Annotated in this window: 56 protein-coding genes and 2 pseudogenes; 35 read left to right on the forward strand and 23 right to left on the reverse strand. The window is 45.8% G+C overall.

Annotated elements, in window-relative coordinates; all coding sequences use genetic code 11:
- Positions 1-187: 187 nt before the first annotated feature.
- Together QUB63_RS04935 and QUB63_RS04940 are read left to right on the forward strand one after the other, a co-directional pair.
- Positions 188-2,719, forward strand: a complete 2,532-nt coding sequence (locus QUB63_RS04935; RefSeq protein WP_332943679.1) for a vWA domain-containing protein — start codon at positions 188-190, stop codon at positions 2,717-2,719.
- A gap of 95 nt (positions 2,720-2,814) precedes the next feature.
- Positions 2,815-3,159 (forward strand): hypothetical protein, encoded by a 345-nt coding sequence (locus tag QUB63_RS04940; RefSeq protein WP_332943680.1) that lies wholly within the window; start codon positions 2,815-2,817, stop codon positions 3,157-3,159.
- A gap of 249 nt (positions 3,160-3,408) precedes the next feature.
- On the opposite strand, the gene QUB63_RS04945 is transcribed toward QUB63_RS04940, so the two are convergent.
- A complete protein-coding gene (locus tag QUB63_RS04945) occupies positions 3,409-4,704 on the reverse strand; it encodes a ribonuclease D (RefSeq protein WP_332943681.1) in 1,296 nt (431 codons plus the stop codon).
- A gap of 216 nt (positions 4,705-4,920) precedes the next feature.
- Here QUB63_RS04945 and QUB63_RS04950 point away from each other — a divergent pair, with 216 nt between their 5' ends.
- Positions 4,921-5,823, forward strand: coding sequence for a Uma2 family endonuclease (locus tag QUB63_RS04950; protein ID WP_332943682.1), 903 nt, complete (start codon positions 4,921-4,923; stop codon positions 5,821-5,823).
- 296 nt (positions 5,824-6,119) lie between these two features.
- On the opposite strand, the gene QUB63_RS04955 is transcribed toward QUB63_RS04950, so the two are convergent.
- Both QUB63_RS04955 and gyrA read right to left on the reverse strand, forming a co-directional pair.
- A complete protein-coding gene (locus tag QUB63_RS04955) occupies positions 6,120-6,773 on the reverse strand; it encodes a Uma2 family endonuclease (RefSeq protein WP_332943683.1) in 654 nt (217 codons plus the stop codon).
- 118 nt (positions 6,774-6,891) lie between these two features.
- Entirely contained in the window at positions 6,892-9,609 is a 2,718-nt protein-coding gene (gene gyrA, locus QUB63_RS04960) for a DNA gyrase subunit A (protein WP_332943684.1), read from the reverse strand.
- A gap of 396 nt (positions 9,610-10,005) precedes the next feature.
- Here gyrA and QUB63_RS04965 point away from each other — a divergent pair, with 396 nt between their 5' ends.
- The 5 genes from QUB63_RS04965 to QUB63_RS04985 all read left to right on the forward strand — a co-directional run bounded on the left by QUB63_RS04965 (position 10,006) and on the right by QUB63_RS04985 (position 13,716).
- Positions 10,006-10,929, forward strand: coding sequence for a histone deacetylase family protein (locus tag QUB63_RS04965; RefSeq protein WP_332943685.1), 924 nt, complete (start codon positions 10,006-10,008; stop codon positions 10,927-10,929).
- A 394-nt stretch (positions 10,930-11,323) separates the two neighbouring features.
- Positions 11,324-11,512 carry a hypothetical protein gene (locus QUB63_RS04970; RefSeq protein WP_332943686.1) on the forward strand — a complete coding sequence of 63 codons (189 nt, stop codon included), beginning with the start codon at positions 11,324-11,326 and terminating at the stop codon, positions 11,510-11,512.
- 486 nt (positions 11,513-11,998) lie between these two features.
- On the forward strand, positions 11,999-13,021 hold the full coding sequence (locus QUB63_RS04975; RefSeq protein WP_332943748.1) for an ABC transporter ATP-binding protein: 1,023 nt from the start codon (positions 11,999-12,001) through the stop codon (positions 13,019-13,021).
- Between the two features lie 155 nt (positions 13,022-13,176).
- Entirely contained in the window at positions 13,177-13,506 is a 330-nt protein-coding gene (locus QUB63_RS04980; protein ID WP_332943687.1) for a DUF433 domain-containing protein, read from the forward strand.
- Between the two features lie 9 nt (positions 13,507-13,515).
- Positions 13,516-13,716, forward strand: coding sequence for a DUF5615 family PIN-like protein (locus QUB63_RS04985; protein ID WP_332943688.1), 201 nt, complete (start codon positions 13,516-13,518; stop codon positions 13,714-13,716).
- A gap of 171 nt (positions 13,717-13,887) precedes the next feature.
- On the opposite strand, the gene QUB63_RS04990 is transcribed toward QUB63_RS04985, so the two are convergent.
- A complete protein-coding gene (locus tag QUB63_RS04990) occupies positions 13,888-15,324 on the reverse strand; it encodes an ATP-binding protein (RefSeq protein ID WP_332943689.1) in 1,437 nt (478 codons plus the stop codon).
- Positions 15,325-15,579: 255 nt separating this feature from the next.
- Between QUB63_RS04990 and QUB63_RS04995 the strand changes: the two genes are divergently transcribed.
- From QUB63_RS04995 to QUB63_RS05005, 3 genes are all read left to right on the forward strand, one after another.
- Positions 15,580-16,530 (forward strand): hypothetical protein, encoded by a 951-nt coding sequence (locus tag QUB63_RS04995; protein WP_332943690.1) that lies wholly within the window; start codon positions 15,580-15,582, stop codon positions 16,528-16,530.
- 8 nt (positions 16,531-16,538) lie between these two features.
- On the forward strand, positions 16,539-16,985 hold the full coding sequence (locus tag QUB63_RS05000) for a hypothetical protein (RefSeq protein WP_332943691.1): 447 nt from the start codon (positions 16,539-16,541) through the stop codon (positions 16,983-16,985).
- Between the two features lie 228 nt (positions 16,986-17,213).
- Positions 17,214-18,527 carry a HesA/MoeB/ThiF family protein gene (locus QUB63_RS05005; protein WP_332943692.1) on the forward strand — a complete coding sequence of 438 codons (1,314 nt, stop codon included), beginning with the start codon at positions 17,214-17,216 and terminating at the stop codon, positions 18,525-18,527.
- A 303-nt stretch (positions 18,528-18,830) separates the two neighbouring features.
- Here the strand turns inward: QUB63_RS05005 and QUB63_RS05010 are convergent, their stop codons facing one another.
- From QUB63_RS05010 to QUB63_RS05050, 9 genes are all read right to left on the reverse strand, one after another.
- Positions 18,831-19,124, reverse strand: coding sequence for a DUF433 domain-containing protein (locus QUB63_RS05010; protein WP_332943693.1), 294 nt, complete (start codon positions 19,122-19,124; stop codon positions 18,831-18,833).
- 96 nt (positions 19,125-19,220) lie between these two features.
- A complete protein-coding gene (locus QUB63_RS05015; protein ID WP_332943694.1) occupies positions 19,221-19,484 on the reverse strand; it encodes a ParE family toxin-like protein in 264 nt (87 codons plus the stop codon).
- Positions 19,481-19,711 carry a hypothetical protein gene (locus QUB63_RS05020; protein WP_332943695.1) on the reverse strand — a complete coding sequence of 77 codons (231 nt, stop codon included), beginning with the start codon at positions 19,709-19,711 and terminating at the stop codon, positions 19,481-19,483. Before QUB63_RS05020 ends, QUB63_RS05015 begins: the two co-directional genes overlap by 4 nt.
- 17 nt (positions 19,712-19,728) lie before the next feature.
- Positions 19,729-20,064: a XisI protein gene (locus QUB63_RS05025; RefSeq protein WP_332943696.1), complete on the reverse strand. Its 336-nt coding sequence runs from the start codon at positions 20,062-20,064 to the stop codon at positions 19,729-19,731.
- On the reverse strand, positions 20,052-20,468 hold the full coding sequence (locus QUB63_RS05030) for an element excision factor XisH family protein (protein WP_332943697.1): 417 nt from the start codon (positions 20,466-20,468) through the stop codon (positions 20,052-20,054). Before QUB63_RS05030 ends, QUB63_RS05025 begins: the two co-directional genes overlap by 13 nt.
- A gap of 84 nt (positions 20,469-20,552) precedes the next feature.
- Positions 20,553-20,975, reverse strand: a complete 423-nt coding sequence (locus tag QUB63_RS05035; protein WP_332943698.1) for a putative toxin-antitoxin system toxin component, PIN family — start codon at positions 20,973-20,975, stop codon at positions 20,553-20,555.
- Positions 20,972-21,346 (reverse strand): hypothetical protein, encoded by a 375-nt coding sequence (locus tag QUB63_RS05040; protein ID WP_332943699.1) that lies wholly within the window; start codon positions 21,344-21,346, stop codon positions 20,972-20,974. Before QUB63_RS05040 ends, QUB63_RS05035 begins: the two co-directional genes overlap by 4 nt.
- Positions 21,347-21,441: 95 nt before the next feature.
- Positions 21,442-21,678, reverse strand: a complete 237-nt coding sequence (locus QUB63_RS05045) for a hypothetical protein (RefSeq protein ID WP_332943700.1) — start codon at positions 21,676-21,678, stop codon at positions 21,442-21,444.
- An 81-nt stretch (positions 21,679-21,759) separates the two neighbouring features.
- Positions 21,760-22,131 carry a hypothetical protein gene (locus QUB63_RS05050; RefSeq protein ID WP_332943701.1) on the reverse strand — a complete coding sequence of 124 codons (372 nt, stop codon included), beginning with the start codon at positions 22,129-22,131 and terminating at the stop codon, positions 21,760-21,762.
- Between the two features lie 109 nt (positions 22,132-22,240).
- Here QUB63_RS05050 and QUB63_RS05055 point away from each other — a divergent pair, with 109 nt between their 5' ends.
- Both QUB63_RS05055 and QUB63_RS05060 read left to right on the forward strand, forming a co-directional pair.
- Positions 22,241-23,131: an ABC transporter permease gene (locus QUB63_RS05055; protein ID WP_332943749.1), complete on the forward strand. Its 891-nt coding sequence runs from the start codon at positions 22,241-22,243 to the stop codon at positions 23,129-23,131.
- Positions 23,132-23,480: 349 nt separating this feature from the next.
- The gene (locus QUB63_RS05060; RefSeq protein ID WP_332943702.1) at positions 23,481-23,870 is read left to right on the forward strand and encodes a hypothetical protein; all 390 of its coding nucleotides are present in this window, start codon (positions 23,481-23,483) and stop codon (positions 23,868-23,870) included.
- A 165-nt stretch (positions 23,871-24,035) separates the two neighbouring features.
- On the opposite strand, the gene QUB63_RS05065 is transcribed toward QUB63_RS05060, so the two are convergent.
- Both QUB63_RS05065 and QUB63_RS05070 read right to left on the reverse strand, forming a co-directional pair.
- Entirely contained in the window at positions 24,036-25,394 is a 1,359-nt protein-coding gene (locus QUB63_RS05065) for an FAD-binding oxidoreductase (protein WP_332943703.1), read from the reverse strand.
- Positions 25,395-25,539: 145 nt separating this feature from the next.
- Positions 25,540-26,289, reverse strand: a complete 750-nt coding sequence (locus QUB63_RS05070; RefSeq protein ID WP_332943704.1) for a class I SAM-dependent methyltransferase — start codon at positions 26,287-26,289, stop codon at positions 25,540-25,542.
- A 418-nt stretch (positions 26,290-26,707) separates the two neighbouring features.
- On the opposite strand from QUB63_RS05070, the pseudogene QUB63_RS05075 reads away from it, so the two are divergent.
- Together QUB63_RS05075 and QUB63_RS05080 are read left to right on the forward strand one after the other, a co-directional pair.
- Positions 26,708-27,208, forward strand: a pseudogene (locus QUB63_RS05075) (Tll0287-like domain-containing protein); the annotation flags it as partial.
- Positions 27,209-27,343: 135 nt separating this feature from the next.
- A pseudogene (locus QUB63_RS05080) lies at positions 27,344-28,063 on the forward strand (adenylate/guanylate cyclase domain-containing protein); the annotation flags it as partial.
- A 207-nt stretch (positions 28,064-28,270) separates the two neighbouring features.
- Here the strand turns inward: QUB63_RS05080 and QUB63_RS05085 are convergent.
- Positions 28,271-28,459 (reverse strand): hypothetical protein, encoded by a 189-nt coding sequence (locus QUB63_RS05085; protein WP_332943705.1) that lies wholly within the window; start codon positions 28,457-28,459, stop codon positions 28,271-28,273.
- On the opposite strand from QUB63_RS05085, the gene QUB63_RS05090 reads away from it, so the two are divergent.
- The 5 genes from QUB63_RS05090 (at position 28,446) to QUB63_RS05110 (ending at position 34,059) form a co-directional block, all read left to right on the forward strand.
- A complete protein-coding gene (locus QUB63_RS05090; protein WP_332943706.1) occupies positions 28,446-29,855 on the forward strand; it encodes an adenylate/guanylate cyclase domain-containing protein in 1,410 nt (469 codons plus the stop codon). The two genes, QUB63_RS05085 and QUB63_RS05090, sit on opposite strands and share 14 nt — an antisense overlap.
- A 248-nt stretch (positions 29,856-30,103) precedes the next feature.
- Complete coding sequence (bioA, locus tag QUB63_RS05095) at positions 30,104-31,408, forward strand: adenosylmethionine--8-amino-7-oxononanoate transaminase (RefSeq protein WP_332943707.1); 1,305 nt, start codon at positions 30,104-30,106, stop codon at positions 31,406-31,408.
- Positions 31,409-31,425: 17 nt separating this feature from the next.
- On the forward strand, positions 31,426-32,469 hold the full coding sequence (gene bioB / locus QUB63_RS05100) for a biotin synthase BioB (protein ID WP_332943708.1): 1,044 nt from the start codon (positions 31,426-31,428) through the stop codon (positions 32,467-32,469).
- Positions 32,470-32,615: 146 nt separating this feature from the next.
- Positions 32,616-33,227: a class I SAM-dependent methyltransferase gene (locus QUB63_RS05105; RefSeq protein WP_332943709.1), complete on the forward strand. Its 612-nt coding sequence runs from the start codon at positions 32,616-32,618 to the stop codon at positions 33,225-33,227.
- Positions 33,228-33,384: 157 nt separating this feature from the next.
- Positions 33,385-34,059, forward strand: coding sequence for an SDR family oxidoreductase (locus QUB63_RS05110; protein ID WP_332943710.1), 675 nt, complete (start codon positions 33,385-33,387; stop codon positions 34,057-34,059).
- Between the two features lie 138 nt (positions 34,060-34,197).
- On the opposite strand, the gene QUB63_RS05115 is transcribed toward QUB63_RS05110, so the two are convergent.
- On the reverse strand, positions 34,198-34,674 hold the full coding sequence (locus QUB63_RS05115; protein WP_332943711.1) for a hypothetical protein: 477 nt from the start codon (positions 34,672-34,674) through the stop codon (positions 34,198-34,200).
- An 82-nt stretch (positions 34,675-34,756) separates the two neighbouring features.
- Between QUB63_RS05115 and petN the strand changes: the two genes are divergently transcribed.
- The 4 genes from petN (at position 34,757) to QUB63_RS05135 (ending at position 36,442) form a co-directional block, all read left to right on the forward strand.
- On the forward strand, positions 34,757-34,846 hold the full coding sequence (gene petN / locus QUB63_RS05120) for a cytochrome b6-f complex subunit PetN (RefSeq protein WP_071883976.1): 90 nt from the start codon (positions 34,757-34,759) through the stop codon (positions 34,844-34,846).
- 240 nt (positions 34,847-35,086) lie between these two features.
- Complete coding sequence (locus QUB63_RS05125; RefSeq protein WP_332943712.1) at positions 35,087-35,689, forward strand: DJ-1/PfpI family protein; 603 nt, start codon at positions 35,087-35,089, stop codon at positions 35,687-35,689.
- Between the two features lie 236 nt (positions 35,690-35,925).
- Positions 35,926-36,162: a DUF167 domain-containing protein gene (locus QUB63_RS05130; RefSeq protein ID WP_332943713.1), complete on the forward strand. Its 237-nt coding sequence runs from the start codon at positions 35,926-35,928 to the stop codon at positions 36,160-36,162.
- A gap of 91 nt (positions 36,163-36,253) precedes the next feature.
- Positions 36,254-36,442, forward strand: a complete 189-nt coding sequence (locus QUB63_RS05135) for a CsbD family protein (RefSeq protein WP_332943714.1) — start codon at positions 36,254-36,256, stop codon at positions 36,440-36,442.
- Between the two features lie 582 nt (positions 36,443-37,024).
- Here QUB63_RS05135 and QUB63_RS05140 read toward each other — a convergent pair.
- The gene (locus QUB63_RS05140) at positions 37,025-39,028 is read right to left on the reverse strand and encodes a calcium-binding protein (protein ID WP_332943715.1); all 2,004 of its coding nucleotides are present in this window, start codon (positions 39,026-39,028) and stop codon (positions 37,025-37,027) included.
- 456 nt (positions 39,029-39,484) lie between these two features.
- Positions 39,485-40,618 (reverse strand): cob(I)yrinic acid a,c-diamide adenosyltransferase, encoded by a 1,134-nt coding sequence (locus QUB63_RS05145; protein WP_332943716.1) that lies wholly within the window; start codon positions 40,616-40,618, stop codon positions 39,485-39,487.
- Between the two features lie 230 nt (positions 40,619-40,848).
- Between QUB63_RS05145 and fraC the strand changes: the two genes are divergently transcribed.
- The 5 genes from fraC (at position 40,849) to larE (ending at position 45,587) form a co-directional block, all read left to right on the forward strand.
- A complete protein-coding gene (fraC, locus tag QUB63_RS05150) occupies positions 40,849-41,370 on the forward strand; it encodes a filament integrity protein FraC (RefSeq protein WP_332943717.1) in 522 nt (173 codons plus the stop codon).
- A 5-nt stretch (positions 41,371-41,375) separates the two neighbouring features.
- Complete coding sequence (locus QUB63_RS05155) at positions 41,376-42,374, forward strand: DUF5357 family protein (protein ID WP_332943718.1); 999 nt, start codon at positions 41,376-41,378, stop codon at positions 42,372-42,374.
- Between the two features lie 486 nt (positions 42,375-42,860).
- A complete protein-coding gene (locus QUB63_RS05160; protein ID WP_332943719.1) occupies positions 42,861-43,634 on the forward strand; it encodes an ABC transporter permease in 774 nt (257 codons plus the stop codon).
- A gap of 188 nt (positions 43,635-43,822) precedes the next feature.
- Positions 43,823-44,623, forward strand: coding sequence for a Uma2 family endonuclease (locus QUB63_RS05165; protein ID WP_332943720.1), 801 nt, complete (start codon positions 43,823-43,825; stop codon positions 44,621-44,623).
- Between the two features lie 136 nt (positions 44,624-44,759).
- A complete protein-coding gene (larE, locus tag QUB63_RS05170; protein ID WP_332943721.1) occupies positions 44,760-45,587 on the forward strand; it encodes an ATP-dependent sacrificial sulfur transferase LarE in 828 nt (275 codons plus the stop codon).
- Here the strand turns inward: larE and QUB63_RS05175 are convergent, their stop codons facing one another.
- Together QUB63_RS05175 and QUB63_RS05180 are read right to left on the reverse strand one after the other, a co-directional pair.
- Positions 45,588-46,046: a hypothetical protein gene (locus QUB63_RS05175; protein WP_293179639.1), complete on the reverse strand. Its 459-nt coding sequence runs from the start codon at positions 46,044-46,046 to the stop codon at positions 45,588-45,590. It abuts the gene before it with no gap.
- A gap of 5 nt (positions 46,047-46,051) precedes the next feature.
- On the reverse strand, positions 46,052-46,306 hold the full coding sequence (locus tag QUB63_RS05180) for a polymorphic toxin type 24 domain-containing protein (RefSeq protein WP_332943722.1): 255 nt from the start codon (positions 46,304-46,306) through the stop codon (positions 46,052-46,054).
- 209 nt (positions 46,307-46,515) lie between these two features.
- On the opposite strand from QUB63_RS05180, the gene QUB63_RS05185 reads away from it, so the two are divergent.
- Positions 46,516-47,250, forward strand: coding sequence for an SGNH/GDSL hydrolase family protein (locus tag QUB63_RS05185; protein WP_332943723.1), 735 nt, complete (start codon positions 46,516-46,518; stop codon positions 47,248-47,250).
- Between the two features lie 332 nt (positions 47,251-47,582).
- Here the strand turns inward: QUB63_RS05185 and QUB63_RS05190 are convergent, their stop codons facing one another.
- On the reverse strand, positions 47,583-49,430 hold the full coding sequence (locus QUB63_RS05190) for a polysaccharide biosynthesis/export family protein (protein WP_332943724.1): 1,848 nt from the start codon (positions 49,428-49,430) through the stop codon (positions 47,583-47,585).
- Between the two features lie 321 nt (positions 49,431-49,751).
- Between QUB63_RS05190 and QUB63_RS05195 the strand changes: the two genes are divergently transcribed.
- Complete coding sequence (locus tag QUB63_RS05195) at positions 49,752-50,447, forward strand: class I SAM-dependent methyltransferase (RefSeq protein WP_332943725.1); 696 nt, start codon at positions 49,752-49,754, stop codon at positions 50,445-50,447.
- Between the two features lie 16 nt (positions 50,448-50,463).
- Here the strand turns inward: QUB63_RS05195 and QUB63_RS05200 are convergent, their stop codons facing one another.
- Positions 50,464-50,817, reverse strand: a complete 354-nt coding sequence (locus QUB63_RS05200; RefSeq protein ID WP_332943726.1) for a DUF4864 domain-containing protein — start codon at positions 50,815-50,817, stop codon at positions 50,464-50,466.
- Between the two features lie 182 nt (positions 50,818-50,999).
- On the opposite strand from QUB63_RS05200, the gene QUB63_RS05205 reads away from it, so the two are divergent.
- The 4 genes from QUB63_RS05205 to QUB63_RS05220 all read left to right on the forward strand — a co-directional run bounded on the left by QUB63_RS05205 (position 51,000) and on the right by QUB63_RS05220 (position 56,168).
- Complete coding sequence (locus QUB63_RS05205; protein WP_332943727.1) at positions 51,000-52,130, forward strand: endonuclease NucS domain-containing protein; 1,131 nt, start codon at positions 51,000-51,002, stop codon at positions 52,128-52,130.
- Between the two features lie 174 nt (positions 52,131-52,304).
- Positions 52,305-52,943: a histidine phosphatase family protein gene (locus QUB63_RS05210; RefSeq protein ID WP_332943728.1), complete on the forward strand. Its 639-nt coding sequence runs from the start codon at positions 52,305-52,307 to the stop codon at positions 52,941-52,943.
- Positions 52,944-53,058: 115 nt separating this feature from the next.
- The gene (locus QUB63_RS05215; RefSeq protein ID WP_332943729.1) at positions 53,059-53,826 is read left to right on the forward strand and encodes a YebC/PmpR family DNA-binding transcriptional regulator; all 768 of its coding nucleotides are present in this window, start codon (positions 53,059-53,061) and stop codon (positions 53,824-53,826) included.
- A 185-nt stretch (positions 53,827-54,011) separates the two neighbouring features.
- Complete coding sequence (locus QUB63_RS05220; protein ID WP_332943730.1) at positions 54,012-56,168, forward strand: restriction endonuclease; 2,157 nt, start codon at positions 54,012-54,014, stop codon at positions 56,166-56,168.
- Positions 56,169-56,463: the final 295 nt, after the last annotated feature.

The following is a 56,463-nucleotide window of genomic DNA, read 5'->3' on the forward strand; positions in this document are numbered from 1 at the left end:
TTTGTAGGGTGCGTCAGGGGCAGAATATTTTGACTACCTACTCAAAAATTTCGTCCCTGACGCACCCTACTGTCACTAAGTATTAATGCTTATTCACTCTAGCAGATAATTTTCCCGACAGGCCTTGACACCGACAAAAGCGCGTGTCAAGATGGTGTTGAGGAATAAATCAACATAGGTGAAAACTATGGCACGGCAAGCAAAACCATCATCTCAGGTCAAAAGTTCCAGCAGCCAAGCAGCCTCGAATAATCGCACCAAATTTACCCTCTACAATTTTGCCGGAAAGGAAAAGGCATTCTATCTAGTCGATCGCACAAATCTCGAAAGAAAGCCCGGTGATATCCCCGAAAAATCCGTCGCCCACAGCATCATCATTATCGATCGCTCCGGCTCAATGTATTATGACTTAAAACCGCTGAAAGAAACCCTAATCAAGCTTTTGACCTTAGACGAATACAACAATTACCAGCTAATTGTCAGCCTCATTTCCTACGCCGACAATCGGGACGTAATTAGTCACTTCCAGCGAATCCCGATTCAAGAAGTGATGAAGATTGACTCTCAATACATCAAAGCCATTAAAAATATCCAAACGGCTGGCTGTACCTGCATATCGCAGTCGATGCAGCTTGCTAAATCTCTGGTGAAAGCGGGAGAAGTAACAGCAATTAACTTGCACACAGACGGTTATGCAAATGACCCGAGTCCTAATGCCGAATCTGCAAAACTAGCGGAAATTTGCAACGAACTTAAGGACATGGATGTGTTTGCAAACACGATATCCTATGCCTCTGCTGACTTCAAACTGCTCTCCAAAATCGCCAACACTTTATCTGGAAATTGCATCCGCGCCGGCGAAGTCAAAATGGTTTATGATGCTCTGTACGACAGCACTAAACTGTTAGGTGATTCGGTGGCGCCGCCGCTGGAAGAACCGTTAATTAAGGAATACGATTATCAAGTTTTTGTTTCCAAAACGGGCAAGAAAATCAACGGTTCATCGAGCACGCTGAAAATCTGCGGGCTGAAAGCAGACGATCGCGGACTGTTTTACAAATATCAGCAAATTACCAAAGCTGAGTATGACAAACTAGATGTTCCCGTTGCTCAAACTGATGAGTCGGTGTTTGCTTTTGCAAAAGCTAACCTCGCTGACGGTAATTTGAATACGGCGAAGTACGCGCTGGCGAGCACCTTCGACGCTACTTTGACGGAAAAACACGCTAAAGCTTTGACAAATGCTCAAATAGCGGAGTTTGCGGAGGATTTGGAACGGGCTGTGTTTGCGCCTGATGTGTTGCAAAATCATCAAATTGGCGATCGGGTAAAAGTCAGCGACAAAATTTCCCTGCTGGAGTTGATCGAGATATTTGAGGAAAACAGCAACAGCATCATCATCAACTTAAAACACTTGCAAGAAAACTATCAGCGAAAAGGTTTGAAGCGAGTTGAAGGAAAGCGAGACGAAAACGGCAACCTTGTCAAGCCTTGGCTGAAAACAGAATTCTTAGATGGCGGCGAATACGCGCGCATGGGTTCATTTGCGATCAATCAAAATACCGCTACCATCAATATGCTGATTACCAGGAAAGTTAAGCTGGTAAAAGTTGAGGATGGAAGTGCGATCGCAGAAGTGGCGGGAATTCTGGCGACAGACCTCAATACTTTCAACAATTATACCGTGGTCAGCGACGGCGAAGTTAATATCAAGTCGCTGCGCCTCAAAATCAGCAGCAAAGCAGTGTTTGATTTGCTCAAAAAATGCGGTGTCCTGGAAAAAGACGGCTCGCCCGCTGAGGATTTTGACTTCCGTTCGGAGTACGATATTAACTTAGAGAATTTGCCTCTAGTGCCTTTAAACGGGCGTTACGGCAGCCTTGACGGAGTGTTTGAGGAACTCGCAAACATTAAAATTCTTTCCAGCATTCTCTCGGCTCATTTGAAGGAAGAATCAGAGGCTTACACGGCGCAACAGTTGGAAGAGTTGAAACAGCACTATCTGTCAAAAAGCCTTTACATCAACTTTCCGACGACTACGGAGTACACAGAGTTGAAAAGTGCGATCGCCCACGGTACAGTAGATTCGCGAGTCAGCTACAAAATCGACATCGGCAGCAAAAACATCCTCAACTTCGGCAAATTGCACTCAGCCAACAAATTTCTCGATCGCCTTTACGAAGTTTACCACAAAAACACGGGCGAAAAGCTAGCAAAACCGACATTTGACCTCACCTTAGATGAGCCTGTAGTCTTCGCACACAAAACAGTTTCATCCCGCACCAAAATCACCAAAGTTGACGACTTAATGAAACAGATTTTCGATGACTTTTTGGGGTTAGAGAATAACGGAATTGTTAGCGCTACCTTAGCAAAAGTCGGTGCCGACAGTTTGCTGCGGCTTTTGCAAGCAAAATGGCAGGAAGAAGATGTCAAGCGAGATGAATTTGTCGCTGCTTTAGCCCGTGCAAACGAGCGACTGGAAGCTTATGCCGAAAAACTCTACAGCGAGAAAGTTTCTCCGCTAGTTTTCTACATCGGTTCAACCGGACTTATCCCCGATGAAATGGAAGCAAAAGCGGCGACTGCTGATGAAATTGCTTCTAAATACGGCAACTTGCAATTTTCTAAAGATGAGCAAGAAGGGATGTTTTTTGAAGTAGGCGACTGCGTGATTAGCGTATACGCTAAAAATGAGTATTTCACCGTAGGAAAGTAGCAAGTATGGTGGGCATTTGCCCACCTTGGTTAAATAGGACTGATTGAAATGAAATGCAAAGGCGTAGTCGATAGCAACAAATAAGGTAAAAAAATATGGATACACCACCACTGCCACAACCCCAACTCGATCGCACACCGATCACCTTTGACCAATACGCAGCCTACACCCCCGAAAAGCTAGAACTGCGGCATGGTTTCTATGGCTATGGAGGGCAAGACTTGACAGGTTTTTATCTTGCAGTATTGGCAAATATGGGGTTACGGGAAGCTGTGCGCCATGTACCGCTTTCACTATGGCTAGAGGCAATTCAAGAGTTAGCTTTCCAAAATCCTCAACTAAACTTTGATACTGAAACTGGGGAAGCTATGCTTAACCGCTTGAACCGAGGATTGGAAGATTTGCAAGCAGTTGCAGACTATTTGGAAGAACAAGGTTAGTCGCGGCACAAACAGCAAAAACGAAACACAATTCGTTTTTCACTTCCCAAATTAACTGGTTCCCAGGCCAGAGCCTGGGAATCCAGAGCACTCTTGCTCTGCCTCGCTTGGGAAAAAGGAGGCAGAGCCTCCGGATATGCCTTACCAGGCTGGAGCCTGGTAACGAGTAAAAAACAATCAAACTATTGTGGGCTGTTGCTCCGCAGCACCGCCCCAAATATGCAATTTAAATACGCAACAGCTTATTCCTCAAAACGGAATTTCCTCATCTTCATCTTCCACAGTTTTAGCCGTCATCCGCCAACTGGTAATATACTCGATTTGCACATCAATTTTGTTAATCGCATCCCCTAACTGCTTTTGGATGTATTGAGTCAGCGTCACCATAAAATCCAACTCAACTCCCGCAGACAGCGCAAGTTTAGCCAAGCTAGCAAAATCTACCTTCAAAATCGAAGAACTTGACAACTTAAAATGAGGAGTATTGCCCTTATTTTGCACCAACATTGCTTTTTTAATCCGCTCTTTCAGATGCTCAATTTCCGAATCCAGCAACTTCCATTCCGGCAAAATTTCTTGATACCTTTTCCCCAACGCTGTTAAATCCTCATTCTCCGGTTCCGGCACAATTTTCTTAGTAGTTGATTTTCGCCGCTGCTGTACATTAGAATTCAACCGCCAACTAGAAATATCCTCAATTTCCAAAGATGGATCAGTGATAAGTTCGGCTAACTGTTTTTGAATTTCTTTCGTCAGCGTCACCGGAAAATTTAACTCAATTCCCTGAGTTTGCGTCAGTCTCGCCAGCGTCATAAAATCAACTTTCATCGTTATAAAACTGGAAAGCTCAAAATAAGAACTATCTTTGAGCTTTTGCGCCATCATCGCCGCTTTAAATCGTTCTTTTACTTCAGCGATTTCTGAATCGAGCGGCTTCCACTGAGATTCTATTTCCTGATATTTTTCCCCCAAGTCTGTCAAGTTTTCCGTTGCGGGTTCGGGGTAAGATTGGGCAAGAATTTCTAGCAGGCGACGGTGCACTTTAGCTAAATAAACCGCGTCCATCTTGGCATATTCTAGCTGCTTATCAGTCAGGGGACGCTTTGCCCAATCGCCGCTTTGTTCAGTTTTATCTACATAAGCAATGCCGCAAAGTGTTTCTATTAATGTTTTGAGTTGTCGGTTGGGTAAGGGCAGAATGTAAGCTGGAATTTTTCTCGCCATTTGCAATGTGCAAGTGACATTTTGAGCGTCGTCATTGCCGAGAAATCTGATGTCATAGCTGGCGCTGTGGAAGACTTTTTCAATATCGGGATTGACCATGATTTGGTTGATGAAATCTTTTGCCAATTCCGGTTTATCTAAGACATCTAGCAGAAAGGTGGCATCTCCCGTCGAATCTGTGGAGTCAGCTAATACTTGAATCAGAGATAATCTGGGGTTGAATTTATAGTCTGCTATTTCTGTGTCAACCCACAGGATTTTAGCTTGAGAAAGTTTAGCTATCAGTGCTTTGATGTCGTTTGCTGCTGTTAAATAAGGCATTTTTACCGACTTTTGCTATTAATCTTACGCTTATATTATGCTATAGCAATTATCCTGTCAACTGTCAAGTATTTCTCGGCTCTGAGTGCCTACAGCTAGGGTAGAGTCACTATCCTACAAATTGTTAACAATTCACACAAAATTGCTAGATTGAGATAAAATTATCCTAGGAAAATCGCACAATCCTAATCGGATTTAATCCTAGCAAAATCAGCCATGTCTGATCCAATAACTCTTGACCCCAGCCAATACCCCGATACGACACAACTCGTACAAGAAGACGATACTCCCTTGGATAGTTTCATTAACGAAAAACAACAGCGACTGCTTACGGAAGTTCTCTCTGGATATGAGTTAAATGATGGTATTCCTTTCATTGTCGCAGCCAATGTGGGTATCTTCCGTACTGTTCGGCATCCGGCGATAGTTCCTGATATATTTCTCAGTTTAAATGTGACTGTTGCGGATAGTTGGGATCGGCGAGATGTTCGTTCCTATTTACTCTGGGAATTTGGCAAACCTCCAGAAATTGCGATCGAAATTGTTTCTCCGACTCCGGGGAATGAATTGGGTAGCAAATTTACTGATTATGCCCTGATGGGTGTAATGTATTATGTTGTTTACGATCCTCTGGGTGAATTGAGCGATCGCCCTTTACAAATGTTTCAATTACAAGGGGGGCGTTATGTGCCGAAAACCGATACTTGGTTTCCCTTAGCTAGTTTAGGTTTAACCCTCTGGTCAGGTGTCTTTGAAAGCGTCAATGATACTTGGTTAAGATGGTGCGATGCTGAGGGTAATGTTATTCCTACTGTGGAGGAATTAGCCGCCCGACTCTCTCAAACTCAGTCACAGTTAACTGAATCTGAGGTACAGTTATCTCAAACTCAGTTACAGTTAACTGCATCTCAATTACAATTAACGGCGGCTCAAAATCAGACGAAACAAGCTTTACTGCAAGGAATTCAGTTAGGTTTACAGCTTAAGTTTGGAAGTTCCGGGTTAGAGATTTTTGAAGAAATTTCTGCCATTGACGATCTGAATTTGCTGCAAACTCTAACTTCTAGCTTGTTAACAGTTGAGGGTTTAGAAGACTTGCGACAAATTTATTTGTCATAACTTACCCAAAACATCTAGTGAAGGATGTTGATTCACGACTTATATCAAATCCGGTTGATTGACCGCGATACCTGGGCCGGGGCGGGTTTTTGAGCTTGTCAATTATTGGCGAGTATTGTTGGCTCACGGGCCCCTACTATATTAATGGTAATCGACCGGAGTTGATATTACCCACAAAATCTTAAGAAACTGGGTTTTTATACCGGAAACGATCGCTGTACCGATACTTTTTCCTCTAAAAACTCGGTTTCTGCATTATTGGGTTGAAAATTGCGAAAGGTCGGTCGCACATCGCACTATTGAGGATTCCCGCGAACTTCCTCTAAAAACCAGCTACCTACTTCTGTATTGTCCGTCTGGCGACTGCGGCGCAAACCTTCCTCTAACAAAGCAACTTTTAGCCCTGGCAAAATTTGAGATTCTGTCAGACGTTCGCTTCCCCGGTTAGCAATTATTTTAAAAGCAATAACTTGCGCTTTTTGTACATCTACTACCCAATATTCAGACACTCCTAATTCTTCATACATCATTCTTTTTGTACCCAAATCGTCAACGAGAGAACTGTCGGCAATTTCGATCGCCAAATCTGGGGCCGCTGCGCTATCCAAATTCACTACAGAACTACCGCGAGGCGCCGTTTGCACCCTCTCTCCGATGTAGTAACAAGCATCAGGTTGAGCACCTCTGACACCCGTTTTGGCATAGCTACAATTGACCAGCAGTCTCATTTTGATACCTTTGGCAATGCCAAATAAATTGATTAAGATGACGATAATTCCGTTGTCATCAGCACGATCTGGCCCGACTGCTGCCATTTCAATCCTCAACTGTCCGTTATAGTAATAGCATTTTGCGCGATCGTACTCCGGCTGTTTAATGATTTCTATATATTCGTCCCAAGTCGCCGTAACCCAGGTATCAGTTAGCAGTTTGGTTTGGACTTGACTCATGATTACCTCACCGGAAAAAATCTTTGACTTTTGATGAAAGACTTCTGAGTATGGCGATCGCACTTTTAGCATTCAGCAGCAGTAAGGTGCACCGCAGCGCACCCTACAAACCATTAACCTAGGACTCTTCTACCGCTTCCTCAGATGCCGGTTCTTCCGCCGATTCTTCACCCGCAGCCGGCACTAACGCCACAGCTACGATCGAATCATCCTCATCCAACCGCTGCACCCGCACGCCCGTTGCAGTACGCGATTGCGTGGAAATTGCACTCACAGCCTGACGGATAATAATACCTCGGTTGGTAATAATCATCAACTCGTCATCTTCGTTGACAATTCGCAACGCAGCTACCTCATCCTTACCTTTTTTCGACTTGAATTTAGTAGCTGTCAATCCCTTACCTGCCCGTCTTTGCAGGCGGAATTGAGAAACTGGAACCCGCTTGCCGTAGCCGTTGGTAGTGATTACCAACACCGAAGGAACTTCGCTGCTAACTGTCGGGATTTCTTCGGCATCTTCGCCTTCAATTTCCTCGGCTTGCAGTTCTAATTCTTCCTCGTCCAATTCCGCATCTTCAGTTTCCAATTCAGCCATTTCTGCTGCTTCTAATTCCAAATCTTCAGTTTCTAACAGAGCAATTTCTGCTCCCTCAAATTCCGACTCTTCAGTTTCCAATTCAGCAATTTCGGCAACAATTGAACTCGGCAAAATGTCCATGCTGATCAGCTCGTCGCCCGATCGCAATTTCATTGATTTTACACCCCGAGTCGCGCGGCCGACGGGGCGCAACTGTTCGTGATTGGTGCGGAAATGAATCGCCATACCTTGGCGCGTACCGATGATGATGCTGTCACCGACTTTTGCTCTCCGCACCCAGCGCAATTGGTCGCCTTCTTCCAGAGAAATCGCGATTAATCCGTTAGTGCGAATGTTAGCAAAAGCTGAAAGTGCAGTTTTCTTGATGTAGCCGCTGCGAGTCAGCATCACCAAGTATTCTTCGCTGGTAAATTCCGTGACTGACACCATAGAAGTGATTTTTTCTTCTATAGGAATCGGCAGCAGTTGCACTACGGGAGTGCCGCGGGCAGTCCGGGAACTGACGGGGATTTGATAAGCTTTGAGAGAGTAAACTACGCCTTTGTCGCTGAAGAACAAAACGCTGTCGTGATCGCAGCAGGAAAGGAAATGTTCTACTCCGTCATCTTCCTTCATTTTCGCGCCTGCTTTGCCCCGAGTAGCGCGGCTTTGGGCCTCGAAAGTGCTGACCGGCATCCGCTTGATGTAACCTTGCTCTGTGATCAGAATAATTGCTTGTTCGTTGGCAATTAAATCTCTTTCATCGATTTCTCCTTCGGCGTGTTCGATGACGCTGCGCCTGGGAGTGGCGATTTTGGTTTGGATTTCGACTGCTTCAAATTCGGCGATTTCTAAGATGCGTTCCCGGCGCGCTAAGATATCTTCCAAATCGGCGATTTTAGCTCGCAGTTCTTCGTGTTCTTGCTGGATTTTTTGCGCTTCCAGTGCTGTCAAGCGCCGGAGCTGCATTTGCAAAATTGCGTCGGATTGCTGTTCGGAAAGACCGTAAGTATCCATCAATTCTTGTTTAGCTGCGGCGGTGTCTGCTGCGGCGCGAATTAGGTGAATAATTGCATCTAAGTTTTCTAGGGCAATTAATAAGCCTTGCAGGAGGTGGTCGCGTTCTTCTGCTTTGCGGAGCTCAAATTGAGTCCGCCGAGTAATTGTCTCAATGCGGAAGTCTAGGAAGACATTGAGGAATTGTGAGAGCGTCAGTAGTTGGGGTTCCCCGTTTACTAGCGCTAACATATTGGCTCCAAAATTTGATTGGAGCGGTGTTTGTTTGTAGAGGTTGTTGAGTACGACGCGGGGATAGGCGTCGCGCTTGAGTTCGATCACGACGCGCATTCCGTCTCTGTCGCTTTCGTCGCGAATGTCGGAAATTCCATCTAATCTTTTGTCGTTTACCAGTTCGGCAATTTTCTCAATTAGCGCTGCCTTGTTTGTTTGGTAAGGCAATTCGGTGATAATAATTGCTTCTTTGTCGGGGCGGCCGACGTGTTCGATGGTTTCAATGTTGGCGACTCCGCGCATGGTAATCGAACCGCGCCCGGTGGTGTAAGCGTCGCGAATGCCGCCTTTTCCGAGAATTTGCCCTCCGGTGGGAAAGTCCGGGCCGGGAATGTACTGCATCAATTCCAGGTCGGTAATTGCTGGATTGTGGATGAGGGCTACCAAACCGTCAATTATTTCGCCCAAGTTGTGCGGCGGAATGTTGGTGGCCATCCCCACGGCAATCCCGGAGGAACCGTTGAGCAAAATTTGGGGGATGCGTGCCGGGAGTACGAGGGGTTCTTGTTGGGAACCGTCGAAGTTGTCGCCGAAATCTACTGTTTCGCAGTCGATGTCGCGCAGCATGGAGTCGCTAGTCAGGGCTGTGAGGCGGCATTCGGTGTAACGCATGGCAGCGGGCGGGTCGTTGTCAACGGAGCCGAAGTTGCCGTGGCCGTTGATCAGGCGTTCCCGCATGGAGAAATCTTGAGCCATCCGCACCAGGGCGTCGTAAACTGCTGTATCTCCGTGCGGGTGATACTTGCCCAGCACCTCCCCGACGACGCGGGCGCATTTGCGGAATGGTCGATCGGGACTTAAGCCCAATTCGTTCATGGCGTAGAGAATGCGTCGGTGAACGGGCTTGAGACCGTCCCTGGCATCTGGTAGCGCCCGACCGACTATTACGCTCATGGCGTATTCCAAGTACGATCGGGACATCTCATTACCCAGATCCGTCGGGATTATCCGCGACTCAGAGATACTCATAGGTTGAAAAACTCCGCTAAAACTTTAAATTTGACCGCTATAAATCCCAAAAATGCGATAAAATCGATTAGGATTGAGTAGATCTGCCAAATATTGCAAATTACTCCTAAAATTATATCACAATTTGCCCTTAACTTTATGGGAAAGTGGCCAGAAAAATTAAAGGACGAAACAAGGGAAATTCGTAAGTTGGCAGTTGGTGATTTAGTCATCAATTGGCAAAAGCTAGAAAGGTTTTTTTAGGCGGTCGGGTTTCATGCTTTGGTGAGTTTTTTTGAGGGCTATATAAAAAATTAAAATGGTGGCCCGATCGCAATTTTAATTTCACAAAACCGAAGGCCTTCTTAAAGCAAACTAAAAATCTAAAATCTAAAATCTAAAATCTAAAATCAGCCGATGCTACCCGTCATCTACTCCCCCGATTTCTTGCTGCACAAGACTGGAATGCTTCACCCTGAGCGACCAGAACGTTTAACGGCGATCGCCAATGCTCTGAAAGCTGCTCCCTGGGCCGATCGCATAGAGTGGCAACTGCCCACCCCAGTGGCGCAGCGCGAACCAGAACTGCTCTCGGCGATCAAAAAAGTTCACGCGCCAAGATACATCAAAGAAGTCGAACATTTGGCTCATCGTGGAGGCGGCTACCTCGACGGTGACACGCCAATTTCTGCTGAAAGTTACGACGTAGCGCTGCTGGCGGCGAGTGCTTGGCTCGATGGGGTCGATCGAGTGCTGGCAAGCAACGAACCGGCTTTCGTGCTGGCAAGGCCGCCGGGACACCACGCCGAAAACAGCCGCGCGATGGGTTTTTGCTTGTTTTCCAATGCTGCGATATCCGCTCGCTACGCCTTGGAACAGCCGGGAATCAACCGCGTCGCCATCCTCGACTGGGACGTGCACCACGGCAACGGGACTCAATCTTTGGTGGAAAACAGCAGGCAAATTGCCTACTGTTCGCTGCACCAATCTCCCTGCTATCCGGGAACGGGAGATGCCGACGAGCGCGGCGCCTACAACAACGTGCTGAATATTCCCCTGTATCCGGGCGGCGGTATAGCTGAATACCTGAGCGCCTTTGAATCTCTTGTGGTGCCGTTTTTGTCAAATTTTGAACCGGATTTGTTGATTGTCAGCGCCGGTTACGACGCTACTGCGTCCGATCCGCTGGCGAGCATGAATCTGGCGCCCTCAGATTTCGGTACTTTCACCGGATATTGCCTGCAAATCACCCGCCGCATCGCCTTCGGTTTGGAGGGCGGTTACGCGCTGAAAGAGTTGGGCGAGTCGGTGGTGGCGACTATTGACCGATGCCTGAATTAGCTGGAAAATTGGCATAGGGGAAAATGACGTTGAGAACCGATTAGGACTCGATGGAGAGCAATGGCGGGCGATCGGCGAAGCTCAGATGTGCCGATCGGGCGATCGGGCTTCTTCCCTCTGCCTTCTGCCTTCTGCCTTCTGCCCTCGATCGACTGTCACAGGTCAACTGTCACAGGTCAACTGTCAACTGTCACAGGTCAACTTCTGTGACAAGCGTCACAAATTTAAAAGATCCGAGTCACTGGGCGTCCAAGTCTCGGTCACAGATTTGTAGCGCAAAAATCACAGCGTGTCAATGTTTTCGATCGCCTAAATTGGCAGTCCCACAGAGCATACTATAGTTACAACGACCCTGTGGAAATTTTATTTATCTCAATCAACTAGGAGGTTTATTATGTCAGTCTCCCACATGACACTCGAAGAGTTATTTGGTCAGGTCATGTTCTCCAGCGTAGTGACTCGCCACGACCGGAGACAGCTCAGAACCGCACTTTTAGAAAGAACGCTGAATGAAGATGAGTATGCCATCATCAACCGACTGCTGTACAACGTGCGCCGCGGTTGGGTAAAAATTGTCGATTAAAGACGCTTCCGCCAACTCCCGATCGGGGATTTAAAGGTAGAACTTGCCACCAGGGGAAGTTTTCTGTGTTTAAGACTTGGCTCGACAGTTTGAGAGTGGTGCTAATGATTAAAATCGCGATCGACATCAGCCTATAGGTAGAGATAATTATAAAATAACAGGTTTCGGGTGCATCTCTACTGGTTTAAAAAATGTGAGTTTTGAGTTGCTAACTTCCAAGTTAGAATTAACTCAAAACTCAGAGTTTTTTGGAGGGTAAATTTTATATTTGAGATTAGGAAAGACTGATGGCGATCGGGGCTGGGAACCGCTATCCAGTTGATATTTTTGAAACGGGTATCAAGAATCAAAACTATCAGCAGTTTCCCGTTTAGGAGTATTGTGGTATTATTTCAAGCACAGCGAGTCCCATTGGTCGATCGCACATTGCGGCAAATTAAGCCCAGAAGTGTCAAAATATTAACAACCAGTTCATCCCCAAAATATATGGCTCCCGCCGTTTTAATTGAAAATCTTCAGAAACGCTACGGCAATGTAGAAGCCGTTAAAGATGTTTCCTTCAAGGTAGAACCGGGGGAAATATTTGGTTTGCTAGGCCCCAACGGTGCAGGCAAAACCACAACCCTGCGGGTACTTTGTACTTTGAGCGCGCCCGATAGCGGACGCATTGAAGTGTCTGGCATTTCTGCTGTCAGCCAGCCGAGAAATGCCAGACAAAAACTCGGCTACGTCGCCCAAGAAGTTGCTCTCGATAAGGTGCTGACGGGGCGGGAACTCCTGCAACTGCAAGCAGCGCTTTACCATTTGCCGCGCAATACGATTAAAGGGCGGATTGACGAAATGGTGAAACTCCTCGGTTTGGAGGAGTGGGAAAATAAAAAGACGGGCACTTATTCCGGCGGTATCCGCAAACGCCTCGACTTAGCTGCTGGGTTGCTTCACCAGCCGGATGTTTTGGTGTTAGACGAACCGACTGTCGGGCTGGATATTGAAAGCCGGGTGGTAGTGTGGGATTTCCTGCGCCGCTTGCGGGAGGAAGGTACGACGGTTTTGATTACGAGTCACTATCTCGAAGAAGTGGATGCTTTGGCCGATCGCGTGGCGATTATTGACAAGGGTACGGTAATTGCTGAGGGTACGCCGGAGGAGTTGAAAAATCGGGTTGGGGGCGATCGGGTGACTTTGCGGATTCGCGAGTTTTCGCCGATCGAAGAAGCCGAAAAAGCTAAAACTCTGATGCAATCTTTGCCTTTTGTGCAGGAAGTAATTGTCAACGCGGCTCAAGGAAATTCTCTCAATTTAGTAGTAACACCGCAAAGCGATGCGCTGGTGACTATTCAGCAAGCTTTGAAAGATGCGGGACTTCCTACTTTTGGGATTGCTCAATCTCGGCCGAGTTTGGACGATGTGTATTTGGCGGCGACTGGTAAGACGCTGTTGGATGCGGAGTTGGCTGCTGCTAGCAACCGGGATTTGAAGGCCGAGCAAAAGGCGGCGATGCGATCGTAATTTGAAGGAAGAGGGAAGTTCGGCAACGAGCAATGTACGGGATGTAACGGATATAAGGAAGAGGGAAGAAGGAAGAGAAAACCTTCTTCCTTCTGCTATATAATCTTAAGAGGAGAGTGAAAAAATACGCTCGTCATTTGGGAGGAAATTAATAAATGAATCTTGTTTTGGAAGTTGAAGCGCCTCCTTTCCGAGAAGATGCAACAGGAGCTATGCGGGTGGGAAACTCAAGAGTTTTGCTGGAATTGGTGATTCGAGCTTTTCAGGATGGTGCGTCGCCGGAATCAATTGTGCAGCGTTATTCAAGTCTGTCATTGTCGGATGTCTATAGTGCGATCGGCTATTATCTCCGACACCAAGAAGCAGTAGAAGCTTATCTCAATTATCGCGAGCAATTAGCAGATTCCGTCCGTCAGCGTTTGTTGGATATTCAACCCGATTTGACCGTTGTGCGATCGCGCTTGTTAGCCCAAAAACAATCTTGAGGGTTAACTATGCTGCGGCTGTTGAGCGATGAAAATTTTAATGGCGATATTGTTCGAGGGCTTTTTCTGCGTCAGCCAGACCTTGACTTGCTTCGCGTTCAGGATGTTGGTTTGCGAGAAGCTGACGATCCAACAATTCTCCACTGGGCGGCCCAGAACGATCGCATTGTGTTAAGCCATGACCGAGCAACTATGCCGGATTTGGCTTAGGAACAGTTGAGGGATAAGGAACAAATGTCAGGTTTGTTTATAATTAACGATCGAATGCCAGTTAGACAGGCTATTGATGAACTTTTGGTGCTGGTTAACTGTAGCGAACAATCGGAGTGGAAAGGAGTTGTGTTGTATCTGCCTTTGTAACCATTAGCTATATATTTAGGACTATTCTCCAACCATTTTAACATACTGTTTTAACACAGGTGGAATCGTGAAAACTATTTCAGATTCACAGCTCAATTTTTCGAGCATTCCCCGTCTTGCTAAAGATTGAATTGCTTGACATAATTCGCGTGGCGAGCCTTGATATTTTGCCATAAATTGGGGAAACGAAACAGGTTCGCTTTCATTACTAAGTTGCGAAATCGCCTGTTTTTCTATTTCCGACAACCGCTGATAATGCTGCTGCAATATCGGTGTCAATTCGTCACCTAAAAATACTGGTTGATAACTTAAATATTGAGATACTCTACCGCTAAATAAGTTGTTAATGGTTTGAGCGACTAATTTTAACCACAGGGGATTGCCTTGATAAAGGTTAATCAATTCTGGCCAGGTTTCTTCATCCAACAAACCCTTTTGTCTAAGAATTTCTGTTGCTGCTTCACCTAAACCAGTTAACTGTAATAAACAGACTGCTGAATTATCGTCGGTGAATGTGATGATGTCTGAGGGAGGTTCCCAACTATTGAGGATTAAGCAGCTATGGTGGGGAATTTCACCGATGAGTTTAAATAGGGTTCCGTAATTTTCATATCCTGGTTTATAATTTCCTGCAAGTTGCCCGCTGCTGAGAATTTGCTGCAGGTCATCGAGGATGATGAGACAGCGATTTTCGCGCAATGTTTCTATCAGCAGTGACAACTGATCATCGGTGTTTGCGGGGAAAACCCCCTCTTCGCCCCCCCTTGGTAAGGGGGGGTTGGGGGGGTGTTGATTTGAGAGAAATTGAACAATATTTTTGAGGGTTGTTTCTAGGGGTGGGGAGGTGCGGAGACTGCGCCAGATGATGCGATCGAATTGAGTTTGAATTTGGGGGATGAGGTGACGGGCGATCGCACTTTTGCCGGTGCCTGCCATGCCTGTGATGGTGAGGAGGCGGCAGTTTTGACGGGCGATCGAGTTTTCGAGGGCGGTGAGGGGTGAGTTGGGGTAGTTGTAGAAGGTTTTGAGCTCCGGTGCATCTCTTAAATCGAGTCGCGGTTTCTGTTGGGTTTTGTCTTCATTTGAGGTTTGTGTTGGGGGTGAGTTTTGGGGAGTTGTTGGAGGGTGTAGCGTTTCAGTGCAGAAGTTGATGTTACCCTGTTCTAAAAAATTATAATTGAGGAAATTAGAATTGTGAGAAACTTGATATCTTTCCATTGCCGACTTAAAAGTAGATTTATTTACATTTTCCTCTAATATTTCTGACATAATTTTCCATAATTTTGAGGCCATATTTCCAACATGACGTTCAGTACAATGAAATTCTTTAGCAAGTTGAGAATATCTTTTACCTTGCCAACTTGCGAGCACTACAGCCTGTTGCAGGTTGTCTAAGTGTTTGCCAGTTTTGGCTAAAACCAGGTCATCGGCAATTTTCAAGACTTCCCTAATGTCCATGTCAGGTAGGTGTAGATAATCTCGGTATCATATCAGACTTTGATGATATTTTATGATACTTGTAATAAAATATGATATTTGATGATAAAAATGTCGAATAAACTCAGGATATTTTATGAGATTTTGTGATGGTTGATTAAAAAAATATGGCTTAGGATAGATACCTATAAAGCAAATCTGTGAATTAAATTCTTAGTCATCACAGACTCAACGCATATTTCGTCTATCAATATAACTAGCTAGCCGAAACACACAATGTACGGAACACAAACACAGTCTCAATTTAAAACGCTGATCTATGAGGAAGAATTAGAGAGGATTGCTGGATGGGTTGAAGAGTATCCTAACTTAGAAACAGGTGGAGACCTGTTTGGATTCTGGACTCATTCAGGAGCGCCCGTTGTTCAATATGTGCTTGGGCCGGGCTCAGGTAGCCGACACAATTCAGCCAGCTTTTACCAAGATAGAGATCATTTGATTAAAGCTGGAGAGATTCTCAGGAACAAGCATGGATTACAACATATCGGCGAGTGGCATTCTCATCACCAACTAGGAGTAGCAGAACCGAGTGGAGGAGATACTAATACGGTGATTCGAGCATTACAAAGATACAATTTTCCAAGGTTCCTACTTTGCATTGCTAACATCCGTCCTAATTCAGGAAGGATGAAAAAATGGAATGTCAATGTTGGCTGTTTTTTATACTCCAGCCACCAAGCTAATTATCAAGCCGGTGCATGGGTGGTTTTGCCTGGGGAAAGTCCTATTCGCTCCACTTTGGGATGGTCAAGTGAATTCAACCGGACTTCGCGTCGCTCAAAAGGATGGACTGTTAACCAAACAACCCTTGAACAGGAACCTTTGGTAACAACCGAGCCGATAGAGGTATCGGATAAACTATGGTACAGCACTCAACAAGGTCAATCTATACTGAAAGAGATATTCGACAAAATTCAGATAAAGTTTCAACAATGCAAAATGTTTCAAACAAATGAACACCGAATCTATTTAACCTTTGAGTGCCAATGTAAACATGGGTATCAAGTCGATCGCTGGCGGGTAGAATTTCCCGAAAATTTTCCCGAAATATCACCTCAGCTTCATGTTAATAATGAAAACCATTTTGGGGTGAAAAATTGGTCTGAAAATCACAGTCATTTCGAGCAAATTGAAGATTGCATCAATCGTCACTACGATAAAAGATAGGGATTACTATGACATGGACTCAAGCTCAACAACAACGCTTACAAGTAGAACGGCAAATACTGAAAAAGTATTTTCCCAGCTTTAGTTGGATTAATCCAGCAGATTCTAACAATACACGAGTTCAAGGGAATGTTTGCACTAATGCTGGTAACGTATATACTATTCGAGTTTATGTACCTTCCGATTTTCCTAACTCTAGACCTGATATGGTCGTGACATCACCCTATCCTCTTAAGGGATATCGCGGACAAGACTTAAAGGAATACGGAACAAGCGCAAGTATGCACACTTTAGATCCAAGAGATGGATATGTCAAGATTTGTCATTACAGAGAGTGGTTGCCTAATTTAACTGTGTACTTAGTTGTGCTCAAAGGTAGAATCTGGCTCGAAGCACTGGAAGGACACAGAAGAACAGGGCAAGCTTTAGATAGTTTTCTTCCTCATATGCAATAAACTCATCAAACCATAAAGAGATATAAAACTCATGACCAACTCTCAAGATGTAACCCGCCACCTACAAAGAACCGTTCAAGAAGGAGAGGCACCTTCAGATCAACAGCTTATGTTTGATCCAACAACTGGTCAGTTGGTAGTGAAGAGACCGTCTGAGCGAGCCCCTAGTCCCGATGCTGTAGTTGCCGATCAAATTACAGAAGATGGTTTCTTCCGAGGTTAATTATTATGACTTTTCCCTTAGTTTATATGCACGAAGACCAAGTGCAGACTCTTTTTCGTAAGTTTCTACAATCTCAAGTAGATAGGTGTGAAGCTGTTGGATTTGGTTTTGATAAGGGTGATGTATTTCATGTTTATACATCTAGACCTAAAACGCAGTTCTCCGGTTATCCGTGTACCTCAGCAATTCATTTTTTAACTACGATGCCAGAGGGGGAAACTGGCTTGGGTATTGCCACTCAAATTTACAATGCCATGTTTGGCAACCGAGTCAATCACCCTGTTAATACTTCTGTAATTGTCTTGTTTGCGATTCAGGATAATATATTACGTCATCGTGCTTTTATTGGAAACTCCGAAGGGGAATTTCACGAAGGAATCGTTAAATTTATTCCTGAACGTTCAGAACTTTACTCTCGCAGTAAAGGTTTGTTAGAGACTTCAGTGCTTGAAAATTGCAAAATAGGAGTTGTTGGATTAGGCAGTGGTGGCTCTACTGTAGCACTAGAACTTGCTAAAGCAGGCGTGGGAAATTTTGTCTTGATAGATTTTGACCGCCTAGAGTTAGAAAATGTTGCTAGGCATATTTGTGGCACAGGAGATTTAGGTCGCTACAAGACTAAAGCTGTCAGGGATTTACTTTATGGGAAAAACCCATATATTCATGTGCAAACGGCTGAATTGGACATCAATCAAAATCTTGATCGAACTAAACTTCTCCTGAAAGATTGTGATTTAATTATTGCTGGTACTGATAATGATAGAAGCCGTTTTAACCTCAATAGCATAGCTCTTGAGTACAAAATTACCACTATTTTTGGCAGAGCATTAACTCGTGCTTGTGGTGGTGATGTTTTGAGAGTACGTCCTCATCAAGGCCCCTGCTTAGGCTGCGTTTTCACTAAGGATTTTTTGGAGAGTCGCCAAGAGGAAATATCTCAGTTTAGACAATCTCGATCTGAAAGTCCTGCTTATGTTCCAGATGAGGAAGTAAAAGCTACAATTCAGGTGGGTCTTGCTTCTGATATTCTGCCCATCTCTAACATGATTGTTAAACTGGCTTTGGTAGAGCTTTCGCGTGGTAAAGCAAGTGGTATTAGTTCATTAGAGGAAGATTTAATAGCAGATTTCTACCTTTGGGGTAATCGTAGAGAGAATACTTATGCCACTTGGCCAAAGATGGAGTATAATTTTAACTCGCCGTCTATTCTGCGTTGGTACGGAGCCAATTGGGAGCGTAATTTATCATGCCCTGTTTGTGGGCAGCAACATGAACCTTTGATTGATGAGACTGAGCAAGATAATATTTTTGCTAGCTAGTAGCTCATAACAATAGCAGTGCGATCGCCCTTCCTTGAGCCAAGATCGATTTCCACAAGTTTACAAGGAGAATGAATTATGTCCAAAGAAAAGCCACCCGATAAAAGAGATCCAAACGCTTTTGAAAAAAAAGAACAGAGAGTAATATGCCCTTCATGCCAAGGAAAGGGAAAAATAAAACCTAAAAATGCAGTCCGAGAAGCAGTGTGCCAACGGTGTAAAGGGAAAGGTTTTCTGTTAAAATAAGCAGGCGGTTGGTTGAGCGAAAGCAAATAACAACATCAGTTTACAAACGAATCTGACTCACAATGGTCTCCTTCCCTTGTGCAGTGCTTCTATTCGAGATCCTTCTGCTGCTTCGGCTGCAATGTCAGCATCAATTTCCTCTCGGTTAGCATGATAATAAGTCAAAGCTGCATAGACTTGGGTGAGAGTTAAATGCCCGATGCGATCGGCAATTTCTTCCGCACTCAAACCTTGCTTGTACCACATAGCAATGCGCCGCACTGTAACACCAGTTCCCGCAATAATTGGACAGCCACCATGTATGTCTGGATTGCGGCTAATTAAAGTGCCTATATCGGTGATAGTTGACAAAATTTTTTCCTCCCTATTCCGATCGCTCTTTGATCTAGCATAGCACTGTCATAGCAAGAGCGATCGCCCTTCCTTAAGCCAAGTGCGATCGCCTATTTAAGAAAAGAACCGCTCGTATTCATCGTGACTGCCAATCCAAAACCATGTTACACTTCCACCTTCAAAAACGCCAAGCGCCCTATAACTCCGTGTAATTCTGACTGACCATATACTTTCCTCCGCGTTGATACATTTGAAGTGTAAAGACGGGTGAAATGAATTTTGCAGCCACAATCGATAGGCTTTCTTAGCTTGTTGTTTGATAGTAGGATCGAGCAAATAATATTTTTCCCAAAATGAAGGCAAAGTAGCCGATTTCATAATTGCTCAATATCTAATGGCTGTGCTTTACCTTCCGAAATTTCTTGCTTGGCGCGTTTTGCAGCCGCAATCAACGATTGTTGTGTATTCTGAAAAGATACATTCCACTGCTCTTCATCCCTTAAGTCTTCAAGATATTCTCGCAAATGTTCAACCACTTTGTCTTGAAGAGTTTCTGGCAGAGATTCCATCATCTCGACCAAAGTGGCGATCGCGCTTGATGACATAGCTTTATCCTCCATATTTAATTTACAGCAAATCCCGTGTACTGCCGAATATTGGGAGAACGAAATCCCAAAACAATCTGTTCTTTTGGGATTCCCCCCCCTACTAACTCATTGGCAATTCCCTGTTCGGTTCCATCTCTTTGAATCCAAATTTTTCCCTCAATAATATCAACATGAACTAAACATCCGTGAACTCTGATATCGTTTTCACGTCCCAATATCATTAGCAAATAACGGTCTGAATCGCTATCAAAAACCGTTTGGATCTGAATATCTCCATAAGCATAAGGTATTCGAGCATATTCAGTCAGAATTTCTTTAATAATGCGGCGATAATTTTCTAAGGTTCCCATTGTACTATCTCCTCATTTTCTTCAGCAAAAACGATTAAACATACTTGATAATCCGCTCTAATAATTTGACCAAGCGGTTCAGACAATAATTCGCTAAAAACTGATTGTGTAATAGCTAGATAGAGCTTTCTATCGGGTTCAGTTCTAGCGATTACAGAACGGTAAACTAAGTATTGACCCAGCGCATTCTCCAGGTCATTCATGTCTGATGCGCCCACAAAACTTTTGACTTCTACAGCTATCTTCTGTCCAGCCTTCTCAGCACTTAAAATCCGCTCTGCGCCCAAATCGACGTACATATCTTTAATTCCCCATTTTAATCGCAAGGGATCGTGGGTAATTCTCCATCCGTCTTTGATGAGAGCATTTTTGACAACATTGTGATATAGGTCTTTGGCTGGCATATGGGAAGAAATTAAATTTTAATCAATACAATTATATCCTAAAATTTCCGATGATTATCCAGACTTGATAATTCCGATCGCCTCCTAATTTTCTGGAAAATAGCGCTCGATAAAATCCCTAGCTGTAACAATAACAATCCCTTCATATTCCTGCAACACTAACAAATCCAAATCCCCCGTAACGATCGCCTCAGCCTCAGCAGCAATTGCCGTAGCTAAAATAATATTGTCATTACGATCGCGTAAATTAGGTACATTGAGATCCGAAATTGGATAAACTTCTACCAGATATCTAACTCCTGCCATTAAATCTCCTACTGTCACTCCCAAAGTCTGAAGTTTGGAACAAAACTTATTGCGACTTAATGTAGATTGAAGTTCATTTAATAATGCTTCGGAAGCACAGACATCAATCAAATGATCTTCTCCTAGTTTTAATATCGAGTCCGGGATACCTCCCCACAACCACCCTGACAAAAAGATATTGGTATCCAGTACAACTTTCATAGCTGTGACTCTCTTTCAGATTTTTTTTCGTGGCGCACTTCCCTGACAATTTCGCAAATTTCCTCTATTGTCATCGGATTGGGATCTGGTGGTAAGGAGTCTCTACGTCGCCGGAACTCTTCCCAATCAAAACCCGCTTTCATCTTCTGAAAAACAATGCTATCATCTGTAACTGTAACTGTGTATTTGTCGCCCGACTTTAGTTGACTTTCAACCTCAGCCGGAATCTCCAGCTTACCGTCAGGACTCACAGCAACAGTAATATTAGATTGACGAATGTATTCTCGCAAGTGTTCAACAACTATATCTTGCACAGTTGTCGGCAGAGATTCCATGATTTTGACCAAAGTAGCGATCGCACTTGATGACATAGCTTTATCCTCCGTTTTTGAGCAACCCTTCTCATTAATGATTTATTAATCGGCAGCGTTCCCTGATTTTAGCAACTTTGAGGGAAGCACCCTCATTAACTTCTTACCTCTTGATACAAACCGTCTGAAGATTCTGCTATTTTAGGCAGACTACCATCCTTAATAGCTTTCATCAAATCTTCGCGTAGCGCTTCTAAAAAATAGCGATCGTTGCCGATATCTGATGCTTCATCCTCATCCAATTCTTCGTCCTTCAAACGTTCTCGGTATGCCTCGATCCGAAACTCAAGAGCTTCGATAAGAAATTGTACATCCTTAAAAGATAGAATCATCTGAACTCCATTTTTAATCTTTACACTTACTTGCCACAATGCTAACGCACTCTGTGTCAAAGCTGCTAAAGCTGGAAATCTTTAACTCACTTTGTAGAAAGATGCACTTATCAGTCGAAGCGCCTCCTTGTATTCTTCTATCGGCATAATATAACTCGGTTTCCACAACCAATGATCGTTGTGGTCATTAACTAAATCAAGCGCGGCAGGAATTTCACTCTCTGCATCTAACTTCCACCAGTTTTTGTCACTTCTTTGAGTAGCAAATGTCGAAATCCCACCTCCTAAAGTAGGATCTACCCAGATGCGACCATTTTCTTCATAAGTAACAACATCTTTGTTCGGTCGGACATTATCCATTCTAGGTGAATTAGCGTTGCCTTGTCGATATAGAGCGATCGGTGTTTCTGCCATGTCTCGATCGAAGATTCCCAGCGATGTAGAATTTATCATAATGACTGTACAACCTAATCTGCTGGCTTGTGACGATCGCCCGCCCAACACCACCAATACCTCCAGACTTGCTACTGTAAAGAGAGTTAGATCTAATCAACAAGCAATTATGAGCGGTACTGTTACATCCCCCAACAACCTCAACCAGCAGCGGCCACTCTCCACGGCATCCGCCGACACTTCCAGTTCCCTGCTGGGCGACTTCATCCAAGAAACACTCGCCTTAACCAAGCGCCTGTTTATTCAATTGCAGCGTCGCCCCTCGACGCTAGTTGCAGGCATTATTCAGCCGCTGATGTGGTTGGTTTTGTTCGGAGCTCTGTTTGAAAATGCACCCGCCGGCTTGTTCGGCGAAAGCCAGAATTACGGACAATTTCTCGGCGCTGGCGTTATCGTTTTTACAGCCTTTGCCGGGGCGCTGAATGCCGGTTTGCCGATTATGTTCGATCGCGAGTTCGGATTTCTCAACCGCTTGTTAGTCGCGCCGTTGGCTTCGAGATTTTCGATCGTCCTCGCTTCGGCTATTTTTATCGTCACCCTCAGCTTTATCCAAACCGGCACAATCGTTACAGCGGGCGCGTTTTTGGGCGCCGGATTCCCCGGACTTGCCGGACTTGGGGCGATCGCCCTAATTGTCCTACTATTAGTTTTGGGCGTCACGGGCTTGAGTCTGGGTTTAGCCTTCGCTCTTCCCGGTCACGTAGAATTAATAGCGGTAATTTTTGTTACTAACCTGCCGCTGTTATTTGCCAGCACAGCCCTCGCGCCGCTGTCATTTATGCCAGAGTGGCTGCAAGTTGTGGTGACTCTCAATCCTCTGAGTTACGCGATCGAACCCATCCGCTATTTGTACCTGCACAGCGATTGGTCGCTAGCCAGTGTCGTGATGCACGCTCCTTGGGGTAATGTTACCTTTGGAGGAGCGCTGTTAGTATTGCTAGCCTTTGATTTGGTGGCACTGCTGAGCATTCAACCGCTGCTGCGACGCCGGTTTGCTTAGGGCGATATGCACCGTCAATTGTAGGGACACTGCAATGCCCAGTGCACTCAACAAACACGTCAAACCACAAGTCCGGCAAGGACTTAAGTCCCTGCCTCAAAGCTGAAGTCCTCTAAAGAGGACTGATGAGTTCGATTAATTCTTGAGTCCTCTTGAGAGGACTTTCGCTCCATCGGCAGGGGTTTCAACCCCTGCCGGACTCCGGGTGTAACGTTAAGTAATTTGGCGCGAATGAGCAATGCCTTGTCCTTACCCGGCTCTAAACTTTTAAGAAGTAATATAATATTTAGCCGCCAGTCCGAATATTGTTGAGATACAATTGTTTTTTTGAAAGTAGAACTAATAAATTATGAACAGCAAAACTTCTAAATCTGCCAAATTGATGATTCGGGTTGCTGCAAGCGCGATCGCCACCTGTGCTCTGTTCTCCCCACAAGCAACCTTCGCTCAAGCCAGCGGTTTAAATAATAATAATGCCCAACCGCTGCAAGACTTTCAAACTCAAGACAACACCGACCCATTTTCCGGCCGCAGCAGCGGAAGCGGAATATTTGACTTAATCCACAGATCCAGATTGGGAGGCGGCCGCAGCATGGAAGAATTCAATACCGAACAGCGCCAAAACTTGAACGATGCGGCCGCAGAATTTCGCAACAAACAGCGCCTATTACTGGAAAAGCAAGCTGTACCTTCTGAAGGGGCGATCGCACCTACAGAAATTACCGCCCCTGTGCCTTAAATTGCTTTCTTAGTCTCGCGTGGCGCGGACGAGAGTTTGACGCTTAAGCGGTTTCAACCGCCGAGTTTTAATCTTTATTTGATAGTCTCGCGTTGCGCGGACGAGAGTTTGTGTGTTCGCATTGCTAGCGGTTTCAACCGCCGAACGATCTAAAAACCATCGCCCTTAATCCCGTTCCAACCACGCCCGCATTTTACCCGGATTAAGCAAACCGTAAGGATCGACCAACTTTTTAAACTGCAACTGTTCCAAATTAATACTTTTCATCCCTCCATCTTCCAATATAAAAGTATGGGGATTAGCAATCAGCGCGCCTTGCTCTTCGTGATAGCGAATAATTTCATTGAGCCGTTCTTCTGTAGTGTAGCGAACTATTTGCAAAGCAGCCGCGATCGCCCTGCCATTCATCCGCAAAAACTCCAAGTGCACCATCACCTCATCCCCATAATAATTATACAGTTGCTCAACTAATTTCAAACCTTTATCTGCCGGAAAAAGCGTCTGCAAATAAGTCAGAGACGGGTCAGCGCTGCGAGCGTGCAGAGTTGTATGATTCCAAGTATATTCAGCAATTGCCGCACCTTTGCTCGCTTCTTGCGCGCTTTTTTGATAGCAAATCGTGCCGCCATATTCGCGCACCAAATCTTGCAGCGGTTCCAGACAAGATTCAGCTACCATTAACAAAGCGCAGTGCTTACCTTCAGGAATCGCATCGCGGAAAGCAGTAAAATAAGCAGGAATCGGCCAAGCACAAACACAAATTAGTTTTTTGATAATTCCGTCAGCATCGCCCAAAGCTTGACCGAAGTTAGCCGATGTCATAAAATCGTCAAAAGCGACGATGATTTCCGCCCAAGGATAAGCAGGGGCGAGGGGAATTTCTAACTCAGTAATAATCCCATTTGTGCCGTAAGCGTGATTGACTTTTTGCACTTCATCGCCGCGCAATTCGATGACGCGGGGCTCGTCTTCCATTGTAACGACTCGAACGGCATGAAGATTTCCCCGATCGCGCAATTGCCCGTAAGTTATCGAACCAATTCCCCCGCTACCGCCGCCGATAAATCCCCCAATCGTTGCGGTGCGGTAAGTTGAGGGAACCATCCGCAATTCCCAACCAGTTTCTCGCGCTCCTTTGTCGAAAACCGACATTTTCACCCCTGGTTCTACGCAAGCTAAACCCGGTTTTATCCACCGGATATTGTTCATTTTGCTGGTATCTAAAATGACGCCGCCGTTGAGGGGAATGCACTGCCCGTAATTGCCCGTTCCCGCACCTCTGACAGTTAGCGGAATTTTCGATTTGACGCAGGCTGCCGCAATCCGCAAAACTTCGGCTTCGCTGGCGGGACGAACTACTAAATCTCCTGTTTTATCACTTAAGAGAGGTTGCAAAACTGGACTGAAGTGATAATAGTCTTGAGATAGCTTGACAACTTGCGCGCGATCGCGAATTATTTCGATTCCCGAGAGTTCCGAACAAAAAGCATCCCAGTCAATACTTTGAATTGCAGTTGCAGTCATTTTGTGTCCTCAATCCTGACAGTATTATATATTTTATCCAGCCGAAATTAGTAACATAAAATACTAACTGCCATCTTTCCTCAAGCGGTAAGGCGCGCACTGCAAACCTGCAATACAGAAGTTCTGCATCCAAGACTGCTTTTTTTCAATTAACAAATCCCCCAAACACCGCCATACCGTAGTATTTCCAAGGAACTGCAACAGTGTCAAATCCAGCATTTGCCAACATTTCCAACTGTGCCGCAAGTGTAGCTAGGCGATCGGGATTAGAATACCCGTAAGAGACACTCGTCCCCACATTTGCGCGAATTTGTGCTAAAGTTTCCCCCTGATTTAGCGCCCAATCTTCACGCGCCGCTTGATAAATATCTTTCATTGCTGCTGATTCTGCTAAAAGAGGATCGGCATTCCAAAAACAGCCACCAGCATTTAAACTTTCGCGAATCCGTTGAAACAATTTCAGCTTCATCTCGTCCTCAAGATGGTGAATTGCCAGAGATGAAATGGCAGCATTAAATTTATCCCCCAAACCTAAAACATTTGGATTGTTCGCCCATTCTCCAAAATCCAATTCTATGCCAGTCCACCGGGCTGCGTATCCTGCGGACTTTATTTTTGCGCGCGCAAAATCAAGCATTCGCGGCGAGTAATCGACAGCAACTATTTCCGCAGACGGGTAGCGTTGGAGAACTTTTAAACTCAGTTCCCCCGTACCGCAGCCGAGTTCTAAAATGCGGTGGTTTGTGTTAGCAATGCAGCCGGCTAATACATCCAGCATTTCGTCATATTTAGGTAAAAGTCGCCGAATACCGGTATCAAAATCAGCAGTATTGACGAAAACTTCTCCCGGATAAATTTCGTGGCGCGCAGGTGAGGCAGTAGAGTCAGAATTCACGATCGCCAATTATAGACTACAATCGCTATCCTAACCGAGACAGAGCAAAAATTGCGTGAAGTAGGGACTTAGGTCAAGCCCTGTCCTTACCCGATATCTTTACTTCACTCAACTGAAAACAGTTATAAACTTATGCGTACTTTTACGGTTCGGCCAAACACTGGCGGTAAACAATAATTAACCATCCCTTGCACTCAGAGAGTCTTGCTTTACCCCAGGCATCAGCAAAACAGTCTGAAAAAGCAGTGTTATGTTAGTAGTGCATAAAATCAAATCAAGACTAAACCTCACACTTTAGGATACCATGCGCCAGTTGATTTCTAGCAGTCGGGCTGCCATCAGCCAATTAATTTACAAGCGAATTCTCCTTGCGGTGACAATTTTATTTTGTGTAGGTGTAGGAGTAGCGATGGCAAATATGTCTCGTCTTTCCTCCACCCTAATTGAATCGCAAGCGCTGCAAAATGCCTCCCTCTACGCCCAAGCTATTAAAGAAGCCCGCACCCTTTACAGTTCCGATGTTGTCAATCCTCTAAACACCGCTAAAGCGATTAACTTCACCCACGAGTACCGCCCGACAAAAGTAACAGTTCCCGTACCTGCCACCTTCTTAATAGATCTCGGCAACCAGATCACCAACAAAAATCCCGAAGTATCAGTTCGTCTCTACAGCGACTACCCGTTTCCCTGGCGGCGAGAAGAAGGTGGAACCCGAGACGATTTTGAACGGCAAGCTCTTACCTATTTGACGCAAAATCCGACACAAAAATTTTTCCGCCGTGAGGATTTTCACGGCAAACCAGCCTTTCGATATGCCGAGGCAGATATTCTAACTCCTAGCTGCGTTAACTGTCACAACACTAACCGCGACAGTCCTAAAAAAGATTGGAAAGTGGGAGATGTGCGGGGGATCTTAGAAATTACTCAACCTCTCGATACCATCACTCAAAATACTCGCAGCGAACTGAAAAACCTGTTTTTACTGTTAGTAGGACTTTCAATTTTAGGGGTGACAGGATTAACTTTATCTATCAGCAGGTTGCGCCAAAATGCTAAACAATTAGAACAGCGCGTCAGGGAACGCACGGCACAATTGCAAGAAACTAATGTAGAATTGGTAAAAGAACAGGAAAAGTGCGATCGCCTGCTGCTCAATATTTTACCCGAATCCATTGCTGCCAAGCTAAAAGACGGTCAAAGCAGCATTGCTGACGGCTTCGCAGAAGTCACGATTTTGTTTGCGGATATCGTGGGCTTTACCGTGCTGTCAGCACAAATATCTCCCGAAGAATTGCTCGAATTTCTCAACGAAATTTTTTCAGCCTTCGATGGTTTGACGGAAAAGTACGGCTTGGAAAAAATCAAAACAATCGGAGATGCTTACATGGTAGTGGGAGGTTTGCCAAATCCCAGCACCAACCACGCCGAAAGCATTGCGGAAATGGCCTTAGATATGCAGGAGGAACTAGCAAAATTTAATGCCAAACATCATGCAGGAATTAACATTCGCATCGGCATCAATACCGGGCCTGCGATTGCCGGGGTTATTGGCACCAAAAAATTTATTTACGACCTCTGGGGCGATGCCGTCAATACCGCAGCCCGCATGGAATCCCACGGGATTGCCGGCGCGATTCAAGTCACACAATCAACTTACGATATCTTGCAAAATAAGTATCTGTTTGAAGACAGAGGAATTATCCACATCAAAGGCAAGGGCGATATGAATACTTATTTGCTTGCAGGCCGATTAGTTAGTGTAGTTTCGGTTTAATTTGTTTATTATATTATTAAGGGGTCTGCTAGTTAGTCCGGAGTCATCAGTCATTATATCATGTCCGGTCGATCGACCGCGATTTTCGTAGGGGCCCGTGAGCCAACAATACCTGCCAGTAATTAACAATCTCAAAAACCCGCCCCGACCGGGATATTATGGTTAATCAATCGGACATGATATTAGTCAGCAGCCAGCAGCCAAGAACTAACGGTTAATGGCTGCTGGCTGCTGACTGCTGACAATTACAGGAAATACACAGGCGATGCGAGCGCACCCGGTTTCAGCGCGGTTGCTTGGTTGACGAACCCAAAATTTATTGCGAGAAACCTGGTTTCTTTTCCCATGTCCTAAATTAGCCATTTGCAGAATAGTAAATTTTATGTCAGTGCGCATTTTATCATTTTTGGAATTTTTCAAATCTCGCTTGTCTAGGCAAATAGCGTTGTGGGTATTTGCTAGCATTCTTGTCATAGAGGGAATTATTTTAGTTCCCTCTTATTTTCGGCGCGAAAATGAACTTTTAAGTCAACTGGAACAGCTATCTCGGGCGACTGTTGATTCCCTAGAGTTTTTGCTCGCACAAGATATTTCCGATCGCACTTTCTTGCAAGAAGAAGTAAAAAATATTACTAAGGATTCTCAAGTAGTATTAGGACTGTCTATTTACCAAGCTAACGGTCAGCTAATATATACACTTGGCGAACCGCCAGAAATCAGTTTAGAGCAACTAAAAATTGCTCGTATAGTTCACAAGCACAATTCCAATGGCAAGCGCTACGATATTGCTTGGACGGAGCGACATTTGGGAGGCGATTACATCTTAATTGTGCGTCACGATGCTTCTACTGTTCAACCGGAACTCTACGCCTTTATCGAGCGCATTGCTGTTCTAGTCATTATTATATCAGCTTTTGTCACTTCTGTGACTATGTTCTTTTTAGGGGTGACAGTAATTGCACCTATCTTGAGATTGCGCGATGACTTGATCGCTGCTGGAGACGCTTTGAGCAAAGATCGAGAAAAACCTGATTTTTACTCTCTGTCTGTCAAGCGCGATGACGAGTTGGGAGAACTCATGGTCGCATTCAATCAAATGTTTCACCGAGTATACAAGGAAATCGCACAGCGGAAACAAGCTGAGGAAGTATTGCGCGCCGAACAAGAAAAGTCGGAACGTTTATTGCTAAATATTTTACCGGAAATGATTGCCGATCGCCTAAAACAAGGTCAGATAAATATTGCGGACGGATTTGCCGAGGTTACAATTTTGTTTGCTGATATTGTGGGCTTTACCGAAATATCTTCGCGCACTTCTCCTGAAGAATTAGTCGAGTTGCTTAACAAAATATTTTCAGCTTTCGATCGCCTGAGCGAGCAATACGGCTTAGAAAAAATTAAGACGATCGGCGACAATTATATGGTAGCAGGCGGTTTGCCGCTTCCCTGTACAAATCACGCCGAATCTATTGCCGAAATGGCTATAAAAATGCAGCAAGAAATTATGAAATTCCGCGAATCAGGTAAACCTCTCAATATCCGCATTGGCATTAATACTGGGCCTGTTGTAGCAGGTGTTATCGGCACTAAAAAGTTTATTTACGATTTGTGGGGAGATTCTGTGAATACAGCAAGCCGCATGGAATCTCAGGGACTTCCCGGTAAAATTCAAGTTAGCAGCTCAACTTATGAGTTGCTGTGCGATAAGTATTTGTTGGAAAAGCGCGGTAAAATTAATGTTAAAGGCAAAGGAGCAATGACGACTTATTGGCTGACCGGCAGGAAATTGTAACTGACAAATTTAACCATCGCCCGGGAATACCTGATATGGCGGAAGACGTTGCAGCCCAGCCGCCCTCAACACCACACTAGATTTTTTTGAACGAACCGCGTTGGCGTAGCCTGCGCGTAGCGCTTAGACGCTAAGGACACGAAGGAAGAGATGAAGAAAAAACAAGAAAGACGAAAAAATAAAAAGTTCATAATTGACTTAAAATTGCTATATTAGAAGGCGAGTTAATATTAGTTAAATGGGTAAACATGACGGCGAATCAGGAACATAATTCTTCAATTTCACCGATTTGGCAGCCCTTCACGCAAATGAAAACGGCTCTGCCACCGCTGAAGGTAATTCGCGGCAAAGGAGCGCTGTTGGAATTGGAAGACGGGCGGCAAATTATTGACTGTATTTCTAGTTGGTGGGTGACGATTCACGGGCACAGTCATCCGGTTCTGGCTGAGGCTCTTTACGAACAAGCCCAAAAGTTAGAACACGTAATTTTTGCCGGATTTACTCACGAACCGGCGCAGAAACTTGCTGAGAAGTTGATAACTCATACGCCTGCTTCTTTAACGCGGATTTTCTTTTCTGATAATGGTTCGACTGCTGTTGAAGTTGCTCTGAAAATGGCATTTCAATATTGGCTAAATCTCGGAGAAACTAACCGCACTAGCTTTATTAGTTTTGAGGGAGGTTATCACGGCGATACTGTGGGCGCGATGTCTGCTGGTAGGAGTTCGCTGTGGTGGGAACCTTTTTCACCTTTAATGTTTGCTGGGGATGTTGTTCCTTTTCCGGCGACTTTTGATGGCGATGAGGAGGTGGAAAGCAAGGAGGTGGCGAGTTTGGAGAAGTTGGAGTTTTTGTTAAAGCAGGGCGGCTATGCGGGTATTTTTATCGAACCTTTGGTGCAAGGTGCCGGGGGAATGCGAATGTGCCGCCCTGAGTTTTTGCAGGATCTCGCACAACTTGCGGGCCAGTTTAATGTATTGTTGATTTACGATGAAGTAATGACGGGTTTTGGGCGCACGGGCGAACTGTTTGCCTCGGTTAAATCTGGAACTTCACCGGATATCCTGTGTTTGTCTAAAGGATTGTCTGGCGGCTGTTTGCCACTTTCTGTCACAATGGCATCGGAGGATATTTATCAAGCTTTCTGGCGAGATGAATCGGACAAAGCTTTTTATCACGGTCATTCTTACACCGGAAATCCTTTAGCTTGTGCGGTGAGTGTTGCATCCCTGGAGCTTTTGGAGCAAAACCCAAATGTGTATCAAGGTATGGAAAAACTGCACCGCAAATACCTGAATCAATGGCTGAGAAATCATCCTAAACTCGAACGGATTCGGACTTGCGGCACGATCGCAGCAATGGATGTGAAAACCGAAAGCGTTTCCGGTTATTTTAATGACATCGCCCCTGTATTGAAAGCCAAATTTCTGGAAGCGGGCTTTTTGCTCCGCCCCTTGGGAAATACGCTTTACTTGATGCCTCCCTATTGCATTTCTCCTGATGAACTCGAATCGATTTATCGGATAATTCGTCAGGTTTTGGATACTTTGTAAACCCTTTAATTTTAGTAATGAATTTACCCAATTGGAACGATTTGGCTGATGACTCGCTGGCGGGAAAATGTCTCTCTCGCGAGCAATCTTTAGCTGTATTGCGCGCGCCGGATGAGGTTTTGCTGGAACAACTAAATGCAGCTTATCGGGTGCGCCGCCACTACTGGGGAAACCGCGTCAGGCTGCACTATTTGTTAAACGCTCAAAGCGGGCTTTGTCCTGAAGATTGCCATTATTGTTCTCAGTCTAAAATTTCGACTGCGGAAATAGAAAAGTATCCGCTGTTAGCTAAGGAGAAAATTCTGGATGCAGCCCAACGCGCAGCAGATTTAAAAGCTGGTACGTTTTGTTTGGTAATTTCCGGTCGCCAACCCAGCGCATCTACTTTCGATCGCGTTTTGGATGCTGTAGAAACCGTCAAGGCAAATCATAACCTCAAAATCTGCGCTTGTTTGGGGTTGTTGACCGAGGAGCAAACTCACCGTTTGGCTAAAGCTGGAGTCGATCGCGTAAATCACAATCTCAATACTTCCGAATCATATCACACGGAGATTTGCACGACTCATACTTTTGGCGATCGCACAGAAACAGTGGAAAACGTCAAAGCAGCGGGAATCACAACTTGTTCCGGCGGAATTTTGGGGATGGGCGAATCGGATGATGATGCGATCGACTTAGCGCTTTCGCTGCGCAAATTGGGCGTTACTAGCGTACCGGTCAACTTTTTTATTCCGATTCCCGGAACGCCATTTGCCGATTTGAATCGGTTAACTCCCCGCCAATGTTTGCGAATTCTCTGTTTGTTCCGATTTTTGCTTCCCCGCCAAGAAATTCGGATTGCTGGGGGACGAGAAGTGCATTTGCGATCGCTGCAACCTCTGGGACTCTACCCGGCTAATTCTATCTTTGTGGGCGATTATCTCACAACTCCCGGACAAAGCGCCAATCTTGATTGGGACATGATTCGAGATGCGGGATTTGCGATCGAATCCCCCGAAGGTTCTCTCTTAGAAGTTGATTCAGCAGTTACCCAATCAAACCAAAAAACCCTGGTTGTTTAACTATTGTCCAGGGCTTTAACGCAGTTAGGACTAAAGTCCTCGGTACAAACCAATAACGGTAAGGTGCGCCGCAGCGCACCCTACATATATAGGTTTTGCGTCCAGGACTGAATTAATCAATCTCACATAATACAAGAGGAGGAATTGTGGACAAACGCGAAGAAATTACGATCGCAGAATACCAGCTAACTGCCGAATCTTTCCGAGAAGGAACATGGCATCACGACGTATCCCAAAATCGCGATGCACTGACCGCTGCCATGCCCCGCAATCCCGGTAAAATCCTCGATATAGGATGCGGCCCGGGACGGGATTTAGTAGCGTTCAAGAGCCAAGGACACACAGTTGTAGGCTTAGATGCAACTCCGGCTTTTGTAGAAACAGCAAAAAAGTTATCCGGCTGCGAAGTTTTGCAGCAATCTTTCCTGAATCTAGACTTGCCAAATGCAGAATTTGACGGTATTTTTGCCAATGCTTCCCTGATTCACGTACCCAGCGACGAGATGGTGAAAGTGCTGCAAGATTTGCACAAAGCCTTAGTTATTAACGGTGCAATTGTCATGTCAATGTGCCGGGGAAATTGGGAAGGTTACGACGAGCGGCCAACGGGAAAACGCTATACTGCGGGATGGGAATATGAAACTTTAGCGCCTTGTTTGGAACAAGCGGGATTTGCAATTGTCAGCCACTACTATCGCCCTCCCGGTTTACCGCGCGAAGCTCAATCTTGGGTAGTAATGGTAGGCAAAAAAATCTAATATAAATCGGAAATTGCGAATCTTTCCCCTCTCTTCCTTTGCGCCCTCTGCGTCCTCTGCGGTAAAAAAAAAACTAATTCAAAAATTGACCGAGGATTGTTGTATAATAATCCACAGTCAAGAAAACCAATTTCTGCACAATTAAAACAAAATTAATATGACAGAGAAATCCCACATTTTTTTAGCAGGTGCTAGTCGAGGCGTCGGCTTAGAAATCGCGAAATGTCTCGTAGCACAACAGATGCAAGTAACTGCACTTTTGCGATCGCCCGCCAACCGCACCGAATTAGAAGCAACGGGCATCAAAGTCGTGACGGGCGATGCTTTGGACGCTGCGGCTGTGGAAGCTGCGATGGCTGGTGGCGAACCAATTCATGCTGCAATCAGCACCGTTGGCGGCTTGCCGAAAGATGGGGAAAGAGCCGATTATTTGGGCAACAAAAACTTGATTGATGCTGCTGTCAAAGCAGGGGTGCAAAAATTTATTTTAGTTTCATCCATCGGTAGCGGTAACACTGCCGGCGCTTTGCCACCGCAAGCTTTAGAAACTTTGCGCCCGGTGTTAATTGAAAAGGAAAAAGCCGAAAATCATTTGATCGCAAGCGGGATGATTTATACTGTGATTCGTCCGGGCGGACTGAAGTCGGAACCTGCAACGGGCAACGGTGTGTTAACAGAAGATTGTCGGGTGGCGGGAACGATTCACCGGGCGGATGTCGCGCAATTAGTTTGTCAGTGTTTAGTTTCTGATGCTGCTAGCAATAAAGTTTTGTCGGCGGTAGATAAACAGATGGTTTACGGCAATCCAGAATTTGAGATATTAAACCTGTAGGGGTGGGTTTTACCAACAATCTCAGCCTTTGACCAATCATCTCGTAAACCCGCCCCCACTCCCAGGGGCGGGTTTTACCAACAATCTCAGCCTTTGACCAATCATCTCGTAAACCCGCCTCCACGAACACGGCAAATCTCAAGAATCGAAAGGCTTAATCCACGATCGCCCGAGCGTCCAATCCAGAACCAAACCCGCGATCGCAAACAATACCACACTCTCAACACCGCCAACCGCAAACGGCAACAACTCCTGTAGGGCGGGCATTTTCCCCGCCTCAAAAGACAATCCAGCATCCAACTGTCCAAAAGCCCGCACCAACCCAAAAGCCAACACCACGCCAGATTTAAGCTGCGGGTTAGTATCTCGGCGAATCGCGTAGCGGTAAGTCACGCCGAACAAAAAACCGCCCAAAAGTGCGATCGCCCCTCTCAAGGCAAAATTTAGGTCAATTCCCCTTACCTGCAAACTCGCCAGAGAATCCCACCTCTGGGCCAGAATTAAGTTAACAAGGGCGATCGTCCCAAAACCAAGCAAACAAGACAAAGCAGCAACACTCCCTGCTTTCAAAGATTCTACCCGTTCAGCGAAACTAAAATTTGACGAATCCTTCACAGCGCCCTCATTTCAAAAATGGCTCAAATTGACTTATCATAAGCATTGAAGTCACTTTGTACAGTTTGTTCAATAAATAGCTATGGATATTTTGTCGCTCGGTTGGGTTTCGGTGCTAGTTCTGTTCTCCTTCTCAATTTCAATGGTAATTTGGGGCCGCAACGGTTTCTAGATTCCAGAATAACTCGTGGGGCAGGCTTTTTAACTGCCCCGCATTTTTTTTTAAATCCTATATAACCAAATACGCTTGGGTTAAAACTGTTTATTCCTCGGATATCCCCCTAAATCCCCCTTAAAAAGACCCACTTTGAGCAAATTCTTGTTCCCCCCTTAAAAAGGGGGGCTAGGGGGGATCAGCCTTATCTAAAGCCTATTGCTATTTAACCAAATCAAAATAACAGGAGTTGCAAATATGACAGCCAAAAAAATATTAATGTTAGTCGGCGACTTTGTAGAAGACTACGAAGTAATGGTTCCCTTCCAAGCACTGCAAATGGTAGGTCACACCGTCCATGCAGTCTGCCCGGACAAAGCAGCAGGCCAAACAATTCGCACTGCAATTCACGACTTTGAAGGCGACCAAACCTACAGCGAAAAACCCGGTCACAACTTTACTTTAAACGCGACTTTTGACGACATTAACGCCGCCGATTACGATGCTTTGATTATCCCCGGAGGACGCGCCCCAGAATACATCCGCCTCAACCAAAAAGTGCTGCAAATTACCCGCTACTTTGCCAATAACAAAAAGCCGATCGCATCTATTTGTCACGGCTTGCAAGTCCTCACCGCCGCCGGCGCGATCGAAGGCAAACGCTGCACCGCATACCCAGCTTGCAGCCCCGACATACTCCGGGCCGGCGGCAAATATACCGAAGTTCCCGTTACCGAAGCCGTAGTCGATGGCAACTTAGTCACAGCCCCCGCGTGGCCTGCCCATTCTAACTGGCTGGCTGAATTTCTCAAAGTTTTGGGGACAAAAATCGAACATTCAGAAACAATCGCCGTTTCTTGAACGATCGGACTTACTTTATTCCACCCAGTTTCTACGCAATTGGTAATTGGTAATTGGTAATAGGTAATTGCTGATTGGTAATTGGTAATAGGTAATAGGTAATAGGTAATTCATCCTTCTTCATTCTTCCCTCAAAATCAATCTGTTAAATCCGTTAAATCCCGTACATTGTTCGTTGGCAGAACGGCCATCCGTTAAATCCGTAAAAAAATCCGTTGCCGAACTTCCTTCTGACTATGACCATTTTCACAGTCAAAGTTAAACCTAATTCCAAACAGCAAAGCATCGAAGAGCAACCCGACGGCAGCCTCACAGTACATCTCAAATCGCCGCCTGTCGATGGAAAAGCCAATCAAGAATTAATCGTGCTGTTGGCAAAAAAGTTTAAAGTGCCGAAATCTGCGATCGCCATTAAATCCGGTTTTTCCTCCAAACATAAACTTGTAGAAATTGCGATCGAACCTGCAACTTAGAAATAAAGTTCAGCACAAATCTGTCTAAAGACGGATTCAAACTCAGCTAGAAAATCCTATCTTAGTAGTTGTAGAGTTAAAATAAAAAATAATGAACATTGAAAATAGAGTTGAAGCAACAGCTAAGAATATTGAAGGCAAAATCCAAGAAGCTGTGAGCGAAGTTACAGGCGATCGGAAAGATAAATTAGAAGGTCAAGCCAAGCAGGACGAAGCATCAGCAATGCACCTGAAAGAAGACCTCAAAGATAAAGCAAAAGAGATTGTAGATCGAGCTTAGTCACTTTGCTTCGTCACAGTATTCGCTAAAAGTTTCCTGCCTACTGAATCCCGCAAACAGATAGTTTGCGGGATTTTTTTATGATGTAGGGGCGGGTTTTATAGCAACCGCCACATGGCGTGAGGGCATAAATAACCTGATGAATGGAGATGAGAACCCACAGCATAAACGGTTTGATGCCCGTACTCTGTAACTGTCAACTGTCAACTGTCAACTGTCAACTGCTATACCAACCGTAACTGCCAAAAATTAACTATCTCATAAACCCGCCCCCACCCACCCAAAAAATCAGAATTAATTGAATTTAACGGTTGGACGGGATGGTTGATAAGGGTTATTGGTTGGGTGGGGGCGGGTTTATCAAGATTATTGGTGGGTGGGAAAATTCCTCGGTGAACCCGCCCCTACAGATTCTACTTTTCGACCCAATTCCCAATTCCCCATGCCAATAAAAAAGCTAGGGATATCAATCCCTAGCTGGAAACATAGCACAATTAGTTTTTAGAGTTGGCGCGGGCGATGGATGGAGCCCCGCTACGCTACGGCTTTTTCCAAACCGACTCCCACCCGCTTCCACCTAAATTAAATCAGCACAATATCAGTCGCAGTCAAGGCTGGTTGGCCGTTCAGCAGTGCCAGTTGAATTGCTGCTTGGCCCCCAGCACCGTCTTTGTCGTACAGCAAGCGACCGGTGGCACCTTCGTAAACGAGGACGGGTTGCCCTGGAGTCGCCCCTGCCGGACTCAGATCGTTGTTGTAAGTCCCTGTTTCGAGCGATAAGAACGCCTTACCAGCAGGTCGATTTGGCAGACTATTGTTAAATGGTGGTAAGAGGAACGAATCGTAACTCAATACCAACTTGTCTTTGCCGACTTCAAAATCACCGATTTGGTCTGGGCTGGTACCCGCCGGCGCGCCGGTGATGGAGTCGAGCGTGACGCCCTCGCCGAAGTTGTTGTAGTAGAAGCTGTCATTGCCCGCGCCGCCAATCAGCGTGTCTGCACCGGGCCCGCCGCCGAGAGAGTCGTTGCCGTCTCCTCCGATCAAATAGTCGTTCCCAAAGCCGCCCAACAGCGTGTCGTTTCCGCCGCCGGCGTTTAAGGTGTCGTCCCCGTCAGATGTCGATCCGGTAGGAAGAATGCTGGGGCCGCCGAACAGTATGTCGTCGCCAGCACCCGTAGTGATGACATCAGTGCCGTTGGCGCCAATGATGAAGTTGCTGCCTAAGTTATCGGTAATGACGTTTGGCGCTGTGGCACCGGTAAAGTTGACACTGCTGGCGTAGGAGATGAAGTCGTTACCAGCAAAGGAGCCAACCAATCTATCGCGCCTGCTGCCAAACACGATCGTGTCATTCCCTTCACCACCGTTCATGAAGTTGGTGACGGTGCCGGTGGTAGCAAGATTAGTGCTGGTGTTGCCAATTAACAAATCGTCACCCAGGCCGCCGTCGAGAGTAACCTGCGTAGGAATAGTACCGACAACATTAAAAGTAGTGGCATTGATCGTATCGTTGCCATCTCCACCGAAGGCTTGATTAAAGATGCCGCTCAAGCTGTCATTGCCTGTGCCGCCGATCATGCTATCACTCGCAAAAGCTGCAACGATCGTGTCGCTGCCATCGCCGCCGTCGAGCAAGTTCCGACCCGCGAAGCCTCCAAATGAACTCTGGGCACCTCCGCTCAAAGTTACATTCACCGTCGTTCCTGACGTGATGAAGTCGTCGCCTGCACCTCCGAGCGCGGTATCCTGCGTAGCAAAAACCGCGATCGTGTCGTTGCCGTCGCCGCCGTCAAACAAGTTTTTGCCGGCGCCAAACTCGGCGATACCGCCAACTAGAGAATCGTTGCCGGCACCGCCGAGCAAGGTGGTTTTCTCAATGCCAATGGTGACGAAGCTGCCTGGAGTAAACTGGTTCGGCTGGCTAGTGTTGCGAATGACTAAAGTATCGTTGTCAACGTCGCCGGACAGATAGCTGTTGCTGGCCACACCGATCAGTGTGTCGTTGCCTTTACCGCCGAACAGAGTATCTTTTTGATTGATACCTACAGCGTAGTCGTCGCCCAAGTCTCCGCGCAAGTAGTTGCTGCCTTGATTGCCACCGGCGCTGCCGCCGATACCAAGACCGAGGTTGTTGCCGCCGCCGGAGATGAAGAAGCCGAGGGAGTCATTGTCCTTGCCGCCGTAGAGCGAGTCTCTTCCGAGGGCGCCTCCGAGGATCGTATCGCTGCCCTCATTACCAAACATGAGGTTGCCATCGACTGTACCTTGGAGCAAGTCATCTCCCGCACCGCCGTACAGTGACGAATTCCGGCTTTGAGCGATTACGGTGTCACTGCCTGCATCGCCAAACATCAAAACCCGCTCGCGCTGGCCTACTAATGAATCTTCGTCGTTGCCACCGTATAGGGTATCGTTCGGGCCGACGGAAATCAGAGTATCGTTATCGCCTTGGCCAAATATTAAACTGCCGCCGAGGGTAGAAGTTGTAACTAAATCCGCCCCCGCTCCGGCAAAGATTGTATCCGGGCCCAGTCCCGGAGTGTTTAAATTAGTTTGATCTGAATTGTCAGTTAACGTTGTCATACAGCTTCACTCCTCTACTTCTTGTTGGTCATCGCTTGTGCGACTACAGACACTGCCTAGAACACCGAATGTTTGGATGCCGCTGTAGTTTAACCTGTTTGCCAGCCGCAAGTCTAGCCTACTGGCGCTAACCCTGTCTAGACTTTCTCCCTCGCGGACTTTTTGCTTGTAAGCTTTTATTTTCAATGTCTTCACCCTTTAATAATCCTTTTGCACTGTCTCAGGTGCTCACGCTTTCTTGAGACGCGGCTCATATTCTGAATGTTCCATTCTGGATTCGCGCTCGGGGATCGCGTCCGGGGGAGGAAATTAAAGATTAAAAAGGCCGATCGCCAGACAATGAAAAGTGAGAGATTGGTTACTTGGTTACAAGGCTTTCTGGCAATTTCCGGTTTCCCAGGCAGGGCCGTCTTTAAATAATTCTGGCTCGGAGCCAACTCCGCACCGCTGGGGGGTCTAAAAGTCTACGCCCCGCTTTAGTTCTACGCCCCGATCGCCGTAGTGTTTGTGACAGTATACCTCCGAGTGTACGCTTGCTAAGTCAAAGTAAGCATGGGGTTTGTGGCAGCGCCCGGTGATAATTATTTCTGTATCGCGGGGCTTGCGCAGCAGCGCTTCGACGATCGGCTCCACCGGCAGCAGTTCTAAGTCTACTGTGGGATTGAGTTCGTCGAGAACGATCGTTTTATACCAGCCGCTGGCGATCGCCGTTTTGGCGATTTCCCAGCCGCGTTCTGCCTCGATGCAGTCTAACTCTTGCTGTTGTCCCCGCCAAACTATAGCATCCCGGCCGCACCGCTGGTGGTCTACTAGCTGCGGGTAGCTTTGCCGCAATGCTGCGATCGCCGCATCTTCTGTATAACCGGTGCCGCCTTTAAGCCACTGCACAATTAACACGCGGTGAGATTGGTCTTGGCCGATACCCCTACCTATTGCCTGCAAAGCTTTGCCCAATGCGCTCGTAGACTTGCCTTTGCCCGCTCCGGTGTATATTTCAATACCCGAAATGTTGTGTTCTGCGGCTGCGGGGTGGTGGTGCGGCTTCATTTCTGAGTGCAAGTCGGCAATTTCCAGCAAACCTTCGGGGGCTGCTCGGCCTGTGGCGATTACTTCTAAATATTCTGGTTTGTTTTTGAGGGTTTTGACTACTTCGTCCACTGGCAGCAAACCCAAGTCCAATACGGGGTTTAGTTCGTCTAGAACCACGACGGAATAGAGTTCGCTGGCGATCGCTCCTTTGGCGATATCCCAGCCCCGCACAGCTTCTGTGCGATCGAAGCGGGTGATTGCTTCGGCCCCAAAATATTCGGCTCTGCCGGTGCGCACTTGGTCGATCAAGTGCGGAAATGCCCGCTGCAAAGCTTCTATTGCCCCGTCTTCGTCGTAGGAGCGGCCGGGGCCTTTGAGAAATCGCAGCAACAAAACTCGCGTGGGCGAGTCTGAATTGATACCCAGCCCGATCGAGCGCAACACTACTCCCAAAGCTGCCTGAGACTTGCCTTTACCTGCGCCGTCGTAGACGTGAATCTGACCTGCGGCGCGTTCCGAACGGGATGAGGCTGTCCGAATACCAATGCCATTCCTTACCATAATCAGCAGTTATTTGAGTCTGTCTCGGGGTGGGTATTCGATCGCGCCCGTTGAATGTTGAATATTTCCCTTCTGTTGGCCGATCTCAAAAGATTATACGATACACTCTGGGTTCCCAATCTTTGCTAGCGGCGATCGAGTCCGATTAGGGGCCCTGACCTGCGGCTCTTGATTATTCCGCCTGTGATGTACAATTAAAATCTAACACAGGCTTATATACCTGAATCCTTATGATTGCTAATGTTTTCCCTTTTCGGACTGTTTTGGTGCAAATTTTAATTATGTTTTTGGCGATCGCGATCGAATCGTGGTTTCTGCAAAAACTGCTTAAACTCGGCCCCAAAACCAGCGTTGAATATACAGCCATCCTCAATCTCTCTTGCACTTGCGTAGGCTGGTTAGTTTTCTTCGGCCTTGAAAGCGTGCTTTCCTCATCTTTGCGGGAACAGCTAATCGGTTATATTTTATTAGGCGGAGGACCGAATGTTTACCCGACCATAACTACGATAGCTGTCTTGCTATTAGCAGTAACTTTTCTAGCAAAATGGCAGGGATTAGAATTCATAGGAAACTTGGTTTCCGGCAATAAAAAAGCTTCCAAACCTCAGTTTATAGGACCTCCAACCCTCAGCCGCCGTCCTCCCAAAAAGACTTTTCAAGTAACTACCCAGTTTGGTGCTGTTTTCATCGCCCACACTGTTAGCAATTGCGTTATTTTAACCGTGTTGTTTTTGCAAAGCGTCAATAATTGAAATCTATGATGAAACAATTTTTGGATGTCACTCAGCAACTCACTAAGCTGACGAACAACCTTTGGGAAACCAATAAAAAATTCCAAAAGGCACTGATTCCCCCTAAAGTTGTCCACTGGAAGACGCCTTTACTGCTCAGCATCTTTTTAGCTTTGCTGTCGGTGGCGGCAGTCACTGACTGGCCGACGAGAACTCTGATGTTTGATATGAGCTGGTTATTTTTTACACTTTCAATGGGTTTGCTAACCAGCCAGCAACCTTTTGTGATTAAAGGAGTAAGTCTGAGTCCGTGGGTGACAAGCATGTTAATTGGCTTGTGGTTGCTGGTAAGATTGCCGTCGGACAGGAAGGAAATAGCATGGATATCCGGCCCAATTATAGCAGTAGTAGTTCTGGCTACAATAGAGATTTGGAATAGCGAATCAAAACGGGAAGGTCTCAGGTCGTTGTTGCGCCCTCAGTTTTTGATGATTACCCTAATTCACCTGCTGTTTTCCTGTTGGTTTGCATTTCACTTTTTAATTCAAGGTTGGATAGAAAAATATCCCAGCGTTTTATCGCAGGATTTGAGGCAAAGCGATTATGTGGTGACATTTCAACAGCCCACAATTAATCGCTCCCGAGGAGTTGTCATCCTGAATGCAATGGAGCGATACCTGCAAAATGAAGCCCGCACAAAACCGTGGGCGCAGGTAGAACAAATGTTAATCGATATTGACAACGAGCGATTTTTCCTGAAAAATCAAGCGTTAACAACAATTGGGGTAGTCCCAGAAGATGCGAGCTGGGAGGTCAAAACTTCGATCGTTCAAGGAGAGTCACGCTATCAGTTACAGATGCAGGCAACTTGGCTGGGGCTGGTTTTTAGACCCGAAATATATTCGTTTACCAAATCTTGCGAGGTGTTCGATACAGGCAATAGGGCGACTGTAACCTGCGACGCTATCAAACGCTCTAAACCCGGACTGAAAAAAGATGGAACTGCGGGAGACAGTCAAGTTTGAGCCTGTCTCTCACCGTTAGGAGACTGTCCGAGTGGGAGTGTGGGAGATGGTCTGATGGGGATCGGGGGAGACGGTCCGATGGGGAGATGTAGGTTTTTTGGTAAAAGCCTTATCCCATAAGAGTTTGAAATTTTAAGAGGCAAAAGCCTAAAACTGTTGCACTGTCTAGATTTGCTGGTTTTTACAAGGGAAAAACCTACACCTGTCAGGAGGGGGAGATGGGGAGATGGGGGAGAGTGAGAGAGGGGAAGAGCCGGAGTGTGAGCGGGACGCTCGCTATTGTATATTCGGCGGCAAGCGAGCTCTTAAGCTCGCACTCCTAAAAAACGCTTTTTACTTTCCGCCAAGATGCTTCCGAGAGCCGGAGAGCGAGGAAAATCTTCCGACTTCCATGGGACGACTTCACGCTTGACGAATTCCTTCTTCCGACTTCACGCTTGACTTAAACTAAAGTATGGCGAAAGTTTCCAGTGGATTAATAACTAAATGAATTTGAGAAGAATCTTGACAGTCGCGACTAATGTATTTTGGGAAGTAATTCGCGATCGCATCCTTTACTTAATTATTATTTTTGCTCTGTTGATGGGAGCCTCGGTACGGTTGATACCGGAATTGGCGGCGACAACCGAAAAGAAAATTATCTTAGATATCGGCTTGGCTGCTATGAGCATCCTCGGTATCATTGTCACAGTCTTTGTGGCTACCGGACTGGTCAACAAAGAAATTGAAAAGCGGACTGTTTACCTGTTAGTTGCCAAACCGATAAGCCGCGCTGAGTTAATTGTGGGCAAGCACTTGGGGCTGTCGGCGGTGCTATTGGTGCTTGTCGCAGCAATGACTGTTATGTATCTGGCGATTCTGAGTTTGAGTCGCATTCCTTACCCTTTAGGCAGCATTTTAATCGCGTCGCTTTTCGTGTGGTTTGAGCTGTGTCTCATGGCCGCTGTCGGGATGTTATTTGGGGTTTTTACCAGTTCGCTGCTGGCAACTTTACTGACATTTGGCGTTTATTTGATGGGACATTCGACGCGGGATTTAGTGGCTTTGGGCAAGTTAACTAAAAATCCTGGCATTGAACAATTGATGATGGGACTTTATCTGGTTTTGCCGGATTTAGCCCGGTTCAATTTGAGAAACGATGCTGTTTACGGACAAGTTCCTTACTTGGCGGGTTTGATTACAGATGCTGGCTACGGTTTGCTGTATGTGGTGCTGCTGCTGTCAATTGCGATCGGCATATTTTCCCGCCGGGAATTTTAAAACGCGCATTCGGCACCGCCCGGGGCAATGGTTCGCAGCATCGGACTTTAGTCCTCGGATTTGGAGGACTAAAGTCCTCACGATCAAACGAATTTTATGGTCGAATTAGCGCGCTAAGATATAGACAAGGTTATCGCTCGGCAATCTCGACTAAAACTCAAACTTTTATTGGTAAAATGAGGTGACTTATGACTGCTGTAATTCACAAACCGATATCGCAGCTAAAAATTACCTGGCCGCTGCTTCCCGATGATTTTATTCTACCAGATGACCCCGTGGATAATATAGAACATCCTTTAATTGCTAGCGGTTTGCGCCAGTCTGTACTTGCTGATTCAGAACTAATGCAGGATGCACTCGCAGTTACTAATTTTGCTTTGTGCGCTGCAATTGACGATCGCACTATTTGCAAAGCCCCAGACTGGATGTACGTGAAACCTGTGCAGCCTTGGCCTCACAGCTATCCCCGCCGCAGCTACACGCCTCATACCGAAGGCACAATCCCTTTTGTAGTGATGGAATTTCTCTCAGCTACTTACGGCGCGGAATACTCTGTCGAACATACAGAAGAAATCGGCAAATGGTTTTTTTACGAACAAGTAATTCAAGTTCCCCGCTATGTCATTTTTCGACCGACTACAGGCATCATAGAAGTTTATATGCTAGAGTCCGGGCGTTACGAAAATCAAAGTCCCGATGAAAACGGGCGTTATTTGATACCTGGATTAGAGCTATTTTTGGGAGTTTGGCAGGGAACTCGCGAAGATAGAACGGGATATTGGCTGCGCTGGTGGAATGCGGCGGGCGAGTTGCTTTTGTGGCCGGAAGAAAGGGCAGAAAATGAACGCCAGCGGGCAGAAGATGAACGCCAGCGGGCCGATCGCGCACAGCAAGATCGGGAGTTAGCCCAAACGCTGCTGGAACAGGAAAGACAGCGAAATCAAGAACTTTTGGCCCGATTGGCAGCCCTCGGTATCGATCCAGAATAGCATTAGAAGTCCGATGGAAGTCGGAAGTCGGAAGAAGTCCGATGGAAGTCGGAAGAAGGAAGAAGGGAAACCGATCGCGATTTGCTTTCTTCATTCTGCTTTATTACTTATCTGTTTGTCACAAAAAGTTAAAATTATGTTAGTGAAAAAACTCGAAGAATTAAAAGATATTTTCGCGCAGGTGGAACGGGCGCTGATTGCCTACTCCGGCGGAATAGACAGCACTTTGGTGGCAAAAATCGCTTTTGACGTGTTGGGCGATCGCGCTTTGGCCGTGACGGCTGTTTCCCCGTCTCTATTACCAGAAGATTTGGAAGATGCGCGCATTCAAGCAGCAGAAATTGGCATCGCCCACGAGGAAGTAAAAACTCAGGAAATGGCAAATCCCAATTACACTTCTAACCCGGTTAACCGCTGCTATTTCTGCAAAAGCGAACTGCACGATACTTTGAAACCGCTAGCACTCGCAAAGGGTTATCCTTATGTGGTGGATGGGGTGAATGCTGACGATTTGAAGGATTACCGCCCGGGGATTCAGGCTGCAAAGGAACGGGGCGCGCGATCGCCTTTAGCAGAAGTCGGCATGACTAAATTTGAAGTGCGGCAGTTGGCAAAAGAATTGGGTTTGCCTTGGTGGGATAAACCGGCTCAACCTTGTTTGAGTTCGCGCTTTCCTTACGGCGAAGAAATCACCGTTGCAAAGTTGCAAAGAGTGGGGCGCGCCGAACGGTATTTGCGGCAGTTGGGACTGAAAAATCTGCGCGTGCGATCGGATGGAGATACGGCGCGAATTGAATTGCCGGCCCAGGAGATTCAAGAGTTTGTATTAAATGCGGATTTGCCTGCTTTGGTGGCGGTGTTCCAGGAGTTGGGTTTTGTGTACGCGACTTTGGATTTGGAGGGGTTTCGCAGTGGGAAATTAAATCAGGTTTTACAACCTGAATTGTTGGGGGCGAAGGGTTGATTAATTATCTTGAAAAAATGTCACTACAACCGTGTGTTCGTCCCGATCGCATTTAACTTGAAAACGGCGCTGAGGATAAAGCGATTTTAGGCGACTTTCCCACATCTGAGCTAATGCTTGTCCCAAATACAATAAATTGTCACTGCTAGCGTTTTGGGCACCGGGGAGAATGTCATCAACGTGCTGGTGGTTCATCACCTGCTCAATTGCAGCGACATCATTCCCTAGCTCGATTTTCCACTGTTCGTAGATTTGACTGTTAAAGGCTTCGGACAAAAAGATGCCGCCTTCATGTTCGACAAAATCTGGCCAGAATAGTTTTGTGAAAGCTATGGCAATTTCAATATTAGCAGATCCAAAAAGATAATCCCAGAGTGAAAAATCATCGCCGTTGGCTTTTTTCCATTGCTGGAAATCGATTAGTTTATCTGCATTCAAGGATATTTGTTTGATGAACATAATTTCTAGGGTATTTCATCCAATCTAGCTGGCCTAACTGTTTTCTCAGCTTGCACGTAAATGTCTCCTGCTGAGTTTTGGTTGTGTTTGTATTCAACGGCGTGAGGTGTCGGCACATTTGCATGAGCCCTTCCTGTCAAGTCTACTCGCTTAATTGCCCGTCCACTGTCATCGTAGACGATATAGCTGGTAATGTTCTTGCCATCCATGCGGTAGAGTAAGTTTTGGGCACTTGCTCCAGAAGAGAGGAAATCTGCCACTTACCTGGGTTCCGACGGCTATAAGGGTGCTAGCGGGGATGCCAACTGTCCAGTCCACTGGTTTAGACATATATAAGTCCTAAATTACTTTACGACCTCAGTTTGATATATGTATGGGTGAATAATCTGGGCAACAATATTCGTGACATCGCCCGTGAATTAAAGCAATAGCATAAACTAAAGTAGCAGCAATAGTAGCAGCAAGTTTTATGAAATTTAAATTTAAATTAATCTCCGCCGCCTTGGGTTTGTTGTTGTGCGCGTACATCCCGTTTCGGGTATTAGCTAACCCGCAACCTTCGGGGGATACAGTTAGCTCTGCACTGTGGTGGCAAGTTTCGGTGTACAATCAGGTGCAGCAAATTAAAGACCGGCAATATCAAGGTTGCGTGTGGGGCGATTCTATTTCCTCGGCCCTGGGCGATTCTTTGGGAACGGAAAACTTTAATTTTGCGCTCGGTGGCATGAGTTCAGTTTCGCTGCTAGAACAGCTTAAACTTGTAGTGCCACAGCGGTTTACCTGCGAAAAATCGATTGTGGCGATCGGCACAAATGATGCTATGTACGGGATTAGCGACGAGCAGTTTGTCAGCAATTTGAAAGAGGCGATCGCAATTATGCGATCGCTCGGAACAAAAAAGATTGTTCTGATTCCTGCTTTTTACTCAACTCTTGCCGCCAGCTACAACCCTAAATTTGCCGGAACAATTGCTAGAGTTGACGAAATCAATGTTCTCATCAATCGAGTAGCCGCCGCCGAAAATGTTCCTGTGGAATCTCGCGGCATACAAGCCTTGTTTAAGGAACAAGCTCTGAATGCAGATTTAACAATAGATGGCGTTCACCTCAATGCCAAAGGTTTAGATATATACAGAAAAGTTTTGTTAAATATTTTGAATTCTCCTTTAACAACGCGCAATTTTTTTGATAAAAAATCTGTTTGAGTTATTACTTTTAAAGTCGGCAGGTGCGGAGTTGATTTGCGTACTTTAAAATAAAAAACCGCAATCAAACTGTTTTTTAGTAAGGACTTTAGTCCTCAAAAGTTGGCAAACTGAGGTTATTTTACCGAATATGACATCAAGGAGTAGTTGTAGGGTGCGTCAGCGCGGGAGATTTCCCGGCAAAATTCACAATCTCAAAAGTGACGCACGCCCGGAATAAATTGTGCGTCAATTTTGAGATTGGGAGCTAACGATTGAGAATATCATTCTTCTGATGCACCCTACCGCTACTCCAAAGTTGACAAACTGAAGTTATTTTACCCAAGATGATATTAAGGAGTAGTTGTCGTAGTTTGTGGCTGCATTTGTTGCAGCTTCAGTTGGTCTCGCTGAAGTTGAAGCTGGTCTTCCTGCTGCTTCCTTTGGAGTTCAAGTTGCCGGAGCTGAATTTGATAATTCTGCTCTTGCTGCTGTCTTTGAAGTTCAAATTGCTGCTGCTGAAGATTCTGCTGCTGATTTTGAAGATCGATCTGCCGCTGTCTGTCTTGATTCTGTAATCTAATCTGTCTGAGTTGATTTCGCCGCTCGAAATCTCCTCCCAAAAATAAGTTCTGAAAAGCGTTGATAGTTGTTTGAAACCCAGTAAAAACACCGCTAACGCTGCTGATTCCACCTGCAACTCCTGTGATCGGCTGCAAGAAAGTTGCAATATTGTCTGCTACCCTAGTATAGCCCGATCGCGCTACGAGAATCACATCGTTGTTGCGGAGAGTTGGGTTATTATTAGGATTCAACCCTTGAGCAAAATCCACCTCGATAGTGCGGCGAGTAACAGTACCGTTGGGGTTCAAACGCAGCAGTTCCACCTTGTCTTTTTTAGCCCGCAATTGATTGAAACTACCGGCGGTGAGCAAAGCTTGGTGCAGGGATGTACTAGGTTTAACCAGCAAAGCTCCCGGCCTGATCACTTCCCCCACAATATTGATGCTAATCGCGTTTGGAGAGAAACTCGTACTTCCGAGTTGAGAAACTTCAGCTAAGTCTACATTAGATGCCGTCGGGATAATCACGCTATCTCCTTCTTGCAGCAAAATATCTTGAGTCGAGTCGCCTTTTTGCAGCAAATCCCACAGATTTACGAAGATAGTTTGTTCGTTACCGCCTCTGACTCGGCGGCGGATTTGCACGCGGCGAATGTCAGCTTCTGTTGTGATACCGCCGGCAATTTTGAGTGCTCTTGTTATCGTTGGTAGCCCCACAACGGCTCCTTGCTGTTGGTCGATAGATACAAAACTCAACTCTGTTTGTTGGTTGGTCGATCGCACATCCGAAGCAAATACAGTATAAGGCCCCGGCCGGTTCACTTCCCCGACAATTACCACGCCAATTGGTTTAGTAATATCAGCGGAAAAATTAGCACTGGCTCTTTGACGGACTTCTTGAGTATTCAGGGCACTTGCTGTCGGTACAAAAATTGTATCTCCATCTCGGATCGTGACATCTTGGCGCAAATTTCCCGTGTCTAAAAAATCCTGCAAATTAATAGTAATAACTTGCTCTGGCCCACCTGTGCGGGGACGGCGAATTTGGACGTTTCGCATATCTCCTGCTGGTGTCACCCCTTTTGCAAGTTGCAGCATTTCCATCAAAGTTGGGAATTTTACTCCTCCTCCGGTTCCTTCTCTGCTGGCATTAATTTTGTAGGAACCGGGGCGAGTAACTTCACCGGCAACACCTATATTTAGGGGGCGAGCAACAATCAGAGTCACGGTGACAACGGGAACATTGATGAAGGGTTCGTATCGCTTGGTAATGACGGTAGCGGCTTGTTGCAGCGTCAACCCTTGAATTGAGACGCTGCGAATAATTGGCAAATTGAGCGTCCCGTCAACTAATACTTGATATTCTTTGCTGAATTCTGGGACGCCGAAAATATCTAAAGCAATGCGATCGCCCGGGCCTAAAGTATAAGCCGCTTCTTGTACCAGCGAACCAGAATTGCCTACAGGCGGCAAACTCGAACCCGCAGGTGGCGGCGGCGGTACTCTCGGCAGGTTTGGGTTCCTAGCGGGTGCAGGATTTCTGATGGCAGGCAACTGAGCTATACTGGGCAGCGAACTGCTCAGCACCAGGAGTGCTGACAAACTCAGACTTGTAGCGGTTTGAACGGTATGTTTCATGTTTCTTTCCTGGTTGCAGCCTGCCAATGAACGAGACTAATTTAGCTAGTTAATTTTAGTTTATTTTCCGTTCTGTCTAGTGTAGCCTCGCTGCGCTGCAAAATCCACAGGTGGAATCATAAAATTTCTGCGGCAATCAAGTACCTTATTTATAAAGACAGTGTAAACCTGACTCGCGGTTCTCTGGATGATGATTTCGTTTGACTATTGTTTTTCATACACAACTCGGCATACAAATCAACCCGCCCAAGAAAGGGGATACAAAAAATGCCCTGATTTGAGGTAAAATATTAAATAATTCTCTCTGCGGGACAAAGACAAGTGTCACTAAAATTGGATAAAGTAATTCCCTGGGGACGCTGCTTGGATGAATACATAGGAATGTTTAGCTTGACATCAAGTGACCTCAAGCTAGCAATTCTTGATTGTGCGGGCGGCCCGGCGAGTTTTAATGCCGAAATGACTCGCCAAGGTAACAAGGTGATTTCTTGCGATCCAGTGTATCAGTTTACGGCGGTGGAAATTGGCGATCGCATCCAAGAAACATATCAAACTGTGATTGACGGCGTTAAGGCAAATGTAGACGGCTACCTGTGGAACAGTTTTGAATCGCCTTACCAGTTAGGCGAAGTGCGCATGAAGGCGATGCAGGAATTTTTAGCAGATTTTCCCTCTGGCTTTGAGCAAGGCCGCTACATGACTGCTGAGCTGCCTGTTTTGCCCTTCGAGAACGGCCAGTTCGATTTAGCTTTGTGCAGCCATTTCTTATTTGCTTATTCTCACCTGCTTTCGGAAGAATTTCATCTGCAAGCAATTACAGAAATGTGTCGGGTTGCGAAGGAAGTGCGGGTATTTCCGCTGTTGCAGAGTTTTAGCGGGGAGGAATCCGAGCACTTAAACCCGGTGATTGCCGAATTGAAAAAGAGAAGTTTTCGTGTGCAAGTTCAAGAGGCTCCTTATGAGTTTCAAAAAGGCGGCAATAAGATGGTGCGAATTAGCAAAAAAAGCTCAGCATAAAAGTAAGGATAACTTATTATTCTGGTAGGGAAACCAAATAACAGCCATTAATTCGCCAACTATTATCAAACTGTTTTTCCATGAGATAAATGGCTCTGATGGGGATGCCTTCCGAGTCCAGCAACAGCACCGGCTGAGCGGGAATTCCTTCTACAGTGGCGAGGTTTTCAAATAATACCGATCGCGGACGGTAGACAGCTTCATAGGCAATTTTTACCATGTGCATAAAGTTTTCTGCTGTGACAAACTGCTGCTGAATTCCGGGACTGGCGAAGGCAAAAGCCCCAGCAGCATCGTCTTTTTGAAATGCTTGCAGTTGCTGTTCTACGACTGAGCGAATGGTAGCGCGATCGCTTTCACTGATGAGCATATTTTTAATAACTTGTCAAGAGATGGGAGTGTCGAATAGTTACTATTATAGCGCTCCCACTTAAAGGCGATTTTGTGGCGGGATGGCTGGGAAGCTGTCAGGGCGATCGGGGTTTATTTAAACCCCCGGCGCACTACAGACATTAGTGGTAAAATTGGTTAAAGACTTTAAGACTTGTCAAAATGCTCAGCAGCGCCGCATTGAGAAAAACAGGATCGGGATGGGAATTTGCAAATGAAGAAGCGTTAGAGGATTTTGTCGAAGTTCACTTGCAAATTTTGCTCGGTTTGACAGTCATCAAGCGGCAATTCACTGTCAACGAGCAAAGATGCGATATTATAGCGGTGGACGAGAATAAACGGTTAGTTGTGCTTGAGTTGAAAAACGGCGAAGATAGATATGTCGTTCAGCAGTTAACCCGTTATTACGATGCTTTGTTGGAACACAAACCTTTTGCCGAGCGCGTGGATTACGCTCAACCGGTTCGCTTAATAGCAATTTCGCCCAAATTTCACAGGGATAATTTTACAGACAGGAAGTATCACGGGCTATTTTTTCAGTTTTTGCAATTTGCGATCGTTCCTGACGGGGAAAAATTATATTTACACTTGAAAGATGTAGATGCCGAACATATTGCACGAGTAGAGATTACATATCGAGAACAATACAGCAACGAAACTCTATCTGAACCTCCAAGGTTGCTTTTAAAATTTATCAAGCAATGTAATGAAACTGAACGCGAAGGAGTTTTGAGCGTTCGCCGACAGATTCTAGGCTGTGATAGACGGGTCAAGGAACTTACTGACTCTAGTAGTATTAAGTATGGTCTAGGAAAAAATAAATTGATTGCTGAATTTAGATTTGATGCCAGACGAAATAGCCCTGCAATGTTTTTATGGCTCCCACTTCCCAGAGGATACAACAATAATAAAATCCTAGCTAGAATGAGAATTTGGACGAATTGGGAAATAGTCACAGATACAGGTTATATTCGGAAGGGAATTGGCATAATGATTAATGAGGATGAGTACAAGCTGGGTCTGGTTTCTCCTTCAGCTAAGTTAATGCCTGATACCTCCTATAGGGCATTAGGTGCCAGGGAGAGGTTTGTGAATGATCCAGTATACAGAGACAATTATGTTATCAAAAATTTGGCATTTTATGTGAGCAAGTATGGACGAAACTACCGTCACGGTTCGCCATTAGCGATGTCCATAACATACTATTTTAATATCATTGGAAAAATTGACGAATCCACTTCTTTAGAAAGAATAGTTAATTTAGCTTTAGAATCAAGATTGGTAAAACTCTAAGGGAGAATTAACAAATACGATCGCACCCCATCATCCCTTACCCAATCCACCATCCATCTGCGTCTATCTGCGTGCATCTGCGGTAAAAAAAAATATCATCAATAGCTTCGCAACAAATCAAATTAACAAACTTTGATATAATATTACACCTAGAAGCAAAACTCAAACCAACTCATGCCGCAAACAGTCTGGATCGCACGACACGGAAACCGCATCGACTTCGTTAACCCCGACTGGTTTCTCACAGCAGAACGCCCCTATGACCCCCACCTTTCCGAAGACGGTCACGTTCAAGCCAAACAACTCGCCAATCGCCTCAAAGGTGAAGGAATTTCTCACATTTTTGCTTCCCCTTTTCTGCGAACTGTCCAAACGGCAAATCACGCGGCCGAAGCTCTCGATTTGTCAATTAAACTAGAGTGGGGACTGTGCGAATGGCTGAATCCGGAATGGATGCCAGAAATGCCAGAAACTGAGTCCGTCGAAGCTTTGTGCAGGCGTTTTCCGAGGATTGACCCGAACTACAAAGGCGGTATTCCTAATTATCCCGAAACCGGGGAAGCTTGTCTCAAAAGGGCGGGGGAAACTGCTAAACGCCTAGCTGCTGAGTTTCCAGAGGATATGTTATTAGTAGGTCACGGTGCGTCGGTTATCGGAACTGCGATCGGGCTTGCGGGCTGTGCTGAAACGGAAATTAACGCTTCTTTGTGCTGTTTGGTGAAAGTGGTGCGGCAAGATGCAGGATGGTCGATCGCACTTAATGGCGATACTTCTCACCTCACGGACACTGAAACCGTTGTCCGCTTTAATTAAAGTTGAGATTCGTGCAAAAAATCGCATTTTATGCTATGTGTGTAAGGTGCGCAGTACGCACCCTACGTTTATTCGATCTCGATCGCACATTTTAAATCGAAAATCTTAAATCGGTATGGCTGGACACAGTAAATGGGCGAATATTAAACGCCAAAAAGCTAGAGTTGATGCCGTTAAAGGCAAGGTTTTTGCGAGAATATCTCGCGAAATAATTGTCGCGGCGCGCAGCGGAGTTCCCGATCCCGCTGGCAATTTTCAACTGCGGACGGCTATTGAAAAAGCCAAGGCGGCTGATATTCCTAATGAAAACATAGAAAGGGCGATCGCCAAAGGTGCCGGTTTAGCTGGGGGGAGTTCGGAATTAGAAGCTATTCGCTACGAAGGTTACGGCGTTGGCGGAGTTGCGATTCTGATTGAAGCGCTGACAGACAACCGCAACCGCACGGCGGCTGAGTTGCGAGAAGCTTTTAGTAAAAATGGCGGCAATTTGGGCGAAACTGGTTGTGTGGGCTGGATGTTTGACCACAAAGGGGTTTGTACGGTACGCGGCCCGATTGATGAAGAACAATTGTTTGAAGCGTCGCTAGAAGCGGCTGCGGAATCTTATGATTTGATATTAATTGATGAGGATACTGAAGGTGCAGAGGTATTTACAAGTGTGCCTAATTTGGAAAAGTTGGCTGATGTTTTGAAACAACAAGGTTTTACAGTTTTGCAGTCGGAAAGTCGCTGGATTCCCAGCAATACAGTAGAAATAGATACTCCTGAAAAAGCTCGATCGCTCGTCAAACTGATGGACGCGCTGGAAGATTTAGACGACGTGCAAAGCGTGACAGGAAATTTTGAAATGACCGATGAATTGATGTCTTCGATTATGATTTAAAATCCCTAGGTTTGTAGTGAGGACTTTAGTCCGCATCCATGACTAGCAAAAATCGTAGGGTGCGGATCCATCGACATCAAAAAAAAGCGACAATCTAATAGCGACGCACCTGTTATTTTCAAGAACCCAGGAAACAAACCTAATATTTTTCTGGTAGCAACCTTTTTTATAAATGGTATAAACCCATGCCAGATAACAACGAAATCAAAACAGACAGCACCGACTCAGAACAAGTTCCGTCAGTAACGGAAGTAGCAGAAACTAACGATCGATCCAAATCGAATGTGCAGGCTAAACCAGAGGATACATCCAATTGGTTCGGTTCCGTGTTCGGAGCGGTCTCTGCAAGCGCGAGTGCGGTGGGGAGTGCTGCGGCGAGTGCTGGAAGTGCGATTGTTGATACGGCGAGTGCGGTGGGGAATGCAGCCGGCAGTGCTGGAAGTGCGATTTTTGATACGGCGAGTGCGGTGGGGAATGTGGCGGCGAGTGCGGTGGGGAGTGCGGCGGCGAGTGCTGGAAGTGCGATCGTTGATACGGCGAGTGCGGTGGGGAATGCCGCCGGCACTGCTGGAAGTGCGATCGTTGATACGGCGAGTGCGGTGGGGAATGCAGCGGCGAGTGCTGGAAGTGCGATTTTTGTTAATACCGCGAGTGCGGTGGGGAATGCAGCGGCGAGTGCTGGAAGTGCAGCAATGCAAGTTCCCAATTTTTTGGGTTCATCCCTAGTTTTTATTTCCCAGAGTCCTATCCTGAAAAAACTGACCCAAAAGTTCAAAATCGACTGGTTAGTTAATGCTATAGATGCTGTTGATGTCGTAAATGCCGAGGCGCAAGTTCGAGAGTTACAGCGCCAATATCCTCACGAGAAACCCAAAGAGATTGCACATCACTTGATGGTGGAAAAAGCCTTGCTAGCTGCAGGAACTGGCTTGGCTAGCAGTTTAGTTCCCGGCGTGGCTTTGGCGTTGGCTGGCATGGATTTAGCGGCAATGACGGCGTTATCTGCCGAGTTGGTTTATCAAATTGCTGCCGCCTATGGCATGGATTTGCGATCGAGCGATCGCAAAGCAGAAGTTGTCGCTATTTTCGGTTTATCCTTGGGTAGCAATTTAGCGATCGAAGCTGGAGTTACGCTTGTCAGCAATATTCCCTTGGCGGGTGCGGTAATTAATGCTAGCGCCAGTGCGGCAATGATTTACGTGATGGGATACGGTGCTTGTCGGTTTTATGAAGCGCATCTCGATTCCTCGGAAATCGAAACCAAGCTCGAAGATTTACAAGAGGTATTGCAAGCGGAAAGTGAGCAATATTTAGAGAAAGCGATCGCACAAGAAACAGTGATGGATTGGATTTTGGTGTATGTCGTCTATGCCAGCAAAAAATTCACCCGATGGGATGAATTATTACCGGAATTACAAGCAGCTAATTTAAATCCCAGGACTTTAGCTGAGATTGAATCTGTGCAAAATAAGTCTAAATTGCTTCCTAAGTTGGATATTTTACTCGAACAACTCGAACTTGACTTTGCCGAACCACTTTTAAAGCGATGCACTGAGATCGTCGAGGCTGACGGTGAAATTAATCAACAAGAGGGAAAAATTTTGCTGACAATTCAACGGGCTGTTTTGAGCAAAAGAAAGCAAGCCCAAAAGCAAGCCCAGCAAACTTCGATCGAGGATGCGGTATCGGCACCCACTGAAGCACAAACTAAAGTTCAAGCTGCATCAGAAACTCCCTCTTTATCTTCTGATTCTCCTTCTCCTAATAAGTTGAGTTCAAATATGCTGCAAAATTTCCAAAAAATCATAAAAGTTGCTGGGCGATTAGACGTGCCAAAGATTGCGAATTTAATAGATACTGAATCACAAGCTCCCCCCTTATCTTCAGATGCTCCCTCTCCTAAATTGAGTGCAATTCTGCTGAAAAAATTTAAGCAGATTTTAGCAGGTTCTACGCAATTAGAAGTGCCAGAAATTGGATATTTAATCGATCGGGTCGATCGCATGACGGGAGAAGAGTTTGAGGAATTTTTAGCCTGCTGTTTCCGCAATCTCGGTTATGGGGTCGCAATGACACCCAAAACGGGGGATTTTGGTGCGGATTTGATTCTCTCTAAAGCGGGCAAGAAAACTGTTATCCAGGCAAAACGCTATCAAGGAAAAGTGGGAACTTCCGCCGTGCAAGAAGTTGTTAGTGCTGTTAAGTATTACGCGGCTCAGGATGCGATCGCGATTACGAACAGCGAGTTTACAGCAAATGCTCATAAACTGGCTCAAGCGAATGGGGTACAACTCTGGGGACGAGAACAGTTAATTGATTTAGTTGTTCGAGCTAAAAAATAACGGCTCTAGGATTTACGCATAAAGGCTTCATAACCGGGTTTTTTCTCAATCTGCGGGCAGTAACGAAGTATTTTGGAAAAAAACCCGGTTTCTGACTACCCCTGTGTCTTGGCATTATTTGCGGCCTGTCAGCAAATAAGTAACCATGTATCCCTTGCCCTTAACTTGAATGGCGCCGCGCCTCTAAAAAGTGTATTTATCCTTTAATATTTCCTTCGCCGCTTTTAAAAATCTAGGTAAACCTAGCAAGACTTAGCGGTTTAAGTTTCTTAAGCGTTCTCTTCTAGTGCTGGCG

The sequence above is a fragment of the Microcoleus sp. ARI1-B5 genome (assembly GCF_036705795.1).
GTDB lineage: Bacteria > Cyanobacteriota > Cyanobacteriia > Cyanobacteriales > Microcoleaceae > Microcoleus.

Bases quoted from the DNA above. Each gene is read 5' to 3' on its own strand.
- gyrA (WP_332943684.1), bottom strand. From the start codon at position 9,609: ATGAGTATCTCTGAGTCGCGGATAATCCCGACGGATCTGGGTAATGAG.
- QUB63_RS04945 (WP_332943681.1), bottom strand. From the start codon at position 4,704: ATGCCTTATTTAACAGCAGCAAACGACATCAAAGCACTGATAGCTAAA.
- QUB63_RS05205 (WP_332943727.1), top strand. From the start codon at position 51,000: ATGCTCAGCAGCGCCGCATTGAGAAAAACAGGATCGGGATGGGAATTT.
- QUB63_RS05160 (WP_332943719.1), top strand. From the start codon at position 42,861: ATGAATTTGAGAAGAATCTTGACAGTCGCGACTAATGTATTTTGGGAA.
- QUB63_RS05185 (WP_332943723.1), top strand. From the start codon at position 46,516: ATGAAATTTAAATTTAAATTAATCTCCGCCGCCTTGGGTTTGTTGTTG.
- QUB63_RS05035 (WP_332943698.1), bottom strand. From the start codon at position 20,975: ATGAAAGTTGTACTGGATACCAATATCTTTTTGTCAGGGTGGTTGTGG.
- QUB63_RS05040 (WP_332943699.1), bottom strand. From the start codon at position 21,346: ATGTCATCAAGTGCGATCGCTACTTTGGTCAAAATCATGGAATCTCTG.
- QUB63_RS04935 (WP_332943679.1), top strand. From the start codon at position 188: ATGGCACGGCAAGCAAAACCATCATCTCAGGTCAAAAGTTCCAGCAGC.
- QUB63_RS05020 (WP_332943695.1), bottom strand. From the start codon at position 19,711: ATGTCATCAAGCGCGATCGCCACTTTGGTCGAGATGATGGAATCTCTG.
- QUB63_RS05110 (WP_332943710.1), top strand. From the start codon at position 33,385: ATGACAGAGAAATCCCACATTTTTTTAGCAGGTGCTAGTCGAGGCGTC.
- QUB63_RS05030 (WP_332943697.1), bottom strand. From the start codon at position 20,468: ATGCCAGCCAAAGACCTATATCACAATGTTGTCAAAAATGCTCTCATC.
- QUB63_RS05085 (WP_332943705.1), bottom strand. From the start codon at position 28,459: ATGCGCACTGACATAAAATTTACTATTCTGCAAATGGCTAATTTAGGA.
- QUB63_RS04950 (WP_332943682.1), top strand. From the start codon at position 4,921: ATGTCTGATCCAATAACTCTTGACCCCAGCCAATACCCCGATACGACA.
- QUB63_RS05060 (WP_332943702.1), top strand. From the start codon at position 23,481: ATGAACAGCAAAACTTCTAAATCTGCCAAATTGATGATTCGGGTTGCT.
- bioA (WP_332943707.1), top strand. From the start codon at position 30,104: ATGACGGCGAATCAGGAACATAATTCTTCAATTTCACCGATTTGGCAG.
- QUB63_RS05015 (WP_332943694.1), bottom strand. From the start codon at position 19,484: ATGAAATCGGCTACTTTGCCTTCATTTTGGGAAAAATATTATTTGCTC.
- QUB63_RS05045 (WP_332943700.1), bottom strand. From the start codon at position 21,678: ATGATTCTATCTTTTAAGGATGTACAATTTCTTATCGAAGCTCTTGAG.
- QUB63_RS05145 (WP_332943716.1), bottom strand. From the start codon at position 40,618: ATGGTAAGGAATGGCATTGGTATTCGGACAGCCTCATCCCGTTCGGAA.
- QUB63_RS04955 (WP_332943683.1), bottom strand. From the start codon at position 6,773: ATGAGTCAAGTCCAAACCAAACTGCTAACTGATACCTGGGTTACGGCG.
- QUB63_RS05210 (WP_332943728.1), top strand. From the start codon at position 52,305: ATGCCGCAAACAGTCTGGATCGCACGACACGGAAACCGCATCGACTTC.
- QUB63_RS05220 (WP_332943730.1), top strand. From the start codon at position 54,012: ATGCCAGATAACAACGAAATCAAAACAGACAGCACCGACTCAGAACAA.
- QUB63_RS05090 (WP_332943706.1), top strand. From the start codon at position 28,446: ATGTCAGTGCGCATTTTATCATTTTTGGAATTTTTCAAATCTCGCTTG.
- QUB63_RS05215 (WP_332943729.1), top strand. From the start codon at position 53,059: ATGGCTGGACACAGTAAATGGGCGAATATTAAACGCCAAAAAGCTAGA.
- QUB63_RS04965 (WP_332943685.1), top strand. From the start codon at position 10,006: ATGCTACCCGTCATCTACTCCCCCGATTTCTTGCTGCACAAGACTGGA.
- QUB63_RS04940 (WP_332943680.1), top strand. From the start codon at position 2,815: ATGGATACACCACCACTGCCACAACCCCAACTCGATCGCACACCGATC.
- QUB63_RS04975 (WP_332943748.1), top strand. From the start codon at position 11,999: ATGGCTCCCGCCGTTTTAATTGAAAATCTTCAGAAACGCTACGGCAAT.
- bioB (WP_332943708.1), top strand. From the start codon at position 31,426: ATGAATTTACCCAATTGGAACGATTTGGCTGATGACTCGCTGGCGGGA.
- fraC (WP_332943717.1), top strand. From the start codon at position 40,849: ATGATTGCTAATGTTTTCCCTTTTCGGACTGTTTTGGTGCAAATTTTA.
- QUB63_RS05175 (WP_293179639.1), bottom strand. From the start codon at position 46,046: ATGTTCATCAAACAAATATCCTTGAATGCAGATAAACTAATCGATTTC.
- QUB63_RS05135 (WP_332943714.1), top strand. From the start codon at position 36,254: ATGAACATTGAAAATAGAGTTGAAGCAACAGCTAAGAATATTGAAGGC.
- QUB63_RS05155 (WP_332943718.1), top strand. From the start codon at position 41,376: ATGATGAAACAATTTTTGGATGTCACTCAGCAACTCACTAAGCTGACG.
- QUB63_RS05000 (WP_332943691.1), top strand. From the start codon at position 16,539: ATGACATGGACTCAAGCTCAACAACAACGCTTACAAGTAGAACGGCAA.
- QUB63_RS05165 (WP_332943720.1), top strand. From the start codon at position 43,823: ATGACTGCTGTAATTCACAAACCGATATCGCAGCTAAAAATTACCTGG.
- petN (WP_071883976.1), top strand. From the start codon at position 34,757: ATGGATATTTTGTCGCTCGGTTGGGTTTCGGTGCTAGTTCTGTTCTCC.
- QUB63_RS05005 (WP_332943692.1), top strand. From the start codon at position 17,214: ATGACTTTTCCCTTAGTTTATATGCACGAAGACCAAGTGCAGACTCTT.
- QUB63_RS05025 (WP_332943696.1), bottom strand. From the start codon at position 20,064: ATGGGAACCTTAGAAAATTATCGCCGCATTATTAAAGAAATTCTGACT.
- QUB63_RS04995 (WP_332943690.1), top strand. From the start codon at position 15,580: ATGTACGGAACACAAACACAGTCTCAATTTAAAACGCTGATCTATGAG.
- larE (WP_332943721.1), top strand. From the start codon at position 44,760: ATGTTAGTGAAAAAACTCGAAGAATTAAAAGATATTTTCGCGCAGGTG.
- QUB63_RS05140 (WP_332943715.1), bottom strand. From the start codon at position 39,028: ATGACAACGTTAACTGACAATTCAGATCAAACTAATTTAAACACTCCG.
- QUB63_RS04985 (WP_332943688.1), top strand. From the start codon at position 13,516: ATGCTGCGGCTGTTGAGCGATGAAAATTTTAATGGCGATATTGTTCGA.
- QUB63_RS04980 (WP_332943687.1), top strand. From the start codon at position 13,177: ATGAATCTTGTTTTGGAAGTTGAAGCGCCTCCTTTCCGAGAAGATGCA.
- QUB63_RS05065 (WP_332943703.1), bottom strand. From the start codon at position 25,394: ATGACTGCAACTGCAATTCAAAGTATTGACTGGGATGCTTTTTGTTCG.
- QUB63_RS05190 (WP_332943724.1), bottom strand. From the start codon at position 49,430: ATGAAACATACCGTTCAAACCGCTACAAGTCTGAGTTTGTCAGCACTC.
- QUB63_RS05200 (WP_332943726.1), bottom strand. From the start codon at position 50,817: ATGCTCATCAGTGAAAGCGATCGCGCTACCATTCGCTCAGTCGTAGAA.
- QUB63_RS05130 (WP_332943713.1), top strand. From the start codon at position 35,926: ATGACCATTTTCACAGTCAAAGTTAAACCTAATTCCAAACAGCAAAGC.
- QUB63_RS05125 (WP_332943712.1), top strand. From the start codon at position 35,087: ATGACAGCCAAAAAAATATTAATGTTAGTCGGCGACTTTGTAGAAGAC.
- QUB63_RS05055 (WP_332943749.1), top strand. From the start codon at position 22,241: ATGAGCGGTACTGTTACATCCCCCAACAACCTCAACCAGCAGCGGCCA.
- QUB63_RS04970 (WP_332943686.1), top strand. From the start codon at position 11,324: ATGTCAGTCTCCCACATGACACTCGAAGAGTTATTTGGTCAGGTCATG.
- QUB63_RS04990 (WP_332943689.1), bottom strand. From the start codon at position 15,324: ATGGACATTAGGGAAGTCTTGAAAATTGCCGATGACCTGGTTTTAGCC.
- QUB63_RS05050 (WP_332943701.1), bottom strand. From the start codon at position 22,131: ATGATAAATTCTACATCGCTGGGAATCTTCGATCGAGACATGGCAGAA.